Source organism: Brevibacterium sp. FME37, from assembly GCF_014897485.1.
Lineage (GTDB): Bacteria > Actinomycetota > Actinomycetes > Actinomycetales > Brevibacteriaceae > Brevibacterium.
On record NZ_JABUYE010000020.1, the window covers coordinates 1 to 51,374 of the forward strand.

Genomic DNA, 51,374 nt, shown 5'->3' on the forward strand with positions numbered 1-51,374 from the left:
TGGTCGGACTGATTTGCTCTGTCACCGTGGTCCCGCTCCAGCCTGACACGTAGGGGTTGGGCCACCGACCGGAACTGATGCAGAGGTTGGCAACCTCCATTCCTACGAGCGCCGCTGTTTATCTTTGGACTTCTATACAGGCGGGTTACCTTGACAGTGAAATCTCTTGCCTAGCGACTTTGCCGATAGTGCCCAGATGTCAACGGTCCACACAGGCATCACCTGTGGCTTAGTATTGGGCTATGGCCCGACTCTCAACGGACATGAACGACCTTGTCACGAAGCTCCTGCCGGGACTCTCTCGGAGCTTAGCCGAGCAGTTCAATATCTTTCGAGTGATGCACCACGGCACGCACGAAAAGCAACTGTCGAACATTTTTGCCTGGCTGTTGGCCACCGATACCACTCATGAACTTGGAGACGTATTCCAGCGCGCTTTCCTCGCGAGGGTCAATGACCAGTTACGGGACGACGCGCAGTTGCCGCCCAGCGGTTATCGCGTAATCCAGGAAGTCAACACCCTAGGGGATGAAGACATCGCTGACGGGGCTGGCATGGATATTGCCGACATCGTTCTTTCGAGGTCTGATGCGGCGATCGTCATCGAGAATTACGGTACCTCGGATGGACACGGCCATGACTACCGCCGGTATCTCGCCCACGGGGCCACGGACGGCAGGGCAACAGCCGTTGTTCTGCTCTGCCATCGCCATGAAGCCCACCGGCAACGAGACGGCTGGGAACAAGCCAGCATCGTCACTTATGCCGACGTTCTTTCCGACCTGCAAGCCCACGTGGAACGCGATGGGTCGTGGTGTCGGCAACATCCAGACCAGCTCTTCTTCATCCGACAGATGATTCAATACTTCGTGAAAGGCCCAGCGGCAGTGGACGTCGACGATCAAGTTTCCTTCATCAAAGCCATGTGCGAGACCGGCGAATCTGCACGGTATGGGTATCGGCCGCGGGACCGGGTAACGCAGGAGTTTGCAGAGCTAGTGGCCGAGCATGCTCGGCGACAATTCGAAGATAGCCGTACCACGCTGGCCGCAGTCAAGGATGGCTTGCGGCGCTTCGCGCGATCCGTCCTCGTGGAGCAGGTCAATGGGGCGGTCAACAAAGGGCGAATTGAAAAGGTCGTGACCAAGCTCGTTGGACAGTGGGAGTGGTCCGTCGAGCTGCAACGTGCTGATGCACAGCCGGCCTTCCGCCTTGAGTTCGGACCCACCGCCGCCGTAAAGAACGAGCGAGTGGCAGACCCAATTGACGACCCTGACTATTCTCGGGTGTTCGTCTCTCTTCGAGACGCTGAGCGGGGCGGCACTAGTCGAATGGTGCAGACCGAGGTGAGACTTGCCGAGGTCATTGGTGGCCTTTCGCGAGAGGATGGTCGACTGCGGGATGCCGTGCTGTCCTTAGAGATATAAAGGGGCTGGACTGTGACCTGCGTGCCCTTGTTGCTGCTCACGACTTTGTGTCTGTGAACGCTGCGAAGGTGCCAGTGGCATAGCATGCGCCGGATTCGGTGGTTAACTAACCTCCCCAGCCAGTACATCTAGAGTCGCGCTGCCGCAGCGTTGGAGCGCCAACTGACCGGCCTTGACGTAGGACTCGGGGCCAGTTCTCTGGCTCCCCGATGTACTGCGAACTCTCAAACTCCATGCCCTCCGGATCAACTAGGCTGGTGGAGGCGCGCAGCGGACACCGCAGTGTGAAATCCGCGCGCATCTGATCGAACGACAGAAAGGCTTGACGGGTGACGATCCTCTATTCCATCGGTTTGGGCCTCATCAACGCACTCATCGTCGGCTTCCTTGTCCGGCGGATGATGTTCACCGGTACTGGGGCAGCACGCAACACCATTGTCTCCCTCGCCATGGGGCTCTCGATCTGGCCGATCACACTCCAGGCCTATCGTCTGCTGGGCATCGCCGAGGGCGGCCAGTATCCGACCTTGGATATGAGCTTCCCAGCCATCATGGTCTTCCTGCTGCTGTTCGCCTGGTTCATCGTCATCCAGATGTTCGTGCTCCTGGCCATCGAGCTCGTCCTCCCTACTGGGTCCCTGACCTCGCTGCTGCGATCGGCGCCGAAGATCCCCACCTGGTATCGCAGGCTCAATCGTTTGGCTCAGATCCAGAAGATCCTCATCCAATTCGGGCTCTCCCGCTACCTCAAACCGCGGATCCCGACCCTGCGGGTATCCCTGCGCGAGATCGCCTCGACGACCCGTGATGCGTTGGCCGCGGCCGGTGTCACCTTCATCAAGCTCGGACAGTTCATCGCCACCCGCGGTGACATGATCCCGCACGAATTCGTCGAGGAGTTCTCTACCCTGCAGGCCGGAGTGCCGCCGGTGCCGTTCAGAGAGGTCAAGGACCAGCTCGAAGCCCAGTGGGGCAGGCCCGTCGCCGAGGTGTTCGAAGAGTTCGACGAGGTCCCCTTCGCCGCAGCTTCGGTTGCGCAGGTCCACCGTGCCGTCACCTGGGAAGGCCGCGTTGTTGCCGTGAAAGTGCAACGACCGAAAATCCGCAAACAGGTTCGAGCCGATTGCGATATCGTCCTCACCCTCGCCGAGCGCCTCGAACGGTCCACCGATTGGGCGAGTAGGGTCGGCATCGGGAAGCTGGCCCGCAGCTTCGTCGATTCCCTGCAGGGAGAACTCGACTACCGCGGGGAGCTGGCGCACATCGAAGCACTTCGCACTGCCGACGAGACTGGTCGATCCACCTCAGGGACAGACTCCATGGTGCGCATCCCGCGGGTGTACAAGGAGTACTCCGGTGAGTACGTCCTCGTCATGGATCTCATTGAAGGCGTTCCTCTCTCGCACGCCACCGAGGTCATCGACAGCCTCTCCGAACTGGCCCGCAATGAGATCGCCCAGGACCTCTTCCTCATGGTTGTTCGGCAGGTGCTGGGCAAAGGCATCTTTCACGCAGATTTGCACGCGGGCAACATCGTCATCTCACCAGCAGGCCGAGCAGGCCTCGTCGACTTCGGCGCCGTCGGCCGCATCGACAAACGAGACCGTCGCGCCATCGCTCTGCTGCTCATGGCCTTCGACTCCCAGAACTCCCAGGCCGCGACTGCCGCAATCCTCGACCTCCTCGGCACTCCCAGTGACGTCAATCTCCGGGAGCTGCAGCGTGAGATCGGACAGATTCTGCTCAAATACGGTGACGGTCAGCCCGGGTCAACCTCGGCGGCTCTGTTCGGGGAGCTCATCGACTTCGTCGTGGACTTCGGGTTCCCGATGCCGGTGTCGGTGGCGACCGCTTTCCGAGCCATCAGCACTTTGGAAGGGTCGATCACAAGGCTCAATCCCGAATTGAACCTGCTGGCCCTGGTCACGCAGAATGGGCGCAGCCTGCTGCGTGAGGTCGGGGGACTGGGCGTCGACCGGCACGAGGCAGCCCTCTACGCGGCCGCAGTGGGTCCACAGATCGCGGAGCTGCCTGGTCAGCTCTCACGGATTGCCGGCCATCTGCAGGACGGTACCCTCGACGTCGGCACAAGTGGTTTGAACATTTCGATGATCAAGAACCTGCTCAAATCCACGGTCGAACAGTTCATCCAGGTGATCGTGTCCACGGCACTCATCCTCGGCGGCGTGATCCTCATGGCCGCGAACTTCGGTCCGCAGCTGGCACCGGAGCTCAAGCTGTTCACGTATTTCGGGGCGTGGGTGCTGCTGGTCGGCAGTGTTATCGCTGCTTTGGTGCTGGCACCGGCGCTGAGGCAACGGATGGCCTGGGACAGGTTGGGGTAAGGGCGCGAATGCCGCGGCCACCCTAAATCGTTCAAATACAGCGGATGCGCGATAATATGAGCATATAAGCACTACAGGCGCCATTCTCCGTCAAGCGCGGAAGGACGCAGTGCTGACTCAAAGTGTGCTTTCTCGGCGCGCCGGTTTCTCTCAAAGTTTCATCAGTGCTTACGAGCGTGGCAATCGAGAACCGTCGGTGGCAGCGCTGAATCTTCTTCTCAATATGGCAGGGTACAGCCTTGCCGCTATACCGGAACCGGAGACACTTCGCCTTGTTCGCTCTCACTCTCGCGAGCTGATTAAAGCGCTTGCACGACTTAGCGCCACGAACATGTCCGTGTTCGGCAGTGTTGCTCGCGGAGACGACCGACCGGACAGCGACATCGATCTGCTTGTAGATCTGGATGATTCTGTCGGTCTCTTCAAGCTCATGCGGATGAGGAGCCGAGCCGAGGAGATCCTCGGCTGCGCAGTCGACATGATTCCTCGCGAGGGGCTGAAGAAGGAAGCTGCTGTGACTGCGTCTCGAGATGAGGTCTCATTATGAGCCGCGATCCTCAAGACGGCATGCTCTGCGACGCGATAGGAGTCCGTCCGATCGAAATTGGAAAGGCCGTCAAAGACCTGCCGTCCCAGCTTCTCGACACTGCGCGCCTCAGGTGAGCTCGTCAACGAGAGTCACGCCCAGTGAGTCCGCCAGCCGATCGACAAGCAACCACCCAGACCCTTCTAGGAGTGCCCCCATGGACGAGAAGTTGGGCACGAGCTGCCAGTCTCCGCGGTCAGTCGGCACTCGATCGGCGAAGAGCACAAGCACTTCCGCTGCTGGGAGCTGATTGATCTCCGTTTGCCGGGAGTGCCAGAGAATACCGGCAATGTTCTGCCCTGAGGTGTGGATGCGTTTGGCCACTCGCCGCGTACAGGGGTAGTGCTCCCGCGGGCTCGAGGCGAGGCCAGCCCGGCCGATTCCCATGGCTTTCAGGCTCCGGTCCCGCAAATCCACGACGGAGAGATCAGTTGGAAGTTTGACTTGAGCGTGTGCCATGCCGAGGAGGGTGGAGACGTTCACTTCTCTCGGGGGCAGGATCGGGACGTCATGGAAACTGGTTTCGAGCAGGGCCGCCTCGAGTGTGTCGGCGAGGTACATGCTGGGGACGCGTGCCTGGGTCCCCGCTTCGTTGAATGGTGAGAACCGAGAGTTCCCTTTGCCCGGGTTGGGTGTGGCGTATCCGTCCACAGTATTGAACACCCTGAACCACTCGCTATCGGCTTTCAACACCGTCAATGGCAATGCGCCGGCCGCGACAGCATCACAGAGTTCGTCAACAGCGACGGGGCACTTCGCGGGATCGGGGCACCTGAGACGCTCTGGCGGCAGAATGATCGGGCTCATGCGGTCCGATCTTTCGCATCCCTCAAATCCTCTGCATAGAGCTCGGCAGCATTCACTGCCCGCTTCGGGCTCGTCTCCGCAACCTTTGCTGGGATCTCATCACTGAGCAGACCAGTGGGTGCGGTGAGCCAAGACCATAGTCCCCAGCTGCCTATGCCGACTTTGAGCAGCGGTGCAATCAGGGCGGTGACGTTGTCATTGAGCGTCCCGCGATGGGTCAGCTGGACTTTTGGGATGAACGTCTTGCCCTCCACGTCGATGGTGAACATGTGGAGTTGCTCCCGTTGCCGTGCCACCCAGGTGCGAACGGTGCTCTGCGAAGATCCGCGCAAGGTTGCCAGGGATTCGTAAGTCTCCACGCCCTCCTCTTCAAGCAACCGAGCCCGGAATGCCACGCTGCGCTGCGCTTGCCTCTGGGTGGCTTCGGGAATGAGCTGAATGGTCCTTGTCAGGTACGAATGGGCCAAACGTTTGGACAGGGAGGAGCGCTCATCGAGTTGTTCCTGGACGATGGTCCGGTACAGCTCGAGGGCATTTTCAACTTCGGCTGGGCTCAGTCCCTCCACGTTGATCTGCGACCATTCGAGGTTCTGGGCCTGCAGTTGACGGTTCTGCGGAGCCCCATATGCGTGTGCGGTCATGGTGTGCCTCCAAACTGTATTCCAAGTGTAGCAGTCTGAATAGTGCAGAGTTAAGAGATTCGACTGCTACATTCAACCCCGGCAAGCGACACTTCTTGCATCAGTCCCCAGATTCGCGCGGTGCACTTGTTGGTCGAATGCCCAAATCCAGCTCTCCTCGAAGCATGATCACCGCAACGAAGCAGCACGCGAGGAAAAGCACTCCTCCCGCAGCAATCGGAATCCTCAGGTCGAAATCGGCCAGAATGCCACCGAGCGCGGATCCGACGGCCAGGCCAGAGAGTCCGAGCACTCGCGTGGCCCCACCGACTCGTCCGAGGAGGTCGTCTGGAACGAGTCGCTGCCGCAACGACAGCGAACAGATGTTCCAAACGACGGCGTGCAGGATATAGAGCGCCAACAGCAAGCCCGCGACGATTGGATTCTGAGTGAGCGCAAGGCCGCCGAGGGCAACTGCTCCCAGGATGAGGCTGGCAACAATCGTCCATCTGGACCCAAGACGCGCGCGGAGGCGCGATGCAAGCATTGAACCGAGGAGACCTCCGAGGGCGGAGAACGCGAGCAGCAGGCCGTAACCGGTGCCGTTCAGCCCGAGACGTTCCCGGGCGAAGAGAACGAGGATCGAGAACGGCAACATGTAGCCGATGCTTGCGAGTGCTCCGATGACGGCCAGGCCGCCGACGACATGGTGGCGTCGCAACCAGGCAATGCCATCGACAGCCTCAGCAAAGACTGACCGTCGGGAGGAATGTGCGTCAGCGGACAGTGTCGACGGACTCCGGGTCGGCAGAGCAAGAGCGATGACTCCCGCAAGCGCCCAGAGCCCGCCCATTGCAAAGGCGGGGACTGAGGCCGCAAGTGCGAACAGGAATCCACCCAGGGGAGGGCCAGCGAATTCATCGGCGATCAACTGCGTCGCTGCAATACGTCCGTTCGCAGATTCCAGTCGTTGGGTCCCGACAAGCGACGGCAGGATCGCTATTGCAGCGCTGTCTGCAACGCTTTCTAAAGCCGCGACTACGGCCATAGCCGAGTACAGCACGATGAGGGAGGAGACCCCGAACTGGATGGTCAGCGCGAATCCGGCCAGCGCACCTCCTCGCAGAATGTTGGCCGCGACGATCAATGTTCGTCGATCAAACCGGTCGACCCAGACGCCGATCGGCAAAGCAGCCACGAGTCGGATCACGGCATAGAGAGTGGCCAATCCGGCTACAAGGCGAGGATCATCCGTCATCGAGGCTGCAAGCAGCGGCATTGAGACGAACGCGAGGCCGTCGGCGAGGTTCGATAGCGCGCTCGTGCTCCAGAGAGCGTTGAAGCCACGACCGATTGCCATGTCCATCAGCCTAGCGGGATCGCTCTCGACGCCGACCATCTCGAACTGTTGAGGTGACGCGAGCCGACAAGTGGCAGCATCGATCGTAACCTGCCCCTCACCGGCACTGACAAAGTCCATGATGAGAGCTCGGCAGACTGTATCGTAGATGCGTCGACCGGTGAGCCAGGTGTGAAGGAGTCAGAGTGTACGTTCTGCATGCTTGTGCACTGCCCGATGCCCAGTACGGAATCGACATCGGCATGTGGGCCGAGGACTCCGCCCTCCCGGTCTCGAGCCCCAGCGCAGCAGTGCGCCAAGTCCGCGACCACCCCTTCGCCGTCCCCACCGACTCACTCGCCGACATTCTCGGGCGCTCAGAGGGGGCTCGCAGAACGCCCCAGACTCTCCTGCTTCCATCCCTGCAGCGCTCGCCCTTGGATCCACCCGAGATGGTGCGCATCCAGCCTCGGCGCCGGTCCTCTTCGGCTCCGTCTCTGCTGCCGTGGTCTGTGCCCGTGATGCGGATTCCCGCTTCCGAACTGTCCTCTGTTCTCGACTCGATCCTGGGGGATCAGTCGGAGGTCGACGTGCGACCGGCCGCCTCCGTTCATTATGTTGCTGAACTTCGCCGACATGGCGAGATGCTCGTGGATCGTTCCCGCGTGCTCCCCACCTGTGTCATCGTCGGCCGAGACGACGAAGACGACAATGACACCACCACCACCGAGGTGCAGGCCCGGTGGCGGGTGTTCGCCACCGGTGCCGACGCCGTGACGAACCACGGTCTGGTCCAGACCATGCCGCCGTCCTTTCGCGCCGCCGCACCGGAGACACCGCAGGCCGAGTTGACCCTGGGACTCTTGGACGGCGTCGTCGACGCCCTCGTGCGCCGGCGCCTGCCCGCAAACCTACTGGCACCTCGGCGGGGCCGTCGTCCCTCCACTCTGCCCGCCGCCGAGACGTGGTTCGAGTCACTGACCGGTGATGATGCACGTGTCGACATCGCCCCCGCCGCGGCGGAAGAACTCATCCGTGAACTCGACCCGTGGGTACGCGAAGGAGCGGAGTCACCTGGTCCGGCACAGTTGGTCCTGCGTCTGCGTGATCCTGAACCTGAAGGAGGCGCCCTCACCGAATCGGACGCTGCCGAAGTTCGCTGGCACCTCGACTTCCTCCTGCGCTCACGCAGCGACCAGAGCCTCGTCATCGACGCCTTTCGAGTCTGGGATGACGATGGGAGTCTGGCGAGGTGGCTCGACAAACCCCGCGAGGTGCTGCTGGCCGAACTCGCTCGCGCTCAACGGGTATACCCGGATCTCGAGGCGGGGCTGCGCAGGGCCGAACCGACGGAACTTGAGCTCTCCACCTCGGCGGCCTTCGACTTCCTCAATACTGCAGCGACCGGACTCGCCGAGGCGGGGGTCGAGGTGCAGCTGCCGTCCTGGTGGGGCACGACGCCCAAGGTCGGTCTCAAGCTCCATGCCACACCGACAGACGGCGACCCACAGGAAGCGAAGATCGGCAGGGACGGGCTGGCCAGCTTCGACTGGGCGCTCGCCGTCGGGGACCACGGCCTCAGCGATGACGAGATCGCGGCCCTCATCTTTGCCAAGGCACCCTTGGTGCAGATGCGGGGACAGTGGATTGTCGTCGACCAAGAGCGAATCAGACGTGGACTCGACTTCCTCAAGAACCATGAGGAGGGCCAGATGCCAATCTCCGAGGTGATGACGCTCGCCCTCGGCGATCCTGAGGAACTCGAGACGCCCTTGGAGATCACCTCCGTCGAGGCAGACGGGTGGTTGGGTGACCTGCTCGACGGCACTGCGGCCCAGACCATCGAGACAGTCGACCCACCTGAGGACTTCCGGGCCACACTGCGCCCGTATCAGGCTCGGGGATTGAGCTGGCTGGACTTCCTCGGACGTCTGGGAATCGGCGCCGTCCTCGCCGATGACATGGGTCTCGGCAAGACCGTGCAGCTGCTCGCCCTGGAGGCTACCGCCCGCGCACGCGCCAGCGCCGTTGCTGACCCTGATTCTGCGACCAGTGCCCCGACTCTGTTGCTGTGCCCGATGTCGCTGATCGGCAATTGGGAGGCCGAGGTTGCCAGGTTCGCCCCCAGCTTGCGCATCCTCGTCTACTACGGGTCGGCCCGTCCCCGCGGGGACGCATTTGATGCGGCTCTCGCCGAGTCGGACCTCGTCATCACCACCTACGCCACCGCATCCCGTGACATCGCCGAACTCGAACGCATCGGCTGGGTACGCGTCGTCCTCGACGAAGCACAAGTGATCAAGAACCGCCTCTCCCAGACCACCAAGGCCATCCGGCGTCTGAACGGGGGACAGAAGATCGCGCTGACCGGCACCCCGGTGGAGAACCGGTTGAGCGAACTGTGGTCGATCATGGACTTCGTCAACCCGGGAATGCTTGGCACCCCGGAGAAGTTCCGCGAACGATTCGTCCGTCCGATCGAGGTGAGGGCCGACGAGGAGCGAGCGCACCGCCTGCGTCGGATCACTCGGCCCTATATCTTGCGACGGACGAAGACTGATCCGCGGATCATCGACGATCTGCCGGAGAAGATCGAGATCAAACAGCACTACCGCCTCACGGTCGAACAAGCCTCGCTGTACCAATCCGTCGTCGCCGAGATGATGGGGCGCATCGAGGAATCGAGCGGTATCGAGAGACGTGGACTGGTGCTGGCGGCAATGACGAAACTCAAACAGGTCTGCAACCATCCTGCCCATCTCCTCCACGACGGTTCGGCGATCGGACAGAGGTCGGGCAAACTCGAGAGGTTCGAAGAGATCATGTCCGAGACCCTGGCGGAGGGGGATCGGGTGCTGTGCTTCACCCAGTTCACCGACTTCGGGGAGATGCTCGTGCCTCACCTTGCGGCCAAGTTCGACACCGATGTCGCCTATCTCGCCGGAAGCACCTCGAAGCAGCGTCGCACCCAAATCGTCAAAGACTTCCAGGAACCGGACGGTCCGAAGATCTTTGTGCTCTCCCTCAAAGCCGGAGGCACCGGGCTCAATCTCACCGCTGCCAACCAAGTCGTCCACCTCGACCGCTGGTGGAACCCGGCTGTGGAGAGCCAAGCCACGGACCGAGCGTTCCGAATCGGGCAGAAACGCCGGGTGCAAGTGCGCAAGTTCATCGGCATCGGTACCTTGGAGGAGAGGATCGACGCAATTCTCGAGGAGAAGAAGGAGTTGGCCGATATGGTTGTCGGTGAGGGAGAGTCATGGTTGACCGAGATGTCGACGGACAGTCTGCACGACCTTCTCACCTTGTCGAAGGATGCCGTCGGTGAGTAAGTCATTCGGGTCCCGGTTCTATCCGCCTTCGAAGCCGCGCACGGTCGACGGCGGCATCCGTGCGAAATCGAAACGCGGTTCGATGGCCCAGGCCTGGTGGTCGACACGGTTCATCACCGTCCTCGAAGGCATGGGAATGGGCACTCGGCTGACCCGTGGCCGTAACTATGCCCGTCGAGGTCAGGTTCTCGATATCGACCTCGATGCCGGTCTGGTGAATGCGACTGTGCAGGGCTCGCGGGCTCGTCCCTACCGCGTGCGCATCGGACTGCGCGCCTACGGCAAGGCCGAATGGGCGAGCATCGAGGAGAGGATGAACGAGGACGCCTGGTTCGTCGCTCAACTGCTGTCAGGGCAGATGCCCGCCGACATCGAGAAGCTCTTCGACGATGTGGGCCTGACCTTGTTCCCGATCAAGGGCGAGCTCACTCTCGACTGCTCCTGTCCGGACTCTGCGGTGCCGTGCAAGCATGTCGCGGCCGTGGTCTATCTGCTCGCCGAACAGTTCGATGAGGACCCGTTTCGGATCCTCGCCTGGCGAGGACGCGAACGCGAGGACCTTCTCGAGCACCTGCACACCGGGTCGACGGCGGAGAACTCCGCCCCGGTGCCCTTGACCGAGCTCCTCGACGCGTTCTACTTCCAACCTGCTCAGATCGTCCCGCCACGACCGCTCGGGACGGCGGTCTCCGTACTCGAACAGGTGCCGCCAATCGACGTCACGGTGCGCAAGCAGCCCCTCGCCGAGGTGCTCCGTCCCGCCTATGAGGCGCTGGCCGAGGACGGCTGATCAGTGAGGTTGTCCAGAATTCCGCTCACTCCAGCAGCTTGTCACGGTCCAGCACCGTGTCACGGTCTTCGATGATGTCGGCTCGAGCCCACGAAGTCAGCAGTTCCGGTCGCCGGCTCATGAGCGAGCCCGCGGCGGAAGGCTGCCGGGTTGGAACTCGCCGTTCTGTTGAGGGTTCGCAGCACCACTGTGGTCATCTCCTGATCCTGGAAGTGGGCATCGGCGAGGCCGAGGTCGATGTGGTCGACCGGGATCTCGGGGTCAGTGCTGACTGACATCGATGCTCTTGTCTTGGCGGTGACTCCGCCGTCTTTGGGTGCCGGTCAATTACCATCGGGTAGCCTTCTTTAGGATGACGATTATGAAAGGTGCAAGTCAGGTGACGACAGCGGCGGACACGACTCGGATCGGCGATACAGCTCTGATCTTCGAGGGCGGTGGCATGCGGGCGTCGCTGACGAGCGGGATGGTCGTCACGCTGCTCGAAGCTGGCTTGGATTTCGACTGGGTCGCGGGTATCAGCGCCGGGGCCTCAAATGCGGTGAACTACTTGTCCGGTGACGCGCGACGCGCTCGTCGGTCATTCGTCGAGTTCGCCGCCGATGAACAGTTCGGCGGCCTGCGCTATTTCGCTCGTGGGCAGGGCATGTTCAACGCGGAGTACATCTACCAGCAGGCGGGCGGCCCCGACGAGGCGCTGCCGTTCGACTGGGAGTCATTTCAATCGAGTCCTGCAGACATGAGGATTGTCGCGTTCGATGCGGTATCCGGTGATGATGTTGTCTGGTCGCGGAAAGACACTCCTGAGATCGAGGATCTGATGGTCCGTGTACGCGCCTCCTCGACGATGCCTGGGCTGATGCCGCCGGTCCACTTAGACGGGCATGTGTACGTCGACGGGGCGATGGGCGAGGACGGCGGAATCGCTCTGAGTCAGGCACAGATAGAGGGCTTCGAAAAGTTCGTCATCGTGCTCACGCAGGAGCGCTCGTATCGAAAGGCGCCGCAGCGCTTCTCCGCAGTCTACCGGAGCATCTTCCGTCGGTATCCCGCATTGGCGGAGGCGCTGTTGACCCGGTGGGCACGGTACAACGAGACGCGCGAACGGATCTTCGCTCTCGAAGCGGAGGGAAAGGCACACGTCTTCGCTCCTGAGCGGATGCCGGTCGACAATGGCACCCGTGACCTTTCACGCCTCGCCGCTGCTCATCGCATGGGACTGTCCCAGGCCCGCCGCGAGCTGCCCGCGATCCGTGAGTTCGTAGGTGCGTCAGGCAGCCCAGTGCCATCGAGTCGATGAGGACGTGTGCTCCTCCCAATCGTTGACCACAATTGCGATCTGACAACATTTCGGTGATCCACTACAGTTCGTGTAGTCGCGTCAGGGCTTCCTGCTAGATTCACTGAGTATGAGCGACCACCCGAATTCCTATGAATCACAGCCGCCCTCGTCCGAGCAGGGCGCGACGAAGAAATCGAAATCCAAACCCGTCCTGCTCGGCATTGCCGCAGTTGCGGTCGTGGCACTCATCGCTGGAGGCTCCTTCGCCTTCTTCTCCGGGTACAACCCCTTCGGCGATCCGGAACCCGACTACGCTCAGACTCCCAGCCAATCCGATGTCATGGACTTCAGCGGTCTGAGTGCGGACATGCGCCTCAACGGCGCCCCGCTGACTGCCTCTGCCGAAGCCGGTGAGACCTCCCCAGAGATCCTGCGGTTCATCGGGTCAACCACCTCGATTCTTACCCAAGTGGGTGACGATGAAAAGCCCGCCTGGACGGTGTCGATCCCGCACCAGGACATCGACACCGGCGAGACCGCGCCGCTGGACGAGGCGCTCGGCCCGGACGCTTCCGACGACACCTCCGACGACGAGGAGAAACTGGCCGGCACTCCCACCGCATGCCGCGTCTCCGGCGAGGCTGTCCAGTGCGGGGACCGAGCGGTCGCACTCAGCGACGGGTCGATGACGACAGCTGAGAGCAAGGCCGATGTCGACCCCCATCCCGCATCATCGAGGGTTCCTCTCGACATCGAAGATGAAGGAGCAGTGACCGGGCCGGACGATCAGACCTATGACGGTCTGAATCTCGGACCTGAGGCCCATGTCTCGATGATCGCCGGTCCCCAGGCGGGGGAGACCGGACCGTGGGTGGTCTCCGATGGTCATACTCTTGCCGCCGTCGATTCCGACAGCGTCCTGTGGACGCAGGACCTCGATCCCTCCGCCGCCGAGGTGACCGGACTCGGTGACAAACGCGTCACCCCGTCGTGGACAGCCGTCGATGGTGTTCTCATCATCGGAACCTCGGGCGGGGTCAAAGGCCTCGATGTCTCGACCGGTGACCAGCTGTGGGCAGTGTCCGCACCGACCGACGGATTCGCCGTCACCGGCAGTCAGCTGCGCATCCAGCATGAGGGCGCAGTGAGCTCGTTCGATTTCACGGATTCCTCGGACGACGAATCCGTTACGGCGGACAAGGGATTCGATGAGAGCATCTCGGCGCTGCCGGCACCGAAGCTTCCGTCGGAGGACGACATCCGGAACGCGAAGCTGGAGGTCCCTCCTGCCTGTGCAGACTTAACTATGGCCGAGGGAGCGAAGCAGGCATTCGCAGACGGCAAAACCGCAGAAGGAGACTACGGGTCATCGATCGCCATCAATGACGTGACAACGTCGGTGGCCACACCGAAGCCGATGGTGGCTATCGACTTCGTCTGCTATCCGGGTGGGAACTGGGTGACGGATTCGGTCGGTGTCTATGACCAGAAGTTGAACCTCGTCACCTCGATCGAACCGTGGAGCGAGGACTCGGACTTCCAACAGCTTGCCGACTTCAACCGCAGCATCGTCTCCGCGATCGACCTCACCGGCCCCTATATGACAGCGACGGTGAGCAATATAGCCGTCTACGGCGACGAGGAATACAACGCCGCAGAGCGCACAGGCGAAGCGGAACTCCGCTTCGCATGGTCGAAGGGCGGATACGACCCTCAAGATGCGTTGTTCACCGCCGATGGAGAAACTGTCCGGGTGCCGGAGGTCGAAGCAGTTCAGAAGTTCGTCGATGCGGCCGCGAAAGGCGACGATGGCACTGCCGGTGCGATGGCCACTGATGAGGTCATGCGAGACCTGGATATTGTCATCGGGGATGCGTCTGCGAACCCACCGCTGACCTACCGCAACGTGGCTCTCCAGGACGGGACCGAAGTCGATACCTGCGAACTCATCGGAGTCGTGGACGAGGAATACGGGGACTACACCATGAGCAATGGTGTTGGCCTGATGGAAGGAATCGGCGGTTTCGGCGCCGATTCCATCAAAGCCGGCGACGTCATCTGCGGACTGAAAGGGCCAGGCGAGACAATCGACCCGGACGAAGAAGGCAGTTGGTACGCAGCGCACCTGTTGCTGAAGGGCAACGAGGCAGGAGCGGTCAAGGTGTATTCGGTGTCTTCATACACCGGATGAAGTCTGCACATTCGACAATGATCGACCTGCCCTGGAAACGTCGTCCGCCCCTGGAAAACAAGTGTAGCGTCGTACTACAATGGATTCATGAACAGGAGCAGCCAACCGACGAGATTGCCGGCAGACGTCTACGAGTCCGCTGTCGCGGCGGCTAAGGCCGCCTCGAGGACGGTGCCTCAGCAGATTGCGCATTGGGCTCGCATCGGGCGTGAAATGGAATCGTCGCCCACGGTCAACCATCGTCAGATTACGCAGGTCTTGGCCGGAACGAGCTCCTATGACTCGCTCGCCGAAAGAGAACAGGCCATCGTGCGCGAGGCGTGGGAAGAACGCACTCGCACACTGCGAAAGGGGCTGGATTACGCAGCCGGCTTCGACTCAGCCGGTGAGGAGTATTCGGAGCTGGACGAGGACGGCAACCTGGTCGTGCATCGTCCAACGACCTGATGCCGGTTCTGCATCTGCTCGCGGGGCCGAACGGCGCTGGGAAATCAAGCTACGTCCATGACGTCCTGGCACCTGTGACGCATCTGCCGTTCATCAACGCCGACGTCATCGCAGCGCAGAGATGGCCGGACACTCAGCTGGAACATGCCTATGAAGCAGCACGGATCGCAGAGAGGCTAAGGCGGGAATTCATCGCCGAGAAGCGATCATTCATTTCAGAGACCGTGTTCTCGCACCCCAGTAAGGTCCAGCTGGTCACTGATGCTGCCGATGCCGGATTCCTCGTCACACTGCACATCGTCATGGTTCCCGTCGACCTCACGGTTCAGCGAGTGCGCGAGCGTGTGCGTCGCGGGGGGCACGCAGTGCCGGAGCACAAGATCCGGGAGAGATATGAGCGTTTGTGGCAACATGTCGCGGAGACGATCGGAACGGTTGATTCGGCGAACCTGTACGACAACAGCAGCGCTCGCCGACCGTTCCACCTGTGCGCCAGCTTTGAACTCGGAGCACTGGTGGGCTCGCCGGACTGGCCGACCTGGGTCCCTGACCCGCTGAAGAGACTGGGAGAATGATGCCCTCGCAACCGATCGCCGACCGACTCAAGACCCACTTGAGCCGCGTCGGTGCGGACATCGTCCATGCGGCATCGACACGTGTGCCGCCCGATGGCCTCAACATCCTCATTGATCGTGCGCCGTTGTCCTTCCCCATCGGCGAAGACGACATCGCAGCGCTGATCTCGATCGCCGAACCCGCGCACTTCGGCAGTGGCGAGGACACCGTCTTCGACCCCACAGTCCGCGACACCTGGGTGATCGATCCGGCGCACGTCCACCTCGGCGACCCAACCGGCGCCGCGGGGACAGACAACTGGACGGGAGCGCTTAACGAGTCTCTCGGCTGCCTCAGTGCCGCGCTGGGAATTCCTGCCGATGCGACGGTCCGCGCCGAACTCCACTCGATGCTCGTCTATGGGGAGGGGCAGTTCTTCCTGCCGCATCAGGACTCGGAGAAGGACGACTCGATGCTGGCCACACTCGTGGTAGGACTGCCGACCACCCACACCGGTGGCGAACTCGTCGTCGACGACCACGGTGCTGACCGGATCTTCACCGGCGACCCGAACGACATCACACTCGCAGCGTTCTACGCTGACCGACGGCACGAAGTGAAGCCGGTGACGTCAGGTCATCGGGTGACACTGACCTTCAACCTCCTCGTCGACCACCCAGCGGCCGAAGACACGACGGACGACGACCACACGATGACAACCACAGCTGCCGCCGACGCCGGCACCGGCGATCCCGTCGACAGCGAACTGAGGGCTCTGATCACCGAATACTTCACCACACCGGTCAAGCCGCGATGGGGTGGCGGGAATGCGACACCTCCCCAGCGGATGGTGTTCCTCCTCGACCACGAATACAGCCGACGCGGTCTGAGCCGAACCACGCTCAAGGGCGGCGACCGCCTGCGAGCCGCACGCCTGCTCAGTGCAGCCCGATCTGCCGGCTGCGAAGCGATGCTCGGTCTGAGCGAGATCCACGAAACGCGCGAGGCTGCGATCGACGACCGCGGCGGTTACTACGGCAGCCGGTGGGGTCGCTATTGGGACGACGAGGACGAACCCGACTTCGAGACTTTCGATACCGATGGCGAACTGCTCGACGGCGATATCACCTTGAACTGGTGGATGGTTCCCGAGTCCGGAGCCGGTGAGTCGATCGAATCGCCAGTGGGGGAGGATGAGACGCTGGCCGTCACCTCCACTCGGCAGCTCACTGCTCATGCGGCCGAATACGAAGGCTATATGGGCAACTACGGCAACACCGTCGACCATTGGTACCGGAGGGCCGCGATCATTCTGTGGCCGATGGAATCGTCGTTCGTCGTCCGTGCCGAGGCCGGTTCGGGATGGGCGCTGCGTACCTTGGCCGATCGGCTGGCTCAGGGGCAGATCGCCGAGGCGGCCGTCGATGCGCGGTCGCTCGAGCCGTTCTGGTCGGGAGCCGGTCCCGAGTCGCTCGACCTGGCATTGGAAGTGGCGTTGGGCGTCGAGGACAGAACAGCCGCGACCGTCGTGCTCACCCCGTACGGAATTGCGGGTCTGGGTGCAGAGCAAGCGGAGGCGCTGGTCGCGCTGACAGAGAGGTACGGAACGTCCTGGCTTCGTGACCTACTGGGTTCGTGGGCATCCGCCGGACCGCGCTTCACATCGCCCGGAGTCCGTGCCCTGCTCGAATGGGTGAACACCTCCATGGCGTCGACGATCGCTGTGTTGCGAACAGACGAGTCCCCATCGGGTGCGACCGTTGCTGAGGTGTTGACCTCTCATGCGGCAGCCTTCATTCCCCAGCAGGTCGCTTCGGCGGCAAGGCAGATACCGCCGGCTCAGGCGTGGAGATCATTGGTGGATCTCGGCGGTTTCGTCGCCGAGGTGGTGTCGGCGGCGACGAGGGACCACGCCGCAGCGATCGTCGATGGCCTCGACGGCCTGGGCGGCGATCTGATTCCCCTCTACGTGTCCGTTCTGCAATCGGCGGCGGACCCGGCTGACGAGAACTTCGCCCCCATCGTCGCCGAATGTCGGCGTCGTCTCGAGGCTGAACTCGCGAAGCCCGAACGCGCCGCCGATGACTGGTCGATTCCCTTCACCGGCTGCGGGTGCGCCGACTGCGATCACTTGGCCGGATTCCTGGCATCGTCGGAGCAGCGATCGCTGACCTGGCCGTTGGCGAAGCCGCGCCGACAACACATTCACAGTGCCATCGATACGCAGGGCCTGCCGGTGACACATGCGACGGAGCGGACAGGAAGCCCGCACAAGCTCAAATTGCATAAGACGGACATGCTCATGAAGGAAGATGCCGCACTGCGGAAATACTGCACAGAACGGTTGGCCTGGGTACGGGGACTGAACCGGTGACACCGGCAACGACGACGCAGCGCACTCTGCTGTTTCGCTCGCTGCGTGGCCCGCTATGACGGCTCTTCAGTTTGTGCGACAGCTATCGGTGGTCAGCCTTATGCGGACTGCTGGAATCGTCCAAGAGGCTTGGCGTGTATGTCTGGAGAACCTCATCTGCGCGGATCCCACGATGGTCCTTCACATTTTTGGGGGTGAGGTCCCTGGTGGGAATGCCACCACTCTATGGGACTCACCCCATAGCTCGGGAGTAGTAGTCCCGTTCCTGAATGATGGTCGTCGCCGTGGCATCGCCAGCGCGATTTGATGAGCTGGATTCGTGCATGTCAACAAGCTATACGGAGGTTCTGACATGGGACGCATCGCGCCTTCTCTCGGTTTGACGCTTTTGCCCGCTCGATTTTCATAAACGCAGGATCAGGTGAACTCTGACAACCGTCGATTAAGAGATCGCATTGTTGTCTACAGCGATGAACTTTACAACGCGGCAGAACGCATAGGGGCGGTAGAGCTCCGAAGTATGAGCAAGAGTCTGCGCCTGATGGAGAGAATCAGCGTCTTCGGTGCTGGACCGATCAACGCTGGTGACGTCATATACGGACCGAAGGGCCCTGGCAAGACAATCGATCCGGACAATGACAGCAGTTGGCGCACCTGCTGCTGAATAGAAATGAGGCGGAACAGGTGTAGGTATAATCGGTGCCGGTCTATGCCGGGTGATGGCAACTAGTGTCCTGCGCCGGTAGTTCGTTGCATTAGTCGTGAGAGAGATTCCAGTATCTCTTCCGCGGTTTTCGTCCACACGAATGGCTGCGGGTCCTCGTTCCACGCCTTAACCCACTCGCGAAGGTCTTTCTCCAGGGCTTGCACGCTTCGGTGGTCACTGCGCTGGAGGAGTTCGCGGGTGACTTCAGCGAAGAGCCTCTCGACCTGGTTGATCCACGACGAATACGTGGGCGTGAAATGAATATGGAACCGCTCATGCTTGCCCAGCCAGTTCCGCACCAACGGGTGTTTGTGCGTGCCGTAGTTGTCACACACGACGTGGATGTCGAGGTGGTCTGGAACGTGTTTGTCGATCTTGGTTAAGAACTTTTTGAACTCGATCGCGCGGTGCTTGCGGTGTGTCGAGGCGATCACGGTTCCATCGGCGACATTCAGCGCTGCGAAGAGACTCGTCGTGCCGTGGCGGGCGTAATCGTGGGTACGTTTCTCCGGCATGCCCGGCATCATCGGAAACGCCGGCTGGGACCGAGACAGCGCTTGGACCTGGGACTTCTCATCGACGCTGAGCACGACAGCGGACTCGGGTGGATTGAGGTAAAGGCCGACGATGTCGTAGACCTTTTCCACGAAGAGAGGGTCGTTGGAGAGTTTGAACCCATCGGCGCGGTGGGGTTTGAGCTCGAAGGCCTTCCAGATCCGTCCGATCGTCGATTTCGATAGTCCGCTGCGTTCGGCCATCTGCGCCCGTGACCAGTGGGTGGCGTTTTTCGGTGTTTGTTCCAGGGTTGAGGTGATGACGTCCTCGACCTGCTCGGCCGTGATCGTGGCGGGTCTACCTGGGCGTGGTTCGTCGACGAGACCATCGAGTCGGTCGGCAATGAATCGGTTCCGCCATTTGGCCACAGTCGCGGGCGTGCAGCCGAGGCTGGTGGCGACTTCCTTGTTTGATCGTTCCTGCCCGCAGCCGAGGATGATTCGTGAGCGCAGAGCAAGGGCTTGTGAGGACTTGCGCCGACGGGACCAGCGAGTCAACGTCTGGTGTTCTTCATCGGTGAGGATCAGTTCGGCTTTCGGACGACCGGTGCGAGGCATACTCCATTCTACAACTTCTTACACGAATTTACGGCGCAGGACACTAGGCCGACACTGCAAGGTAACTCCCCCTACCCTCACCGGAACCCCAGCTTCACCGAGATCTCCCGCGCCGCAGACTTCATCACCGGTACCAGTGCCTGCATCCGTTCCTTCGGCATGTAAGGTCGCGTGGCCGACAGTGAGATGCCGGCGACAATGTCCCCGCTGCCATCTCGAACAGGAGCCGCCACACACCGGATCCCTGGTTCGTTCTCCTCCAGGTCGAGAGATGCCCCATCGCGTGTGTACCCGTTCATACGTTTGACGAATGCCTCCACCGCCGAGGCGTCTGCCCCCGGATTCTCGGCTGTGAACATCCGTTCCCACCGGTCTTCCTGACCTAAGAGCAGCGCCTTCCCGACACCGGTGCGAGTCATCGGCATCCGGTGGCCGATGCGTGAGCGCATCTCAGCACCGCGCGTCCCGGGGATCTTGTGGAGGTAGAGCACCGACTCACCATCCTCGACGGAGAGATGAATCGTGTCCTGGGTCCGCTCCGCAAGAGCATCAAGGCTCTCCCTGGCGACCACCGGCAGCGGATCCTGATTGAGTGCAGTGAAACCGAACTCGATGAGAGTGGGCCCCAGACGAAACTCTCCCGGTGAACCGTGCCGCAGATAACCCATGTGCACCAGCAGCTGGATCATCCTATGTGCACTCGATCGACCGATTCCAGTGGCGTCGACGACGGACTTCAACGTGGTGGACCCATGGGCGACGGCACTGACGATCTGCAGACCTCTGGCCAGTGTCTGAGTGCCCTGGGGGATGTCATTGCTGGCAACGGTATCGGCGTCCTCGCTCATCACAACAGTATGACATTGATCCCACATATAGGGACAGCGGTGGCGCATGGTGGAACGCCTGCCCATAGTGGCTCTTATGGCAAAACTGGCAACCTCCGAGGCCCCGCAGATGATCGGCCTCGACTGGGGGACGAGCTCGCTGCGAGCCTTCCTCATCGGCAGCGACGGGACGGTCCTCGCCGAACGCAACGGATCAGACGGAATCATGGCCGTCGGTCCGGATACCGACGACCTCCGAGGCGATTTCTCCCGAATCGCGCAGACCGCGATTGGTGACTGGATAGCGACGTACGGCCCCCTCCCGATCCTGGCGTGCGGAATGATCGGTTCGACCCAGGGCGTCGCCGAGGCGGGATACCTCGACTTGCCCACCGACCTGAGTGCCGTGGGCAGGCACCTGACGTCGGTCGAACTGACCATCGGTGAACTCCACATTGTCCCCGGACTGCAGAAGACACCGACAGAAGCAGCCGCTCCCGATGTCATCCGCGGAGAGGAGACCCAACTGCTCGGTCTGCTCGATGCAGAGCAGGACGAATCGACCACGGTGATCCTTCCCGGAACGCACACCAAATGGGTCAGCTGCCAGGGAAAGCACGTGACGGACTTCTCCACCTCGATGAGCGGAGAGATGTTCGGTCTGCTGTCCACGTCGTCGATCCTCAGTCGTCTGGCCGAGCCCACCGATGACTTCCACCCCGAGGTCTTCGATTGGGGACTGAGCGTCGGAGGTGACGACCCCGCCGCGCTCACCTCGTCGATCTTCTCCGCGCGTACCTGGGCCCTCAACGGACGACTGCGCGCCGAGGAAGTCAACGACTACCTCTCGGGAATGCTCATCGGCGCCGAGGTAGCCGGCCAGCTCAGGACAACAGCCGACCCGACTGGCCCCGTCATCGTCTGTGGAACCGCGGACCTGTCGATGCGATATTCACGTGCCCTCCGGCAGCAGGGGAGACAGGCGGCCGATGCGGACCCTCGGGCCGCGGCCACCGGACTCTTCCGCATCGCCGAACAATCCGGCCTCGTGCCGACCAAGGAGAACATCAATGACTGACACCGTCCCCACAGGCCTTATCGCCATCCTCCGCGGGGTTCGCTCTGACGAGGTCCTCGACATCGCCGAGGGCATCGTCGCCGCCGGGTTCTCTGCCATTGAGGTTCCACTCAACTCGCCCGACCCTCTCGACTCGATCACCGCATTGGTCGAACGGTTCGGCAACGACCTGGAGATCGGTGCCGGCACCGTGCTCACCGCCAATCAGGTCCGCGATTGCGAGCGAGCCGGTGCCCGCATCATCGTCGCCCCCGACACCGACACCGAAGTCATCCAAACCGCGCTCGGGATGGGCCTCACCCCGTACCCGGGAGCAGCGACACCGACCGAAGCGTTCGCTGCCATCAAGGCAGGCGCCACCAAGGTCAAACTCTTCCCCTCCTCGGCGGTGGGGATCAGCGGAATGAAGGCCTGGAGCGAAGTGCTGCCTGCCGGCACCGAACTCTTCCCCGTCGGGGGAGTAGGAGCCGACAACGCAGCTGAATGGCGTAACGCCGGAGCAGCTGGCTTGGGCCTTGGGTCCTCGCTCTATCGCCGAGGCGACCGCCCCGACGACGTACGCGTGCGGGCTGAGGCGATCGCCTCGGCGTGGGTGCACACCAACTGAACACCGCTCCATCACCGTCAACACCTGAACGAAAGGCCTGACCAATGAAGATCACGTCGATGACGACGTACACAGTGCCGCCTCGGTGGCTGTTCCTCAAGATCGAAACCGATGAAGGGATCGTGGGATGGGGCGAACCCATCATCGAAGGCAAGGCAGCCACCGTTGCTGCCGCCGTTGATGAGCTCTCCGACCTGCTCATCGGCAAGGATCCTGCGAACATCGAAGACCTGTGGACGATCATGTACCGCGGTGGCTTCTACCGCGGTGGTCCCATCCTCATGAGTGCGATCTCCGGAATCGATCAGGCACTGTGGGACATCAAGGGCAAGGCGCTTGGCCAACCTGTGCATCAGCTCCTCGGCGGGAAGGTCCGGGATCGGATCCGCACCTACTCGTGGATCGGCGGCGACCGTCCCGGTGATACGGCGTCGGCTGCGCTAGAGACGAAGAACCGCGGCTTCACAGCAGTGAAGATGAACGCGACCGAGGAACTGCAGTTCATCGACTCCTACACCAAGGTCGACCAGGTAATCGAGAACGTCCAGGCGATCCGGGAGGCCACCGGTGAGGACTTCGGCATTGGTGTCGACTTCCATGGTCGGGTGCACAAGCCGATGGCCAAGGTCCTCATCAAGGAACTCGAACCCTACCGGCTGCTCTTCATTGAAGAGCCTGTGCTGTCCGAGCACTTCGGATCACTGCTTGACGTCATGGCGAACACGCCGACGCCGATCGCGTTGGGGGAGCGGCTGTTCTCTCGGTGGGACTTCCGCGAAGTGGTCGCCTCCGGCGCCGTCGACATCATCCAGCCGGACGTCTCCCACGCCGGCGGCATCACCGAGACGCGGAAGATCGCGATGATGGCCGAAGCCTACGATGTGGCGTTGGCGCTGCATTGCCCCTTGGGACCGATCGCGCTCGCCTCCTGCCTGCAGATCGATGCCGGCAGCAACAACGCGTTCATCCAGGAGCAGAGTCTGGGCATCCACTACAACACGAGCAACGACCTGCTCGACTACGTCATCGACCCCTCCGTGTTCAACTACGACGACGGCATGATCGATATTCCTGCGGGACCCGGGCTGGGCATCGAAGTCAATGAGGACTACGTCATCGAACGCTCGGCCGAAGGCCACCGGTGGCGCAACCCCATCTGGCGTCACGCCGACGGTTCCTTCGCTGAATGGTGACCAGGCGGATTCGGTAAGAGAGAAGAACGTTCAAGGATGAACTCACAGACTGCAGTGACAGAGCACCGTCGTGCTGCCTCGCCGGGCCGAGCCCGGTGGTGGATCCTCGGCTGGCTGCTGGCAGCGATGATGATCGACTACATGGATCGATCATCACTGTCTATCGCAGCCCCGCACATGATCGACGAACTGGGGCTGACCGCTGCCGACATCGGGTTGCTGGGTACCGCGTTTTCCCTGACCTACGCGTTCTTCCAGCTGCCCGGGGGATGGCTGACGGATCGCCTCGGTGCAAAGCCGGTCTACGTCATTGCCCTGGGCTTCTGGTCGATCGCGACCTCACTCATGGCATTCGGCCACCACATGTGGCACTTCATGATCTCGCGCATCCTGCTCGGTGTCTTTGAAGCCCCGGTCTCACCCACCTCGGCGAAGATCGTCTCCGAATGGTTCCCGCCAAGGGAACGTGGAGCGGCAGTCGGAGTCTACGACTCGGGAAGCAAATGGGGCCCGGCAGTGGCACCACCGATTCTCACCTTCCTCATCCTCGGGTTCGGGTGGCGCGCCATGTTCGTCATCCTCGGCGTGCTCGGCATCATCGTGGTGATCGGCTTTTGGGTCTTCTATCGCTCCCCGGAACACGACCGCAGGGTCTCAGCAGCTGAACTCGAACACATCCGAGCGAGAGAAGAAGACAACAACGCTCCGACAGGCCACATCCCTTGGTTGCGACTCTTCACCAAGCCACAGACCTGGGCGATGGTGCTGGGATTCGTCGCCGTGGTGTGGACCCTCAACATCTTCGTGACTTTCCTCCCGCTGATGCTCAACGACATCTATTCCGTCGCTGACGAGGCGCTTGGGTGGTACACGGCGATCCCGTTCGCTGTCGGCGGCATCGGCGGAATCCTCGGCGGATGGTTCACCACGAAGTACTCGAGGATGCGGTCTCATCTGGCGCCTCTTGCCTGCAAGCGGCGGATTGCTGCAGTCTACGGTGGGGCGCTCGCCATCTGTTCGATTCTCGTCGGAGTCACCACCGGCCACTTCGCTTTGCAACTGACAGCGATGAGCTTGGCTCTGTTCTTCTGCGGAGCACTGAGTGCCGTGGGGTGGTCGATTCCCGCCGATGTCGTGACCGGAAGTCGCGTCGCATCGTTGGGGTCCATCCAGAACTTAGGCGGCTACTTCGCCGGCTCGCTCTCACCCTGGCTCACAGGCGTGCTGGTGACGACAACGGGGTCCTACCTCATTCCATTCGTCCTCGGCGCCGTTGTCGCGGTGATCGCGGGGATCGCCTATCTGCTCCTGCTGCGTGCCCCGATTCGGGTAGACAGCGCCGCCACAGAGATCGGAGACACCAGCTCATGACGAAAATCGCTGAGCACACGGCCACTCGGCCGACACGGATGCGCTACATCATTGCACTCCTGCTCTTCATCACCGTCGTCATCAACTACATGGTCCGAGCTAACCTGTCCATCGCGATGCCGGCGTTGTCTCAGGAGTTCGATCTCACCACCGGCCAGCAGGGACTTCTGCTCTCTGCGTTCGGGTGGACCTACGCCGCGATGCAGCTGCCCGGCGGGTGGCTCGTGGACCGGGTGAGGCCGCGGGTGCTCTATGCCTCCTGCCTCGTGCTGTGGTCCCTGGCCACGCTGTTCATGGGTATCTCCGGCGGGTTCGTTGCTCTCATCATCCTCCGGCTCTTGGTCGGCGGGTTCGAAGCTCCGGCGTACCCGATCAACAACAAGGTGGCCACGGCGTGGTTCCCGGAGCGTGAGCGCGGACGGGTCATCGCCTTCTACACCTCGGGCCAGTTCATCGGTCTCGCGTTGCTCACCCCCGTACTGTCCTGGCTGCAGACGGTGCTCACCTGGCACTGGGTGTTCATCCTCACCGGTGTCGTCGGCGTCATCTGGGCCTCGATCTGGTGGTTCGTCTATCGCGAGCCGCGTGACAAGTCGGGAGTCAACCAGGCCGAGATCGACCTCATCGCCTCCGGCGGGGGACTGGTCGATGTCGAATCCGGTGCGACGAAGGAGACCAAGCCCAAGCTGGCTTGGTCCGACGTCAAGGTGGTGTTGACCCGGCGGAAGCTGTGGGGCATCTACCTCGGCCAGTTCTGCCTGACCTCGACCCTGTGGTTCTTCCTCACCTGGTTCCCGACCTACCTCGTTGATTACCGCGGGATGGATTACACCGAGTCGGGCTTCATGGCGTCACTTCCGTTCATCGCCGCACTCGTCGGGGTACTGCTTTCCGGGTGGGTCTCGGACCTCATGGTCAAGAAGGGACTGACACTTGGCACTGCCCGCAAGCTGCCGATCATCATAGGCCTGGCGCTGACAGTGTTCATGCTCGGCGCGAACTATACGGATTCGACTGCGTTGGTGATCGTGTTCATGTCGATCGCATTCTTCGGCAACGGCTTCGCCTCGATCACCTGGTTGCTGGTGTCCGCGTTGGCGCCGGAACGGCTGCTCGGTCTGACTGGAGGCATGTTCAACTTCATCGGCAACCTGTCCTCGATCACCACACCGATAGTCATCGGTTTCCTCGTCACTGACATCGACTTCGCGCCGGCCTTCGTCTACATGGCTGCAGTCACTATGGCAGGTGTGCTGTCGTACGTGTTCCTGGTGGGACAGGTTGAACGCGTGGAGGAGTGAGTGACCGTAATGAGAGAAAGCGAACGCTCGATCGTTTGTTCTGGGAAGGATGCTCCATGGGGAGTTTCCCCTGGAGCAGCTCTGTTGAGAATCAGACTCATAGGGGCTATTCGTCGATTGAGAAGTCTGTCATCCTGATGACTAGGTTCGAATCGGAAATTTGAAACCCGCATCAGTAAGTCTACTCAATCGACGAGTCGAAGCTCCTGTGACGACTTCGGGCGCACCCGGGTGCGTTCCCGTTGCAACGTGAGCATGGCTAAGCGAGATTGAGCGTACGTGTTCATATACAGTTGGCCTAGGTGTTAGACGTGAGTTCGAGGAGCGGTATTAAAGATGTTTAATGGGCACGTGGTGGAGTTCCGGCACAATACAACCTCTGGGAGCAAGAAATGAGCGACGCGATCGAGCCAGTTGAGGAACTACTGAACCCGACAAATGCAAGGCCTCCGGTGACTGCCTCAGAAGCAGGCGCTCACAGTGATACGGCGCTCCCATCGTTGACGCTAGACCTATTCAGGACGGCCGCAAGAGAGTTCGCGGCTGAACTCGCGGTCACGCCTCTTCCCAGCCTTTATGGTGCGACTGACGGCAAGGCCGTCGGTACCAAGGTCGAGGCGATGTTCAAGGAGCATCTCCAGTCTCGATATGACCTGGCTGTAGGCAATGCTGCCAACGGGCTCGACTTCCCTTCGCTGAACCTTGATTTGAAGGTGACTTCAAAGAGGCAGCCCCAATCGTCCTCTCCGTTCCGTGCAGCCACCCAGAAGATCTATGGCTTGGGCTACAGCCTCCTGGTGATTGTCTACGTCAAGCGTGATGAGGCCAGCGAAGAAGCGGCCTACCTTGACATCGAGAACGTCATCTACATTGACAAGTCTCGAACCAGCGATTTCACGCTGACAAAGACGATTCGCGAGATCATCGCCAATGGCGAGGCTGGTGCGCGGGATGCGGTCATCGAAGATCTTGACGCCTTGTTGCAGGACAAGAACGTCCCCCTGGACGAGGTGAGCCGACGTCAGCTTGCTGAACGCTTGCTTGATGACATTCCCGAGCAGGGCGTCCTTACTATCTCCAACGCACTTCAGTGGCGACTGCAGTACAGTCGCGCCATTAGTACTGCGACCGCCAAGACCATCGCGCCGGAAGTCGAGGACCTTCGTGCCTAACAACGAGTTTGGCGACTTCCAGACACCGCTCGATCTGGCGACGCAGTGCCTCAAGGTTCTTGGCCTACCCGAAAACGCTCGCGTTTTCGAGCCTACGTGTGGAGTTGGAGCCTTCCTTGAAGCCGCAGCCAAGGTTGCGCCGGCGTCGGAGCGTTTCGGCGTCGAGATCAATGCTGAGTATGCAGAAGTAGCCTCCCAGTGGGGCAAGGTCACCACGGCGAACGTCTTCCAGTTCGCGCTACCTGATGCAGCGACTTGGGAGACGGACGGGTCGTTGTTCGTAGTTGGTAACCCTCCGTGGGTAACTGCAGCTGAGCTGAAGCGGATGGACTCGGAGAATGTTCCCCCAAAGGAGAACATCAAGAAAGTGAAGGGGCTTGACGCCCTGCTCGGCTCATCGAACTTCGACGTGTGCGAGTACATAATCTTAAAGGCTCTTCGCGAGTTCTCGAGCAAGCCATTCGTTCTCGGGATGCTGTGCAAGACGCAGGTCGCACGCAACGTCATCGACTACGCGGCCAGCATTGCCCTGCCGATTGCCAATGCCGCGGTCTATCGGATCGACGCGATGCGTTGGTTCGACGCTGCTGTTGATGCCTGCTGGTTCACCATCGAGGTGAACCCTGCTGCCGAACCGGACTACACGGTCGCGATGCACGAGGACGTGTTCAAGCCTGAAGCAGAGTCGGTCGGTCGCTTTGGAGTCGTTGATTCGCTTCTTGTTGCCAATGTCGACAAGTACATCGCTGTACGAGACGCTGATGGTAAGTCCCCCTACGTGTGGCGATCGGGCTTGAAGCACGATGCTTCTAGCGTATTTGAGCTGGTCGCAACCCCGCAGCCCGTGACAAAGGCCGGCCAGACGCTAGATCTCGAGCCTGAGTACGTCTTCCCGCTCCTCAAGTGCACAGACATTTTCCGCGGCAGGCACCGTGAGCACACGAAATGGGTAATCGTCCCCCAGATGGAGTTCGGTGCAGCCACGAACCATCTCGAAGTAACCGCACCGAAACTCTGGGCTTATCTGGAGTCGAACGCAGGTGCAATAGACGGCCGTAAGTCGTCCATTTATCGGAACCGCCCCCGCTTCTCGGTTTTCGGCCATGGCGATTACACCTTTGCCCCATACAAGATTGCAATTTCGGGGCTTCATAAGCAGCCCATCTTCAGGCTTGTTGCTCCGCTAAACGATCAGCCAGTGGTCCTTGACGACACTTGCTACCTCTTGCCATTCGAGGACCCCACGGAGGCGGTCGTTGTGGCGTCCATTTTGAACAGTCCTCAATGTATTGCTCTGATTGAGTCGTTGGTCTTCTGGGATTCCAAGCGACCCATCACCAAGAAACTGCTCTCCAGGCTCGACATCAATAAACTCCCCATCGACACCGAGTCGGTTCTTGCCCATGCTGCGACCTTGGCTGATGAGTATGAGCTTCCCTTTGATACGACAAAGGCGGCGTCCTTGATCGGACACCTTGGCGAGTCGGCTGAGAGCGAGTTTGCGCTCTTCTGACACAGGGTCGTCGGGTCCCCGTCACCCTGAACTTCACTGGTAGGGAAGGGTTACGTGGCACAGCAAGTTGAATCTGAGTGGGCGAAGCAAGTTCTCGAGTGGTGGATAGAGCATGCCGACGCGGCCCTCCTTGACGGGAGGACTAGTCGCGAGCATGCGTTCTGCAGCTCCGGGCCTGCCACCGACAAGCTGTTGGCGCGAGAGCTTCAAACTCGTCGTGTAATCAAAGTGGTTCTGAAACTGGCGAAGGTTGATGCCTTGGTGCGGCCGCTTAGCCAGCACAACTTCGTCGAGCTCCAAACCGGTCTTGACTTGGCGCGACGAGCGTTAGGCCACCTTGCCACCGCTGCCGAGACGGCACAGTACATCACCGGAAGCTCAGCTCCGACGATGGCAGCTGACTCGCTGCATCCATTGATTTGGGATTCTGCGGCACGGCTGTGGAGCGACGAGCACCACGGTGCAGCGGTTCAGCGCGCTGCAACATTTCTGAACGCTCACGTCCAAGACCTCACTGGTCGTCGGGATCTGTCGGATAGTGCTCTCATGGCACAAGTTTTCTCCCTGAACCCTGCAGAAGTAGGCAAGCCTCGTCTCCGGTGGCCGGGTGACGACGTTGATCTCACTGTCAAGGCCATGCGGTCGGGGATGCTGCAGTTCAGCCAGGGGTGTTTCATGGCTATACGAAACCCCGCGACGCACGGCACGAACGAGGCCACTGCGCAAGAGGCACTTGAACAGCTCGCTGTCCTCAGCACCTTGGCTCGCTGGGTGGACCACTGTGAGTTGATCGAAGTGTCGCCTGTGGCGTGAACTGTCCGCCGACGGTCCATTGGCGGCTGGAAGAAGCCGGCTCCTGAAACTTCTCTAGCAGAGCAACCAAAACAGGCCCGCATTCCGTCACGTACAACCCTCTTGGCTTATGCTCGTATACGTGAGCAAAGCATCGACTCGTACCGCCGTTTACCTCCGCATCTCCCTCGACCGCAACATGGATGGCCTGGCCATTGACCGCCAGCGCGAGGACTGCCTCAAGATCGCAAGCGATCGAGGGTGGGAGATCACTGAGGAGTACGTCGACCAATCCAAGTCGGTCACCGACAAGACCAAGCGGCGTCCGGCCTACGACAAGATGGTCGCCGATTTCGAAGCCGGCAAGTTCGACGCCATCATCTGCTGGGATCTGGATCGGCTGACACGGCAGCCCCGCCAGCTGGAGGACTGGATCGACGCCGCCCAGGAGCGCGGCCTGCTCATGGTGACCGCCAATGGAGAGGCTGATCTGACGACCGACAGCGGACGCCTCTTCGCCCGCGTCAAGGCCGCAGTTGCCCGTTCAGAGGTCGAGCGCAAGTCCGTGCGCCAGTCCCGCAGCCACGTCCAGCGTGCGCAGCAGGGCAGGGCTCCCAAGGGCGTGCGCCCCCTGGGCTATGCCACCAACGGCGACATCGTCGAAGAAGAGGCCGTGGCGATCCACGCGATCTTCAAGAACTTCGCCATTGAAGACGGCCCTTCGATCGCATCAATTGCCAAGGGGCTCTCCGGAGAGTCCGGCCCGACGATCCCCAAGGATCTGCCGCACTTGCCCAAGCACAGCCGCACGCTGGTGATCGAGCGCAATGAGCGACGGGCGTCCGAGGGCCTGCAGCCGCGGCCGGTGCCTGAGGATGGCCGGTGGAGCTCGTCGACGGTGCTAGGCATCCTGCGCAACCCGCGCTACGCCGGCTATTCGGTTTACACCGATCGCAACGACCGTGCCGAGAACAAGCGCCGCACCTGGCACGCCCAGATTCTCCGTGATGACCAGGGGGAGCCGGTCATGGGGCAGTGGACGCCGATCGTCGATCCGAATGTGTGGTGGAACGCCCAGAGTCGACTGGACTCGCCTGAGCGGATCACCAACCGCACGGGCTCCACTGCTCGCAAGCACATTGGCTCCGGCCTCTTCTTGTGCGGCATCTGCGAGCAGCCAGTCAAGGCCCACAGTCAGCGCTACCGCTGCGAAGGGCACATGATGCGATCCCGCGAGCAGATCGATCAGTTCGTGCTGGCAGTCATCCGTGAACGGCTCGCCCGCCCGGACCTGATCGACTCGATCCCCAGCCTCGATGAGCCGCGTTTGAGTGCCCTGGCTGCGCAGGTTGCAATCCACGAAGGCAAGATCAAACGTGCCCAGCGCGACTACGACAACGACACGATCGAGGGCTTCGACCTCAAGCGGATCCGCGACAGAGAGACTGCTGAGATCGCCAAGCTGGAGCAGGAACGTCGGAGTTTGACAGTCTCAATTGACCTCGGGGGAGTGCTGGATGCCAAGGACCCAGCTAAGGCTTTTGACGATGCCGACCTGATGATCAAGCGCCGGGTCATCGACTTCTTCATGACCGTCACGCTGCACCCTCATCCTCGGGGGAAGAAGGCTTTCGATCCTGCGACGGTTCAGGTCGTGCCGAAGAGCCAGCCGGGGCTCACCAGCAACTAGCTCGCGCTACTGGCTACGACCCAATCAGCGGTCAGAGGCCTCGTACGCCTGGGCATCGAGAACAGCCTGGCGGGCATGTTCTGCCCTGTCGTCGATGAAGCGCTGGCACGCAGCCCGCATGGCCACGGTGTCCTCGATCTGCAGGATCCCCCAGACCTTGGCCTTGCCAATGCGGATGTGGCGGAGGAAGCCGCCGGGGGTGCTGACCTCGATGTAGACGTCTTCGCGGTCCGAGTCCTCCGTGCGCAGCACCAGCTTCATCTCTGCCGGGGCATCCTGCGGCATCGGCCTGCAGGCGGCACGCATGGCCGCATGGCCGATGTTCGTCTCGTTGATCGTGAAGAACTCGCCGATCACTGCTTCCTCTCCTCCTCGAACGGATCCACGACGCTGTGTACCCCGTGCTCGGGGCAGACGAAAGCGATGCGCACTCCCATGCCATCCGCGCCGGCACTGGTGTCCGGGTAGCAGTCGCCGCCGCACTTGGAGCACGTCCTGTAGCTCTGGTCTTTGAGCGTGTGGATCGGCACGCCGTCCAGGTCGCCTACTTCGTCGTAGTCCTTGGCCAAGACCGCCTCACGACGTCGCAGGAGCGTCAGGCTGCACCCTCGGGTACTTCGCTGCATACTCCTGCTGGATCTCCAGCGGCAGCGACAGCCACATGGTCGCAACAGAGTCCCAGAACGCAGCCCAGCATTCATCCTCATTCGGTCGCGGACTCGATGCCGCCTTTGCTTCCCCCAGGTTCTTCTCCATTCGCTGATTGTACTTGGGGCAATGACGTGCAGTCCGGGAAAAGACCCCACCCGGGCTGCCGAAGAGACCACCGCACTCAGGGGCGCGGACGAGACTAGATCCGACGCCGGCCTACTTCGGTGGAAAATCGATCCAGGACCATGCTGCATCTCTGTAGACGAGATAGCGGTGCCAATAGTCGGACCAGACCCACAGCGCGTCCAAGGCTTCGAAACCCTGCGGGGGAGTCTCTGGCGCATCGAAGTCGTCAGTGAAGAAGCGAACGGGCAGCGCTTCGCTCACGACGACGACAAACAGGTGGCGCTGCGCTGACTGCGACGCGCGCTTCACCTTCGCCAAATGAGGTGCCAGGTGTGGATGCTCGTGCCAGGACTCCACCACTCGCGAGAAGTCGGCCGGTGCAGCTTCCACGAACTCTGCCGTCGTGCTCTGGTACATCTGGATCCCTGGTTTGAAGGGCATGCGCCTGAGGGTCCCGGTGCCGTCAGCAAGGAACCTTGCGACCTCCAGCTCTGCCGACACGACTTCTGCCGGAAGATCGGCAGGGCTGTCTACAGCCCATAGATCGCAGAGCTCGACGGCACGGATCGCCGCTTGCTTGGTCTTCTTGTACGGGAAGCTCACGTCGCTTGGCCGAAACTCCCACGACGTCTCAGCCGGCCAGCTCCAGCCGTCCTTCATGGCCATGCCCTGCCATGCGATGGAGGCTCGCTCTGTCACCAGCGTGACCTCCAGAGCGCCTACCTGGCCGTCTGGCCACTGGAGCAGGAAATCAACGGCTGCCTGGCGGCCGTCAACGTCGTGGGGGGTGACTTCTGCGCCAGTTTCATGGCCGACGAGGTGCGCAGCGATCTGCTCGGCGCGGGCTGAGAGTGCGGTCACCGCCTGATTGTCTCATCGGCCAGGTGTGCGCATCCAATAACGGCCGTCTCCACAAACGAGTGGTATACGACGGAGCTGTACTAACGGCCAAAACTCCGCAACTCCTGCTCGGCTTAAGGTCGGACTTTGCCGGCAGGGTCTTCTCTATTACGTCTACTACTAACCCTCGATAGAACGGGAATTGGTCCGGCGGCATGTAATCCGTGTCTCTCGCGACTCAATCCCTTTCAGGTAAGATGACCCCGGTCCATTCGATCATCTTGAAATCTCGAACGGGCCTACGGCTGCGGTCAACGGCAGGCTCGAACCCCTGCGCGGCATCGCATTGGGATTTCGCAATCGGGGTAAATATCTCATCCGGTCACTGCTCCACGCTGGCGGACTGGATCCTCTCCTACAGTCCCACTTATGAAAAGCCCCGCCTTCTTTCGTGTAAGTCATCGGAGTGGGTGGACACTCTTTGCCGCATTTCGGGCACGTTGGGTAGCTCTCAGTATTCTCAATGCCCACACATAATTCAAAGATACGGCCAGAGACCAATTAACTATTTCGGGCGTGACATGGCTTTCCACAAGATTCCCATCGCCTCCGCCTTCTCGATGACCGACGCCGGCAACTTGCCCTGGCGATAGGTCTGGCGTAGGCGTGCAATCCATCCTCCGGCACGCGGCCAGCCGTCCACTCCTTCAACCTGCTTCACGTTGATATGCCCGTGTTTCTTGAAGAACGGCTTCAGCCTCTCTAGCCGTGCCAGTTGCTCGGCCTCGCGGCGCTGCGCTCCGGTCAGTTGCACCGGCTTGTCCCGGTACGGCGGTTCGAAGCGCACGCCGATCCTTTTGGCTTCGGCGACCTGGCTTTCCGATAGCTTCCCTGCACGGTGCTTGTCGCGTAGCTCGCGCACCCAGAGACCGATCCTCCAGTCGAGCCAGACCTCAGCGTTCTTGGGGTTCGCATGGCCGTGGATCCGGGCGTAGGAGGCCAGACGTGCCATGCCACGCTCAAAGTCGACGCCCTGCCGCACCATTCTCGCCGCCGGCCTACCTGGTTATCGAGGCACGCAACTGCGATGCCATTTGGTCGAAATAGTCCTGGCAGGCTTGCCAGAAGGCGGCTGTGTCTTCGACTTGTAGGATCTCGCCCACGACCTGCCTTTTGACCAAGATGACGTTGGTCGAGTCCGCTTTGAAAGTCGCGCCGTGCTCAGCTGGCGTCAACTGGATCGACGCAGGTTTGTCTTCCGGTAACGTCGCAGTCACCGCGGTGATTGCGGCACGTACGATGTTCGACACCTTGATCCTGAAGAGTTCGCCGATCATAAGTTCTCCTGATCCGTTGCTTTAGGCGGAGCTGTCTGGAGCTCCTGGATCCGCTTCACCAGGGTATCGAACATCACTGTGGCTGCCTCGCAAGTCCCCACTACATCGCGAGGTGCTTACTCGACCCCGGTGGTTTAAGGCCGGTTCTACACTCTCGTTTACGATGAGCCGCTTTACCTGGTAACGCGAGGCCAATCTATTCCGCATCAATTTCTGCAGTTCCTAACATCTAAGATGAAAGTTCCTAACATCTAAGATGAATGAGAGCGTCTAGCTAGCCTCGACCGCGTTGGGCGAGCGTGGCGATGGACGAATCTTTTCGGAGTTTATCGGGTGTGCCGTGAAATTCCTTCACCGCGTCCAGTAGTTGCCTGTCAGTGTTTGATGTCAACTTTGGTTGTATAAGATCGAGAAATACTTTCCACCGGTCCTGGGCTTTTGTCATCTGCAGGAGCGAGGAAATTTCTGAATTCTCAAAGGATCTTAATGCATTTCCTGCCAAACTGCTATCAAGCCGTTCCATGAGACGAGTGTAGGTGGGTTCCGCAGCCCAGCATACGCCGTAACCATTGCCGAGATAAACTTCAACAAGGGTTTTCACATATTTGGATTGGACTTTAGGAGGAATGGTGCCTTTAGTTCCTACAAGATTGAATAGCCGCCGGGCAGGCTCGGCTTCATTGTAAAAATTATCGGTTCCGGAGTGGGCGGCAATGAGTGCGTCCAGTGCTGCGTCGATCTCGAAGGTGCGATCGTCGACGGTAAGGTAGGCGGTTCCGTCGACGAGGTCGATTAGCTCTCGAGCTGTAGCTGCAAAATCTGTAGTTTCTGCATTGGCTCGAGCGTGTGCGAGACGTATTCCGTAGCTGGTTCTGGTGTCTTCGCTGACGAAAGGCCACAGTTGAGGCCACAGGCGACGTATGTTGTCCCCGGTTTCTGGAAGCCGGCTTGAATCAACATACAAACCGAAAAGCCCATTTGCGAGTGTATCGGCGCGGCTGGGTGGTAAGCGATCAAAGAAGTTTGCCGCTGCGCGGATTGAGTCATCGTTGAGGCGCTCAGACCTTATGTTGATCAGAAGTCGCCCGGTTTCTGCTGTGACTATGTCGGGTGGAGTAATAATCAGTTCGCGTATGCAATGTTGTAGCCAGTTGGCCAAATCTAAGCCAGTGAGCGAAACTTGATTTGGGTGAGCCGCGCTTGCATGATTTCTCATGTACCGTATATGATCTAATCTTTGATATGCCACGTCGTTGAGAAGTCCAATTGTTTTTGATGCGCGCAGCAAGTTGGAATCATCTATCTTGTCGAGATCGTCTTCTGAGCGAAGTTTATTTCGTAGATCGGTATTCTTGACTGCGATATCAAAAAAGTACTTTAGGTCGAATCCTGCGACGCGTTTCCGTAGCTCACTCACAAGCTCATCCCAAAGGTAGTTCAACGCTGCATCAAAGAGTCCGACGGTGGCGGCTGCAATCATTTTTGAAATATAATGGGAACGCCCACGGATGTCATCAGACATGGGCTCAAGCACGGAAGAGATGTTTCTTAGCACGTCATGACGTTCACTCACTCCCACGAACACCTGTCCTGCGGGTAAGCCTACGTTGGTCAGTTGTTCGCGAATTACATGTTCGAATCTCGACAAGTCCCCAGGGAGGTTATTCGCGGCAGAGTGATTCTGGTTTGACTGCGGGGCAGGTGATATTTCGCTCATGACATCTAGATTAGGCGATTGTAGTTCGAAAGTGTGTGACTCGATGCTGTTTTCGTGGTGGAGTCTTGGACGCAAGGTTTACGTAGTTGCCATGTCATGCGTTCATCTGGCGGATTGCGAGATGCTCTCGCCATTTGGTTGCCGCGTCTGTCTTGTGGACATCCTCCTTTGCCACTGGAGGCCATTTGAAGCCTGGGCTAGGCAGTTTCGCGGTTCGCGACGCTACGAATCACACAGTCAGCACAACCTTGCCAGTCGTCTCACGCCCCTCAAGCGCACGATGCGCATCCGCGGCATCGGACAGGGCGAACGTCGCACCGACTCGGAAGTTGAGCCAGCCGTGTTCGATGCCGTTGAAGAGCATTGCCGAACGCTTCGCGAGCTCCTCCGAGCTTCGCACGAACCATGCCAGCGACGGGCGGGACAGGAAGATTCCTCCCGAGGAGTTCAGGCGCTGAATGTCGAATGGCGGCACCTGACCCGAGGCCCCGCCGAAGAGCACCATCGACCCCAGCGGCTTGATCGAGGCCAACGACGCATCGAAGGTGTCTTTCCCGACACCGTCATAGGCGACATCGACGCCCTCACCGTCGGTGAGTTCCTTGACCTTCGCCGTGATGTCGACGCCCTCACCGTAGAGGAACACGTCATCGGCGCCGGCCTTGCGGGCAAGTTCCGCCTTCTCCTCGGTGCTCACGGTCGAGATGACATTGCCGCCCAGGTGCTTGATGATCTGGGTGAGCAGCAGCCCGACACCGCCAGCACCGGCGTGGACGAGTGCGGTGTGGCCGGGCTTGATCTCGTGAGAGCTCGTGGCCAGGTACTGAGCGGTCAGGCCCTGCAGCGGCATTGCGGCAGCGACCTCGGTGCTCACGCCCTCCGGTACGCGCAACAGGTTGTCGGTCTTAACGACGACCTGAGTCGCATACGATCCCGGGCCCTCGTGCCAGGCGACACGGTCGCCGACTGACCAGCTCGCCACACCTCCGCCCACCTCGGCGATGTGACCGGTGCCCTCGGAGCCGACGATGTGCGGGTAGCTCATGGGATACGTGCCCGAACGACGGTAGGTGTCGATGAAGTTCACACCCGCGGCCTCGACGTTGACGAGGACCTCACCAGAACCGGGCCGAGGGGTGTCGACCTCATTGAACTCGAGAACCTCGGGTCCACCTGCTCGCATCGCCTGAATAGCCTGGGTCATCACGCCTCCTGCATATAATTTAATGTGCTGGTATAGTTATACATATGAATGATCTTACGGTTGCCGTCTCCGGTGCTACCGGATACGCCGGGGGAGAGGTCCTCCGGCTGTTGAGCACTCACCCTCATCTCAACGTCACCACGGTGTGCGGACATTCCTCCGTGGGCGAGACGCTCGGCCGACATCAACCCCATCTTGCCCGATATTCCGATTTCGTGGTCAAGGAGTCCACCGCCGAGGTGCTCGCTGGCCACGATGTTGTCATCCTCGCGCTCCCGCACGGTCAATCCGGTGCCATCGCCGCCGAACTCGAGAAGTCGAGCCCCGAGACGCTCATCGTCGACCTCGCCGCCGACCACCGCCTCATCAGCGCAGCGGCCTGGGAGAATTTCTACGGATCAGAGCACCAGGGCACCTGGACCTACGGCCTGCCCGAACTCCTCACCGCCGACGACACGAAGCAGCGCGAGGCTCTCAAGAACACCAAACGTATCGCCGTCCCCGGCTGCAACGTCACCGCCGTGACCCTCGGGCTCGCGCCACTCATCCAGGCCGGCCTCGCCGCACCTGCTGGACTGAACGCGGTCCTGGCCAATGGCGTCTCCGGAGCCGGCAAGGCGCTCAAGCCGCACCTCACTGCCGCCGAGGTCCTCGGAGATGCCTCCCCGTATGGCACGGGCGGCACCCACCGGCATGTGCCCGAGATCGAACAGAACCTCAACGGCGTCCTCAGCGCCGACGCCGCAGAAGGCCCGACCCGGATCTCCTTCACCCCGACACTCGTGCCCATAGCCCGGGGGATACTGGCCACCATCACCGCCGAGCCGGGGGAGTCCGCACCGAAAACCGCCGAGGGCCACCTCGACGCCGCGGCACTCAAGGACCAGCTGGCCCAAGCATTCGCACAGGCCTACGCCGACGAGCCCTTCGTCCGAGTCCTGCCCGAGGGCCAATGGCCGCGCACCTCCTCGACGACTGGATCGAACCTCGCACACGTCCAGTTCACCGTCGACGAACGGGCAGGCAAGATCCTCGTCGTCGTGGCCCTGGACAACCTGGTCCGCGGCACCGCCGGCCAGGCCCTGCAGTCGATCCACCTTGCCCTCGGCCTTGACGAGACCACCGCACTTTCCCTTGAAGGAGTCGCACCATGAGCGTGACCGCACCACTCGGCTTCAGCGCCGCCGGCCTCACCGCCGGACTCAAACCCAGCGGGACCAAAGACCTCTCGCTCGTCATCAACACCGGCCCCGACAATGCCGTCGCCGCCGTCTACACCTCGAACCGCTGCAAGGCCAACCCCGTCCTGTGGTCCCAGAAGGTCTCCGCGAACGGGCAAGCTCGCGCCGTTGTCCTCAACTCAGGGGGAGCGAACTGCTACACCGGTGACTTCGGGTATGAGACGACGACGCTGACGGCCCAGACCACCGCCGAACTCCTCACCGAGGCCGGCACCGCAACAGCGGCCGAAGACATTCTCGTCTGCTCGACCGGACTCATCGGCGTCGGCGGCCAGGATTTCCGCGACACCATCATCGACCACCTCCCACCATTGGTGGCCGCCGCCGAGGACACCGTGACCGGAGGCGAGCACGCCGCCGAGGCGATCATGACCACCGACACCGTGGCCAAGACCGCCACCCGCGAAGGCAGCAGCGGGTACACGATCGGCGGCATGGCCAAGGGCGCGGGCATGCTCGCCCCTGGCCTGGCGACAATGCTCGTCGTCATCACCACTGACGCGAAGGTCGACCAGACGGTGCTCGACCAGGCGCTGCGGGCCTCGACGAGTCAGAGCTTCGACCGCCTCGACACCGACGGGTGCATGTCGACGAACGACACTGTCATCCTCATGTCCTCCGGCGCCCACGACGCCGAAGTCGACACGGAGGAGTTCACGCGCCTCCTCGGCGAGGTCTGCCTCGACCTCATGCACCAGCTCCACGTCGATGCCGAGGGCGCCCATCACGACATCGCCATCACTACCCAGGGTGCGGCAAGTGAGGCCGAGGCTGTCGAGGTCTCCCGCTCAGTGTCACGCTCGGCCCTGTTCAAGGCAGCGATCTTCGGCCAGGACCCGAACTGGGGACGCGTCGTCGCCCAGGTCGGAACCACCTCGGCGACCTTCGACCCCACCGCCATCGACGTGATCATCAACGGCACCGAGGTGTGCCGGGCCTCTGGTCCCTATGAGGACCCGGAGAAGGTCGAATTCGACCGCAACGTCGACGTCGTCATCGACCTCCACGCAGGAGTTCACACTGCCACGGTCTGGACCTCGGACCTCACCCACGATTACGTCGAAGAGAACAGCGCCTACTCCACATGAGCAACCCACACGACATGTCCACGAAGTCCACGGCCGCCCGGCTCGCCGCCGCCCAGGTCAAGGCCGAAGCCCTGACCGAGGCGCTGCCGTGGATCAAGACCTTCGCCGGTGCCACGATCGTCATCAAATACGGCGGCAATGCGATGATCTCCCCGGAGCTCCAGCAGTCCTTCGCCGATGACATCGCGTTCCTGCGCTTTGCCGGCATCCGACCCGTCGTCGTCCACGGCGGCGGACCCCAGATCTCAGCCATGCTGACTCGCTTGGGTATTGAAAGCGAGTTCAAGGCCGGCCAGCGCGTGACCAGCGAAGAGGCCGCCGAAGTCATCCGCATGGTGCTCTCCGGCCAGGTCAACCGCGACATCGTCTCCCGCATCAACCAGAACGGCAACGCCGCCATCGGGCTCTCCGGTGAAGACGCTGACCTTCTGCTGGCGCACAAAACCCACGCCGAGGTAGACGGCGAAGTCATCGACCTCGGCCGAGTGGGCGAGATCGCCGAGGTCAACACCACCGTGCTCACCGAGCTCCTCGACGCCGGGCGGGTGCCCGTCATCTGCTCGATCGCCTCGGAGATCGACGGTGAGGCCGGTAAGCCCCTGAACATCAACGCCGACCTCGCCGCCTCCGCCGTGGCGAAAGCCTTGCGTGCCGACAAACTGATCATGCTCACCGATGTGCCCGGCCTCTACGCCAACTGGCCCGACACCTCGAGCCTGATCTCACGCATCGGCCCGAAGAAGCTGCGCGAACTGCTGCCCAGCCTCGACGCGGGAATGATCCCAAAGATGACCGCAGCCCTCGAGGCCATCGAGCACGGGGTCCAACAGGCCCACATCATCGACGGCCGGATGGCGCACTCCCTGCTGCTCGAGGTCTTCACCTCGGAGGGCATCGGCACCATGGTCGAAGACACCGTCGTCGAACCCGCACCACTGGGTGACGGACACAAAGGCGAGGGACACGAGACAAGCACTGAGGAGACGAACGATGAATGAGACAAACGCTGTGACAGACCAGGCCCAGACCTGGCGCGATGACTTCTCCCGCGTCCTCTCACCGGTCTTCGGCTCACCCCAGCTCGACCTCGTCCGCGGAGCGGGCGTGCGCGCGTGGGACGCCTCGGGCAAGGAATACCTCGACCTTCTCGCCGGCATCGCCGTCAATGCACTCGGCCACTGCCACCCCGCGTGGGTCAAGGCCATCACCGAGCAGGCGTCGACCCTGGGCCACATTTCGAACTTCTTCACCTCACCGCCGCAGATCGCACTGGCTGAGAAACTTCACGAGGTCCTCGACCTGCCCAGCGGTTCGGCCGTGTTCTTCTCGAACTCCGGCACCGAAGCCAATGAGGCAGCCTTCAAGATGGCCCGCCGTGCTGGGGGTGGATCACGCCCGATCATCATCGCCATCGAGGGCGCCTTCCATGGCAGGACCATGGGCGCGCTCGCACTGACAGCCAAGGCCGCCTACCGCGAACCCTTCGCACCCGGAGTCCCCGGCGTCGTCCACATTCCCTACGGAGACGTCGACGCGCTCGCCGCAGCCATCAACGACACCACTGCCGCCGTCTTCATCGAACCCATCCAGGGCGAGGTCGGAGTCCGGCAGCACCCGGCCGGCTACCTCACCAAGGTCCGTGAACTCACCCGCGAGGCCGGGGCCCTCCTCGTCCTCGACGAGGTCCAGTCCGGTGTGGCGCGGACCGGTTCGTGGTTCGCCCACCAGGACCCGGAGATCGGCGAAGGCGTCGTCCCCGACATCATCACCTCGGCGAAGGGGCTGGGCGGAGGCATGCCGATCGGGGCCACCATCACCGTGGGCGATGCCAACACCAAACTCCTTGAAGCCGGACAGCACGGGACCACCTTCGGCGGGAACCCGATCGCCTGCGCGGCGGGACTGGCCGTGCTCGAGACCATCGAGACCGACAATCTGCTCGCCCACACCCGGGAGACTGGGGCCTGGCTGCGCGAACAGCTGCTGACCATCGACGGCATCGAGAAGGTCACCGGCACCGGTCTTCTCCTGGGCCTCGAACTGGCCGAGGGCCTCGATGCCAAGGCGATCGCCGCCCGCGCTCTCGAGGCAGGTTTCATCATCAACCCCGTCGCACCCGGACGCCTGCGCCTGGCACCACCGCTGATCATCACGAAAGACGATCTCGCACCGTTCCTGACCGCACTGCCCGGACTGCTGCACGGCTGAACACGTTCGCCGCCCACCTAGCGGCCACCTCGGCGACCGGGCTATCGACCTTCACCGCCCGTTTGCCCCACACAGACTGACAAAGGACACACAATGACACGGCATTTCCTCAAGGACACCGACCTCACCCCGGCCGAACAAGCACAAGTCCTCGACCTCGCAGTTGAGCTCAAAGCAGCCCCGTACTCGCGCACCCCGCTGGCCGGACCGCAGACCGCGGCAGTCATCTTTGACAAGACCTCGACCCGGACCCGGGTGTCCTTCGCCGCCGGCATCGCCGCTCTCGGCGGGCAGCCGCTCATCATCAACCCCGGTGAGGCGCAGCTGGGACACAAGGAATCCATCGCCGACACCGCCCAGGTCATGTCGCGCATGGTCTCGGCCATCGTCTGGCGCACCTACGCCCAAGCAGGCCTGGAAGAGATGGCCCAGAACTCATCCGTCCCGGTCATCAACTCACTCTCCGATGACTACCATCCCTGCCAGATCCTGGCCGACCTGCTCACGATCCGCGAACACCGCGGTGACGTCGCCGGTCAGACCATGACCTACTACGGCGATGGGGCCAACAACATGGCCAACTCCTACGTCCTCGGCGGAGTCAACGCGGGCATGCACGTGCGCATCGCCGCCCCCGCCGACTACCAGCCGGCCGAGGCCATCATCGCCGAGGCCAACGAACTCGCCCAGGCCACCGGCGGCTCCGTCATGGTCACCGACGACGCGAAAGCTGCCGCCCAGGGAGCCGATGTCCTTGTCACCGACACCTGGGTGTCCATGGGCCAGGATTCGACCGGGCGCGATGACGAAGCCTCACCCTTCGTGAAGTACCAAGTCTCACAAGAGCTGATGAACCTCGGCAACGACCCGATCTTCCTCCACTGCCTGCCGGCCTACCGGGGCAAAGAGGTCACGGCCGAGGTCATCGACGGTCCCGCCTCGGTGGTCTTCGATGAAGCCGAGAACCGCCTCCACGCGCAGAAGGCGCTTATGACATTCCTGCTGGAGAAGCGATGAGCGAGAACGCCACATCACCGACGAACTCGGCGCCGCTGACGAAGACCGCGCGGCAGCAGAAGATCATCGATCTCATCACCCGCAAATCCGTGCATTCCCAGATCGACCTGGCCGAGAACCTGGCAACGATGGGCATCACCGTCACCCAGGCGACACTCTCACGCGACCTCGCCGAGGTGGGTGCCGTGAAGATCCGATCCACCGCCGGATCCGTCTACGCCGTCCCCGGTGAGGGAGGGGATCGGAGCCTGCAGCAGTCCACCGGCGACAGTCTCGACGCGAAACTGCCGAGGCTGCTCGAAGAACTCCTCGTCTCCGCGGCGGCACAGGACAACACTGTCGTCCTGCGCACCCCGCCTGGAGCTGCGCAGTACCTGGCTTCTGCGATCGACCGCTCCTCGATGGTCGGAATCTTTGGCACAATCGCAGGAGACGATACTGTTCTCGTCATCGCCATGTCCTCCGTCGGGGGACAGGCACTGGCCGAGACATTCCTCGAATATGCGGACGGAAACGCCGCCGAGAACTGACACACCCGATACACGCAGACCCGGCCGACCGGGAACTGGAACACCGAACCGATGGATTCAAGCCGGCAGCGTGGAAGCGCGGACGGTGGGGAAGGACCTTTTGTGAGCGAACGACTGAGCCTATGGGGCGGACGATTCTCGGACGGCCCGGCCGATGCACTGGCCGCGCTGAGCAAATCCACGGACTTCGACTGGCGCCTGGCCCACTACGACATCGCCGGTTCGAAGGCCCACGCAAAGGTGCTGCACCGCTCGGGTCTGCTGGACGATGATGAGCTGCAGGGCATGACCGAGGCGCTTGACGAACTCGGCCGCCGCGTCGAAACCGGCGAATACGTTGCCGCAGAATCGGATGAAGACGTCCACTCCTCACTCGAGCGCGGACTCATCGAGATCGCCGGAGCTGACCTTGGCGGAAAACTGCGTGCCGGCCGGTCCCGCAACGACCAGATCGCGACCCTGGGACGCATGTACCTGCGCGATCACGCTCGTGACCTGGCCAGCCTGGTCCTCGACGCCGTCGACGTCCTCATCGCCCAGGCTGAAGAGCACCCCGAAGCGCCGATGCCCGGTCGCACCCACCTGCAGCACGCACAGCCTGTGCTCCTGGCCCACCACCTCCTGGCCCACGCATGGCCCTTGCTGCGTGACGTCGCCCGGTTCGTCGACTTCGATGAGCGCGCCGGCATCTCCGCCTACGGTTCGGGCGCCCTGGCCGGATCATCCTTGGGCCTCGACCCGCAGGCCGTGGCCGCAGATCTGGGCTTCAACGACTCCGCAGAGAACTCGATCGACGGCACCGCAGGTCGCGACGTCTTCGCCGAATACCTGTTCATCACCACGATGATCGGCATCAACCTCTCCCGTCTCAGCGAGGAAGTCATCGCCTGGGCGACCAAGGAATTCTCCTTCGTCACCCTCCACGATGCGTACTCGACCGGGTCCTCGATCATGCCGCAGAAGAAGAACCCCGACGTCGCCGAGCTGACTCGCGGCAAGTCCGGTCGCCTGATCGGTGACCTCACCGGTCTGCTCTCAACGCTCAAGGCCCTGCCCCTGGCCTACAACCGTGACCTGCAAGAAGACAAGGAACCGGTCTTCGACGCCACAGACACCCTCGAACTCCTGCTCCCGGCGTTCACCGGGATGGTCGCCACGCTGAAGTTCAACACCGAACGCATGGCCTACCTGGCACCCCGCGGATTCGCGCTGGCCACGGACATCGCCGAATGGCTCGTCCGCAAGGGCGTTCCCTTCCGCATCGCCCACGAACTCTCCGGAGAATGCGTGCAGCTTGCCGAGTCGAAGGACGCCGAGCTGTGGGATCTCACGGACGAAGAGTTCGCCGGCATCTCCGAGCACCTGACACCTGACGTCCGTGAGGTGCTCACCACGCTCGGGTCGATTGACTCCCGTAGCTCCAAGGGCGGCACCGCCCGCAGCGCCGTGGATCAGCAGCTGGCCAATGCGAAGGCCGAAGTTGCGAAACTGCGCGAGTTCGCCGATTCGGCTCGGAGCGTTTGAAGCACCGGCCGGGTACGGTGCAACGTTGGCATCTCTGAAACTGTGAACCTAGCGTGCGACTTGTACAAGTTGTACGATAATGGCCATGGTTTCAGTGACACTGTCGCAATTCCGCAATCAGCAGAGTAACTACATTGCCGCTGCACAGCGAGAGCCCGTCGAGATCACGTCGCGTGGGGCGGGCCGTTGTGCTGTCGTTGTGTCTCCGGAGTTCTATGACCGTGCTCTGCAGGCGTTGGAAGAACAGAGCGACACACTTGATGCGCAGAAAGCGCGACAAGAGGAGAAGTGGATTGCCCACGAAGAACTTGTGCGAGAGATCGGCATCTGAGGCGATCCGAACTGCAGTTATCCGACCACTCGCCGACTGAATTGAAAGAACGGCTTACAGGCTTTCATTCAGCTGACTGATCTGGACGCTTTCCACCTGTCAAGGTGGTCGTCAAGGTTGTGGGAAAGCTGTCTGAAGTAGTCGTGCTTCGACCACGCCTCTTTGTCGCCAATGACGTAGATTCGACGCTGGGCACGACTGACGGCGACATTGACAAGGTTGACCGATGACGCTGCCCAGGATTTCGCTCCCGGCTTGCTCGGGTCGCCGCCGAGAACAAAGAAGACGACCGGAGCCTCCTTGCCCTGGGCTGTGTGGATTGTTCCTGCAGTGAGACCCGGATACTGAGACTTTAGGGACCTCAGATGGTCGGCGACTGGACGGAAAGGGGAAATGGCAATGATGTCCGATGGATCAACGCCATTCTCACCCAAATGATCTATGGCACGCCTCAGCCGTTCGATCTGGTTGGTCTGTAAATGTGTGCCGGACTGAGTTGCTGGTGTGTCCGCCCAGAAGCTCGGATAGATCTGATGATCGGTGAAACTGCCAAACAAATCGGCATCGTCCGGCGATCGATTGATGCCATTGACCATGATTCCGTTGTATGCGAGATCGTTGCAGATCGTGAACATCGGATTGTCGCAACGACGATGGACACGAAGGGGAGCACTGACCCACACATCGTGACCGTCCTGGGTAAGCACTGTCCCAAATGAAGAGACCCTGTCTGCGAGAGTCTGAACAGAAGCTTCTGGTGGGTGCCAATCAGTCGAGACCCCCAACGTCGACGCAATGTCCCTCTTAGCCTTGCTCGGGATGGTGACGACAGGCTGGAGCTGAAGCGGGTCGCCAACGGCGAGGACCCTCTGAGCTCTCCAGATCGAGCCGACGGCGTATTGGGGTGGTGCTTGTCCCGCTTCGTCGATGAACAACCAACCGATCGAGGAGGTTCCAAGGTTACCGAGCATGCGTCCCGCCGATGCGAACGATGTTGAGACCAATGGGACTGCCAGGAAGAATAGCTGCCACGCAGCCAGCAGCTTTTCTGCCTCGAGTTTGGGTGGATGCTCGGCCCCGACTACATCGACGGCAGACCGGAGGCCATCAAGGAATTGTCCACCAGCGGCGACGAAAAAGTCCTGATGTAGCTTCAGTGCGGCGAAGAACAGCTCCGATCGAGCCCGGTCGATCTCTTCGTCCAGCCAGGGAGCACACAGTTCTCGGTTATCGCCTGTCCACTTGTCACCAGGATAGGCACTGCCGAACTTATCCGCATCGTACTTGCATTTAGTCGAGAGCGCATTGAGAGCATCTTGTGCCCCTCTGCAGTCACTTTCTGCATGGGATCGCTCTTCAGCCTTCTCGTGGAACGCGAGCTGACAGCTTTCTTTCGCCTCAGTCTTCTGCCGAAGTTCGGCTTCGGCAACTCCGAGACGTTGCATCTGTTCATTCATTTGAGTGCGCCACGGTTTTAGCACACGGCCGAAGGTGGACATCGTTTCCCAAAGGCCTGGTTTAGCTTGGACGTGACGGTCGTATTCGACGCACACGTTGTCTCGTCGTTTGCCGGCAGCTCGTTCTTCAGCGAGGCAGTGTTCGAAGTCTTCTTGGACCAGACCTATTTGCCCGTCCAGTACCTCGAGCCGCGACTGAGTCTCCTTGGCACGGTCACGGACATCGTCGAGCCGATCCTTTCGTTCCTTGGCAGCCGACCGTTCGTCGATCAATTGGTCGACTTTATTCTCAGCTTGGATGAAGCTGTTTCGTGCCTCGTCCCACGTCGGACGTTCGGCCTTCTGAGCGAGCCAGCTGCGGAGGGTTGCTTGCATGCCGGGGGACCCGCCTTCTATCGGCTTCTTTGTGACGGGATCCGTTTCTCTGAACCAGTAGGTGCTCCGGAACTCTTTGCGATTACTTTTCTTGCCCAGTCGAGCAGCGATTGTTCCCCACGCTTCGGCAGCATTGCCGTCCTCGGTCGGCTTCCTTTTCGAGTTCCCGCGCCGAACGAATGTCGCGACGTCGCGAAAGTAGTCGGCTTCTTCTCGCCACTGGTCGCAGATGGCTTCTGCTCCGGGGATCTCCATTGAAATGTTCTCGACGGCGGCATTGTTAGCCGAGGCCACGATCATCTCGAAACCGGTCAGCTCTGGCCTGAGCTGGGGAACTTTAGCATCATACGTCCCGCTGGAGTTCCACTTGTGGACTTTACCGGTGAAGGCGTCTGCGGCCCTGGTCAGTGCCGCAAGGCGGCGGGCGCGCTCGACGACGTTGCCGGCGAGAACATCTCGTAGCATTGTGGTTTTGCCGGTACCCGGGGGACCGTTGACGCCCATGATCCCTCTGGAAGAGGCAAAGGAGCCAAGTGCGCGGTTGACAGCGAATTGTTGGCTCAATGCCAGATGGTGTTGAGGATCAGACGGCCAACGTGCTTTGGGCAGGTGGCCAATCGAAGCTTCCGCGTTCACAAGAGATTTCGACTCTCCGACGTCGATGCGATTGCGCATCGGCAATAGTGCACTGTCCGGAGTGAGGTACTCGGCAAGCGAATCACCCATTTCGCCTTGAGCGACTTGGTCGCGAACTCTGGCCAAGTCGTCGAGGAAGAAGCTGTTGAGAAAGTCTGATTCGGGGGATTCATTTGCTCGTTTGGATGAGATCTTCGAACTCTTGATAACGATTGAGTCTGTTGCCAGTTGTTGGTGTCCCTTGACGCCCGAACGGTGATGGGCCGTTTCCAATAGCTTTTTGAGAAATATTCCGTCTATAGGAGGCGGTGGAGTCTCTTGATTCGTTCCGGTGTTGTTCGCCGAGGCCTCATCATTCGGCTCCTCTGCGGTTGAGCGCCGCGAAGAGCGTAGTTCCCTAGCCTTCCGGATAGTTTCTATGCGTTGTGCTTCGAGCTTTTCGACAGTTTCGGTAAAGGAGTCGCGCACATGATCGAATCCCTCGGCCCATCGAGGGTTTCGTGTTCCAAACTTCTCCGCTCGTCCAGTCGCCCATAGCGCGGACGATAGCAGCTGAGATTCGGCAACGAGTTGACCGCGGTGGTCGACGACTAGTCCGGCACAGGCGCTGAGGCCCGAACTGCGCTCTTCGTAGGAATCGGCATCGTCGTGAAAGACATTGTGGAGTGAATCGTAGATGTCGGAAACGGAATAGACACCTAGATAGACAGTGTGTGACCAGACTTTCTCGCCTTGGTCATGTGGAGTTGCGGGCTCGAGCGTCTCCCATGGCAAAGGATCGTTGGGTTTCCAGCTGATTACTCGTTCATCCGGGGATCTCGAGGTGTTTGCAGCGGGATTCGGCACCTTTTGTGGGCTGAAAAGTTCGAGCAGCCACCAAAACCTGAGAATGCGCAGCCGCTCTTCTGTCGTTCGTCGATCTGACATGGTCCTATTCTGCCGAATTCTGTGGCCACTGACAGCGCACTCTCGCCATGTGACGGTCGTCTACCGGTCTTGCCCAGGTGTGCCCAGTGGAATTCTCCACGAGTTGGAACACCTCTTTGGCGAAGTAGAATGTGAGGTGCTGGTATAGAACTGGCAACCCAAACAGTTTCGAAAGGACCGAAGTGACCGACATCTTCAGTGAACTCAAGGCCCGTGGCCTCGTCTCGGTTTCGACCGACGAAGCCGCCCTGCAGAAGGCTCTCAATGAGGAATCGCTGACCTATTATGTCGGTTTCGATCCCACCGCACCCAGCCTGCACATGGGCAACCTGGTCCAGCTCATCACTGCCGCGCGTCTGCAGAAGGCAGGACACAACCCCCTGGCCCTCGTCGGCGGAGCAACCGGGCTCATCGGTGACCCCCGTATGTCGGGAGAGCGCACGCTCAACCCGCGCGAGGTCGTCGAGGAATGGTTGGAAAAGATCCGGGCACAGGTCGAGAAGTTCCTCGACTTCAGCGGTCCGAATGCCGCGCAGGTCGTCAACAACTACGAGTGGACATCCGAGATGTCGGCCATCGATTTTCTCCGCGACATCGGCAAGCACTTCCCGATGAACCGAATGCTGGCCAAGGAATCGGTCTCGGCTCGCCTCAACAGCGAAGCAGGAATCTCCTTCACGGAGTTCTCGTACCAGGTGCTGCAGGGCAACGACTACCTCGAACTCCACCGCCGCTACGGCTGCTCCCTGCAGACCGGTGGTTCCGACCAGTGGGGCAACCTGACCTCGGGTGTCGACCTCATCCGCCGCGTCGAACAGCACAGTGTCCATGCCCTGGCCACACCGCTGATCACCAAGGCCGACGGCACCAAGTTCGGCAAGACCGAGTCCGGCACCGTGTGGTTGGACGAGAGCCTGACCAGCCCATACGCGTTCAGCCAGTTCTGGCTCAACGCCGATGACCGCGATGTCGTGAAGTACCTCAAGGTGTTCTCCTTCCGTTCGCTCGAGGAAATTGAGCAGATCGAGGCCGAGTTCACCGCGGCTCCACACACTCGCCTGGCCCAAAAGGTGCTGGCCGAGGATGTGACGACTCTGGTCCACGGCAAGGAGAAATACGAGCAGGCGATCGCTGCGGCTTCTGCCCTGTTCGGTGGGGGAGAGCTGGCCAGTCTCGATGCCTCCACCCTGGGGGCTGCGACATCCGAACTTCCTCGCGGCGATGTCAGCTCGGCCCAGTTGGCCGAGGGTGTACCCGTGGCCGACGCGTTCGTGACCGCCGGCATCGTCAAGTCCAAGGGCGAGGCACGTCGAGCCATCAAGGACGGCGGTGCCTACGTCAACAACGTCAAGGTCACCGGTGACGACCAGACCCTGACCCCCACCGAGGTGCTCCCTACCGAAGGCGGAGGAGTGATCCTCCTGCGTCGTGGAAAGAAGACCCTGGGGGCAGTTGACATCATCAGCTGAGCTCCATGACTGCCGACGACACCGTGCCCTTGATCAATTCGAGGGCACGGTGTCGTCGTATCCGGGCACAGAGACCCGAACCGGTGCCGACCACGAGTCTCATTGGACAAGCGAAAGACTTGTTTTGAGAGATGACAAGGCTTTCGCTTGTATTCGGTGGTCACCGACGTCAGATCTCTGGACAGCCTCATAGCGTTGACCGGAGCTGTGACCGAGACTGGTATCAGTACTACGTCGAAACGAGGAGAACATGAGAACACTGCTCAACATCATCTGGTTTATCTTCAGCGGACTGTGGCTGGCGCTCGGCTACTACCTGGCCGGCATCATCTGCTGCATCCTCATCGTCACCATCCCCTGGGGCATCGCCTCCTTCCGGATCGGCAACTACGCCCTCTGGCCCTTCGGCCGCGAAGTGATCGAGACCAGGCCGGCAGGCATTGCGACAACTCTCGGCAACATCATCTGGGTCATCGTCGCCGGCATCTGGCTGGCCATCGGACACGTGGTCACCTCGATCCCGCTGTTCGTCTCCATCATCGGGATCCCACTGGGATGGGCCAACATCAAACTCATCCCCGTCTCGCTGATGCCCCTGGGCAAAGAGATCGTCGACAGCGACTCCCTCATGCCCGGGTACCGCGGAGCCTGAGCCCGGCGCCACGCAACAAAGACCCGCATGTAGGGACTGAACCCTAGAATTCGGGGAACAAGAGGCCCGATGAGGCTCCAGTGACGGGTGTCACAGCCAAAGGTCCGGTTTCGAGTTGCACGCAGCCACTGGCCTGGTCTAGAGTTGTATCTCGTTGCCCCGCAGAAAACGAACTCTTCGAGAACAGTTTTCACCGGGTGTGACCAGCACAAACACAGTTTGTCTGGTCCACACGGAAAATGTTGGTGGCAGCCAACAATTGAAACTGACACCCCCAGTGAACACGCCCCAATAATTGGGTCTGTGGTGATGGGTGAGTGTTTGTGGTTTGAGAATCCAATAGCGTGTTTGTTTGAACAAATAGTGATGCCAGAAACATTATTTTTCTGGTAAGACAATCACATGTTCACACATTTGTGGTCACCCTTCGCCGGGTGGTCACGCCAGCATGTGTGGACATGATTAATTGGTCAGCCTCGGTCACCCCGTGATCGTTGGTTGGCTGTCTTGCTGGGATTCATTCGTAACATAATTTTTTTATGGAGAGTTTGATCCTGGCTCAGGACGAACGCTGGCTGCGTGCTTAA

45 protein-coding genes and 1 pseudogene are annotated in these 51,374 nt (G+C 61.1%); 31 read left to right on the forward strand and 15 right to left on the reverse strand.

Annotation, left to right across the window (positions count from 1 at the left end; genetic code table 11):
* The first annotated feature begins 242 nt into the window (after positions 1-242).
* From INT29_RS17895 to INT29_RS17905, 3 genes are all read left to right on the forward strand, one after another.
* Positions 243-1,427, forward strand: a complete 1,185-nt coding sequence (locus INT29_RS17895; RefSeq protein WP_101584565.1) for a PD-(D/E)XK nuclease family protein — start codon at positions 243-245, stop codon at positions 1,425-1,427.
* Between the two features lie 329 nt (positions 1,428-1,756).
* Positions 1,757-3,772, forward strand: a complete 2,016-nt coding sequence (locus INT29_RS17900; protein WP_193072711.1) for an ABC1 kinase family protein — start codon at positions 1,757-1,759, stop codon at positions 3,770-3,772.
* An 82-nt stretch (positions 3,773-3,854) separates the two neighbouring features.
* The gene (locus INT29_RS17905) at positions 3,855-4,319 is read left to right on the forward strand and encodes an XRE family transcriptional regulator (protein WP_257944362.1); all 465 of its coding nucleotides are present in this window, start codon (positions 3,855-3,857) and stop codon (positions 4,317-4,319) included.
* 108 nt (positions 4,320-4,427) lie between these two features.
* Here the strand turns inward: INT29_RS17905 and INT29_RS17910 are convergent, their stop codons facing one another.
* The 3 genes from INT29_RS17910 to INT29_RS17920 form a co-directional block, all read right to left on the reverse strand.
* The gene (locus INT29_RS17910) at positions 4,428-5,165 is read right to left on the reverse strand and encodes an RES family NAD+ phosphorylase (RefSeq protein WP_009884120.1); all 738 of its coding nucleotides are present in this window, start codon (positions 5,163-5,165) and stop codon (positions 4,428-4,430) included.
* Positions 5,162-5,806, reverse strand: a complete 645-nt coding sequence (locus INT29_RS17915) for a hypothetical protein (RefSeq protein WP_009884119.1) — start codon at positions 5,804-5,806, stop codon at positions 5,162-5,164. The genes INT29_RS17910 and INT29_RS17915 overlap by 4 nt, the downstream gene beginning before the upstream one ends.
* A 100-nt stretch (positions 5,807-5,906) precedes the next feature.
* Positions 5,907-7,145, reverse strand: a complete 1,239-nt coding sequence (locus tag INT29_RS17920; protein WP_035279151.1) for an MFS transporter — start codon at positions 7,143-7,145, stop codon at positions 5,907-5,909.
* 185 nt (positions 7,146-7,330) lie between these two features.
* Between INT29_RS17920 and INT29_RS17925 the strand changes: the two genes are divergently transcribed.
* Complete coding sequence (locus INT29_RS17925; protein ID WP_193072713.1) at positions 7,331-10,456, forward strand: DEAD/DEAH box helicase; 3,126 nt, start codon at positions 7,331-7,333, stop codon at positions 10,454-10,456.
* Positions 10,440-11,246 carry an SWIM zinc finger family protein gene (locus INT29_RS17930; protein WP_035279148.1) on the forward strand — a complete coding sequence of 269 codons (807 nt, stop codon included), beginning with the start codon at positions 10,440-10,442 and terminating at the stop codon, positions 11,244-11,246. The genes INT29_RS17925 and INT29_RS17930 overlap by 17 nt, the downstream gene beginning before the upstream one ends.
* Before the next feature lie 59 nt (positions 11,247-11,305).
* Here the strand turns inward: INT29_RS17930 and INT29_RS17935 are convergent, their stop codons facing one another.
* The gene (locus INT29_RS17935; RefSeq protein WP_009884115.1) at positions 11,306-11,524 is read right to left on the reverse strand and encodes a hypothetical protein; all 219 of its coding nucleotides are present in this window, start codon (positions 11,522-11,524) and stop codon (positions 11,306-11,308) included.
* 83 nt (positions 11,525-11,607) lie between these two features.
* Between INT29_RS17935 and INT29_RS17940 the strand changes: the two genes are divergently transcribed.
* From INT29_RS17940 to INT29_RS17965, 6 genes are all read left to right on the forward strand, one after another.
* On the forward strand, positions 11,608-12,546 hold the full coding sequence (locus tag INT29_RS17940) for a patatin family protein (protein WP_009884114.1): 939 nt from the start codon (positions 11,608-11,610) through the stop codon (positions 12,544-12,546).
* 109 nt (positions 12,547-12,655) lie between these two features.
* Complete coding sequence (locus INT29_RS17945; protein ID WP_009884113.1) at positions 12,656-14,719, forward strand: hypothetical protein; 2,064 nt, start codon at positions 12,656-12,658, stop codon at positions 14,717-14,719.
* 87 nt (positions 14,720-14,806) lie between these two features.
* Complete coding sequence (locus INT29_RS17950; protein ID WP_029417373.1) at positions 14,807-15,166, forward strand: TA system antitoxin ParD family protein; 360 nt, start codon at positions 14,807-14,809, stop codon at positions 15,164-15,166.
* Positions 15,166-15,741 (forward strand): AAA family ATPase, encoded by a 576-nt coding sequence (locus INT29_RS17955; RefSeq protein ID WP_009884111.1) that lies wholly within the window; start codon positions 15,166-15,168, stop codon positions 15,739-15,741. Before INT29_RS17950 ends, INT29_RS17955 begins: the two co-directional genes overlap by 1 nt.
* Complete coding sequence (locus tag INT29_RS17960; protein WP_135448477.1) at positions 15,738-18,095, forward strand: 2OG-Fe(II) oxygenase; 2,358 nt, start codon at positions 15,738-15,740, stop codon at positions 18,093-18,095. Before INT29_RS17955 ends, INT29_RS17960 begins: the two co-directional genes overlap by 4 nt.
* A 520-nt stretch (positions 18,096-18,615) precedes the next feature.
* Complete coding sequence (locus INT29_RS17965; protein ID WP_193072715.1) at positions 18,616-18,759, forward strand: hypothetical protein; 144 nt, start codon at positions 18,616-18,618, stop codon at positions 18,757-18,759.
* Between the two features lie 62 nt (positions 18,760-18,821).
* Here the strand turns inward: INT29_RS17965 and INT29_RS17970 are convergent, their stop codons facing one another.
* Both INT29_RS17970 and INT29_RS17975 read right to left on the reverse strand, forming a co-directional pair.
* Complete coding sequence (locus INT29_RS17970; RefSeq protein ID WP_009881631.1) at positions 18,822-19,913, reverse strand: IS630 family transposase; 1,092 nt, start codon at positions 19,911-19,913, stop codon at positions 18,822-18,824.
* A gap of 77 nt (positions 19,914-19,990) precedes the next feature.
* Entirely contained in the window at positions 19,991-20,761 is a 771-nt protein-coding gene (locus tag INT29_RS17975; RefSeq protein WP_193072716.1) for an IclR family transcriptional regulator, read from the reverse strand.
* Positions 20,762-20,837: 76 nt separating this feature from the next.
* On the opposite strand from INT29_RS17975, the gene INT29_RS17980 reads away from it, so the two are divergent.
* From INT29_RS17980 to INT29_RS18020, 9 genes are all read left to right on the forward strand, one after another.
* Positions 20,838-21,818 carry a 2-dehydro-3-deoxygalactonokinase gene (locus INT29_RS17980; RefSeq protein WP_193072718.1) on the forward strand — a complete coding sequence of 327 codons (981 nt, stop codon included), beginning with the start codon at positions 20,838-20,840 and terminating at the stop codon, positions 21,816-21,818.
* Positions 21,811-22,425 (forward strand): 2-dehydro-3-deoxy-6-phosphogalactonate aldolase, encoded by a 615-nt coding sequence (locus INT29_RS17985; RefSeq protein WP_193072720.1) that lies wholly within the window; start codon positions 21,811-21,813, stop codon positions 22,423-22,425. Before INT29_RS17980 ends, INT29_RS17985 begins: the two co-directional genes overlap by 8 nt.
* 44 nt (positions 22,426-22,469) lie before the next feature.
* Positions 22,470-23,618, forward strand: coding sequence for a galactonate dehydratase (gene dgoD / locus INT29_RS17990; protein WP_193072722.1), 1,149 nt, complete (start codon positions 22,470-22,472; stop codon positions 23,616-23,618).
* A 36-nt stretch (positions 23,619-23,654) separates the two neighbouring features.
* Positions 23,655-24,989, forward strand: a complete 1,335-nt coding sequence (locus INT29_RS17995; protein WP_193072724.1) for an MFS transporter — start codon at positions 23,655-23,657, stop codon at positions 24,987-24,989.
* Positions 24,986-26,290, forward strand: coding sequence for an MFS transporter (locus tag INT29_RS18000; RefSeq protein ID WP_193072726.1), 1,305 nt, complete (start codon positions 24,986-24,988; stop codon positions 26,288-26,290). The genes INT29_RS17995 and INT29_RS18000 overlap by 4 nt, the downstream gene beginning before the upstream one ends.
* Positions 26,291-26,682: 392 nt before the next feature.
* Positions 26,683-27,462, forward strand: a complete 780-nt coding sequence (locus INT29_RS18005) for a hypothetical protein (RefSeq protein WP_226842184.1) — start codon at positions 26,683-26,685, stop codon at positions 27,460-27,462.
* Positions 27,455-28,975 carry an SAM-dependent DNA methyltransferase gene (locus INT29_RS18010; RefSeq protein ID WP_193072729.1) on the forward strand — a complete coding sequence of 507 codons (1,521 nt, stop codon included), beginning with the start codon at positions 27,455-27,457 and terminating at the stop codon, positions 28,973-28,975. Before INT29_RS18005 ends, INT29_RS18010 begins: the two co-directional genes overlap by 8 nt.
* A gap of 54 nt (positions 28,976-29,029) precedes the next feature.
* The gene (locus tag INT29_RS20690; RefSeq protein ID WP_319020937.1) at positions 29,030-29,788 is read left to right on the forward strand and encodes a TIGR02391 family protein; all 759 of its coding nucleotides are present in this window, start codon (positions 29,030-29,032) and stop codon (positions 29,786-29,788) included.
* A 121-nt stretch (positions 29,789-29,909) separates the two neighbouring features.
* The gene (locus INT29_RS18020) at positions 29,910-31,457 is read left to right on the forward strand and encodes a recombinase family protein (RefSeq protein ID WP_319020938.1); all 1,548 of its coding nucleotides are present in this window, start codon (positions 29,910-29,912) and stop codon (positions 31,455-31,457) included.
* A gap of 24 nt (positions 31,458-31,481) precedes the next feature.
* On the opposite strand, the gene INT29_RS18025 is transcribed toward INT29_RS18020, so the two are convergent.
* The 4 genes from INT29_RS18025 to INT29_RS18040 all read right to left on the reverse strand — a co-directional run bounded on the left by INT29_RS18025 (position 31,482) and on the right by INT29_RS18040 (position 33,095).
* Complete coding sequence (locus INT29_RS18025; RefSeq protein ID WP_193072733.1) at positions 31,482-31,814, reverse strand: hypothetical protein; 333 nt, start codon at positions 31,812-31,814, stop codon at positions 31,482-31,484.
* Positions 31,811-32,026 (reverse strand): hypothetical protein, encoded by a 216-nt coding sequence (locus INT29_RS18030; RefSeq protein ID WP_193072735.1) that lies wholly within the window; start codon positions 32,024-32,026, stop codon positions 31,811-31,813. Before INT29_RS18030 ends, INT29_RS18025 begins: the two co-directional genes overlap by 4 nt.
* Before the next feature lie 7 nt (positions 32,027-32,033).
* Positions 32,034-32,213 (reverse strand): hypothetical protein, encoded by a 180-nt coding sequence (locus INT29_RS18035; RefSeq protein WP_193072737.1) that lies wholly within the window; start codon positions 32,211-32,213, stop codon positions 32,034-32,036.
* Positions 32,214-32,324: 111 nt separating this feature from the next.
* Positions 32,325-33,095 (reverse strand): hypothetical protein, encoded by a 771-nt coding sequence (locus tag INT29_RS18040; RefSeq protein ID WP_193072739.1) that lies wholly within the window; start codon positions 33,093-33,095, stop codon positions 32,325-32,327.
* A gap of 250 nt (positions 33,096-33,345) precedes the next feature.
* Here INT29_RS18040 and INT29_RS18045 point away from each other — a divergent pair.
* Positions 33,346-33,507, forward strand: a pseudogene (locus INT29_RS18045) (ISL3 family transposase); the annotation flags it as partial.
* Between the two features lie 132 nt (positions 33,508-33,639).
* Here the strand turns inward: INT29_RS18045 and INT29_RS18050 are convergent.
* From INT29_RS18050 to INT29_RS18065, 4 genes are all read right to left on the reverse strand, one after another.
* Positions 33,640-34,119, reverse strand: coding sequence for a helicase associated domain-containing protein (locus INT29_RS18050; RefSeq protein WP_226842186.1), 480 nt, complete (start codon positions 34,117-34,119; stop codon positions 33,640-33,642).
* A gap of 13 nt (positions 34,120-34,132) precedes the next feature.
* Positions 34,133-34,411: a hypothetical protein gene (locus INT29_RS18055; RefSeq protein ID WP_193072744.1), complete on the reverse strand. Its 279-nt coding sequence runs from the start codon at positions 34,409-34,411 to the stop codon at positions 34,133-34,135.
* A 274-nt stretch (positions 34,412-34,685) separates the two neighbouring features.
* Complete coding sequence (locus INT29_RS18060) at positions 34,686-36,128, reverse strand: hypothetical protein (RefSeq protein WP_226842188.1); 1,443 nt, start codon at positions 36,126-36,128, stop codon at positions 34,686-34,688.
* A 229-nt stretch (positions 36,129-36,357) separates the two neighbouring features.
* Complete coding sequence (locus INT29_RS18065; protein WP_193072746.1) at positions 36,358-37,332, reverse strand: quinone oxidoreductase family protein; 975 nt, start codon at positions 37,330-37,332, stop codon at positions 36,358-36,360.
* Positions 37,333-37,376: 44 nt separating this feature from the next.
* Here INT29_RS18065 and argC point away from each other — a divergent pair, with 44 nt between their 5' ends.
* The 8 genes from argC (at position 37,377) to INT29_RS18105 (ending at position 45,271) form a co-directional block, all read left to right on the forward strand.
* Positions 37,377-38,486, forward strand: coding sequence for an N-acetyl-gamma-glutamyl-phosphate reductase (gene argC, locus INT29_RS18070; protein WP_193072748.1), 1,110 nt, complete (start codon positions 37,377-37,379; stop codon positions 38,484-38,486).
* Complete coding sequence (gene argJ, locus INT29_RS18075) at positions 38,483-39,661, forward strand: bifunctional glutamate N-acetyltransferase/amino-acid acetyltransferase ArgJ (RefSeq protein ID WP_193072750.1); 1,179 nt, start codon at positions 38,483-38,485, stop codon at positions 39,659-39,661. The genes argC and argJ overlap by 4 nt, the downstream gene beginning before the upstream one ends.
* A complete protein-coding gene (gene argB / locus INT29_RS18080; RefSeq protein WP_226842190.1) occupies positions 39,658-40,659 on the forward strand; it encodes an acetylglutamate kinase in 1,002 nt (333 codons plus the stop codon). The genes argJ and argB overlap by 4 nt, the downstream gene beginning before the upstream one ends.
* Complete coding sequence (locus INT29_RS18085; protein WP_193072752.1) at positions 40,652-41,869, forward strand: acetylornithine transaminase; 1,218 nt, start codon at positions 40,652-40,654, stop codon at positions 41,867-41,869. Before argB ends, INT29_RS18085 begins: the two co-directional genes overlap by 8 nt.
* A 93-nt stretch (positions 41,870-41,962) precedes the next feature.
* On the forward strand, positions 41,963-42,886 hold the full coding sequence (gene argF, locus INT29_RS18090) for an ornithine carbamoyltransferase (RefSeq protein WP_101557001.1): 924 nt from the start codon (positions 41,963-41,965) through the stop codon (positions 42,884-42,886).
* Positions 42,883-43,416 (forward strand): arginine repressor, encoded by a 534-nt coding sequence (locus INT29_RS18095; RefSeq protein ID WP_193072754.1) that lies wholly within the window; start codon positions 42,883-42,885, stop codon positions 43,414-43,416. The genes argF and INT29_RS18095 overlap by 4 nt, the downstream gene beginning before the upstream one ends.
* A gap of 102 nt (positions 43,417-43,518) precedes the next feature.
* On the forward strand, positions 43,519-44,940 hold the full coding sequence (gene argH, locus INT29_RS18100; protein WP_193072756.1) for an argininosuccinate lyase: 1,422 nt from the start codon (positions 43,519-43,521) through the stop codon (positions 44,938-44,940).
* An 85-nt stretch (positions 44,941-45,025) separates the two neighbouring features.
* Complete coding sequence (locus INT29_RS18105) at positions 45,026-45,271, forward strand: type II toxin-antitoxin system prevent-host-death family antitoxin (RefSeq protein WP_125178181.1); 246 nt, start codon at positions 45,026-45,028, stop codon at positions 45,269-45,271.
* A gap of 68 nt (positions 45,272-45,339) precedes the next feature.
* Here INT29_RS18105 and INT29_RS18110 read toward each other — a convergent pair whose 3' ends face one another.
* Entirely contained in the window at positions 45,340-48,666 is a 3,327-nt protein-coding gene (locus tag INT29_RS18110) for a DEAD/DEAH box helicase (protein WP_226842194.1), read from the reverse strand.
* Positions 48,667-48,848: 182 nt separating this feature from the next.
* Here INT29_RS18110 and tyrS point away from each other — a divergent pair, with 182 nt between their 5' ends.
* Positions 48,849-50,135: a tyrosine--tRNA ligase gene (tyrS, locus tag INT29_RS18115; protein ID WP_069600350.1), complete on the forward strand. Its 1,287-nt coding sequence runs from the start codon at positions 48,849-48,851 to the stop codon at positions 50,133-50,135.
* A gap of 250 nt (positions 50,136-50,385) precedes the next feature.
* Positions 50,386-50,787 carry a YccF domain-containing protein gene (locus tag INT29_RS18120; RefSeq protein WP_009885325.1) on the forward strand — a complete coding sequence of 134 codons (402 nt, stop codon included), beginning with the start codon at positions 50,386-50,388 and terminating at the stop codon, positions 50,785-50,787.
* Positions 50,788-51,374 lie beyond the last annotated feature (587 nt).

Bases quoted from the DNA above. Each gene is read 5' to 3' on its own strand.
- INT29_RS17895 (WP_101584565.1), top strand. From the start codon at position 243: ATGGCCCGACTCTCAACGGACATGAACGACCTTGTCACGAAGCTCCTG.
- INT29_RS17910 (WP_009884120.1), bottom strand. From the start codon at position 5,165: ATGAGCCCGATCATTCTGCCGCCAGAGCGTCTCAGGTGCCCCGATCCC.
- INT29_RS17915 (WP_009884119.1), bottom strand. From the start codon at position 5,806: ATGACCGCACACGCATATGGGGCTCCGCAGAACCGTCAACTGCAGGCC.
- INT29_RS17920 (WP_035279151.1), bottom strand. From the start codon at position 7,145: ATGGCAATCGGTCGTGGCTTCAACGCTCTCTGGAGCACGAGCGCGCTA.
- INT29_RS17930 (WP_035279148.1), top strand. From the start codon at position 10,440: ATGCCGTCGGTGAGTAAGTCATTCGGGTCCCGGTTCTATCCGCCTTCG.
- INT29_RS17935 (WP_009884115.1), bottom strand. From the start codon at position 11,524: ATGTCAGTCAGCACTGACCCCGAGATCCCGGTCGACCACATCGACCTC.
- INT29_RS17940 (WP_009884114.1), top strand. From the start codon at position 11,608: ATGAAAGGTGCAAGTCAGGTGACGACAGCGGCGGACACGACTCGGATC.
- INT29_RS17945 (WP_009884113.1), top strand. From the start codon at position 12,656: ATGAGCGACCACCCGAATTCCTATGAATCACAGCCGCCCTCGTCCGAG.
- INT29_RS17950 (WP_029417373.1), top strand. From the start codon at position 14,807: ATGAACAGGAGCAGCCAACCGACGAGATTGCCGGCAGACGTCTACGAG.
- INT29_RS17955 (WP_009884111.1), top strand. From the start codon at position 15,166: ATGCCGGTTCTGCATCTGCTCGCGGGGCCGAACGGCGCTGGGAAATCA.
- INT29_RS17960 (WP_135448477.1), top strand. From the start codon at position 15,738: ATGATGCCCTCGCAACCGATCGCCGACCGACTCAAGACCCACTTGAGC.
- INT29_RS17965 (WP_193072715.1), top strand. From the start codon at position 18,616: ATGAGCAAGAGTCTGCGCCTGATGGAGAGAATCAGCGTCTTCGGTGCT.
- INT29_RS17970 (WP_009881631.1), bottom strand. From the start codon at position 19,913: ATGCCTCGCACCGGTCGTCCGAAAGCCGAACTGATCCTCACCGATGAA.
- INT29_RS17975 (WP_193072716.1), bottom strand. From the start codon at position 20,761: ATGAGCGAGGACGCCGATACCGTTGCCAGCAATGACATCCCCCAGGGC.
- INT29_RS17980 (WP_193072718.1), top strand. From the start codon at position 20,838: ATGGCAAAACTGGCAACCTCCGAGGCCCCGCAGATGATCGGCCTCGAC.
- INT29_RS17985 (WP_193072720.1), top strand. From the start codon at position 21,811: ATGACTGACACCGTCCCCACAGGCCTTATCGCCATCCTCCGCGGGGTT.
- dgoD (WP_193072722.1), top strand. From the start codon at position 22,470: ATGAAGATCACGTCGATGACGACGTACACAGTGCCGCCTCGGTGGCTG.
- INT29_RS17995 (WP_193072724.1), top strand. From the start codon at position 23,655: ATGAACTCACAGACTGCAGTGACAGAGCACCGTCGTGCTGCCTCGCCG.
- INT29_RS18000 (WP_193072726.1), top strand. From the start codon at position 24,986: ATGACGAAAATCGCTGAGCACACGGCCACTCGGCCGACACGGATGCGC.
- INT29_RS18005 (WP_226842184.1), top strand. From the start codon at position 26,683: ATGAGCGACGCGATCGAGCCAGTTGAGGAACTACTGAACCCGACAAAT.
- INT29_RS18035 (WP_193072737.1), bottom strand. From the start codon at position 32,213: ATGGAGAAGAACCTGGGGGAAGCAAAGGCGGCATCGAGTCCGCGACCG.
- INT29_RS18050 (WP_226842186.1), bottom strand. From the start codon at position 34,119: ATGGTGCGGCAGGGCGTCGACTTTGAGCGTGGCATGGCACGTCTGGCC.
- INT29_RS18055 (WP_193072744.1), bottom strand. From the start codon at position 34,411: ATGATCGGCGAACTCTTCAGGATCAAGGTGTCGAACATCGTACGTGCC.
- INT29_RS18060 (WP_226842188.1), bottom strand. From the start codon at position 36,128: ATGAGCGAAATATCACCTGCCCCGCAGTCAAACCAGAATCACTCTGCC.
- INT29_RS18065 (WP_193072746.1), bottom strand. From the start codon at position 37,332: ATGACCCAGGCTATTCAGGCGATGCGAGCAGGTGGACCCGAGGTTCTC.
- argC (WP_193072748.1), top strand. From the start codon at position 37,377: ATGAATGATCTTACGGTTGCCGTCTCCGGTGCTACCGGATACGCCGGG.
- argJ (WP_193072750.1), top strand. From the start codon at position 38,483: ATGAGCGTGACCGCACCACTCGGCTTCAGCGCCGCCGGCCTCACCGCC.
- argB (WP_226842190.1), top strand. From the start codon at position 39,658: ATGAGCAACCCACACGACATGTCCACGAAGTCCACGGCCGCCCGGCTC.
- INT29_RS18085 (WP_193072752.1), top strand. From the start codon at position 40,652: ATGAATGAGACAAACGCTGTGACAGACCAGGCCCAGACCTGGCGCGAT.
- argF (WP_101557001.1), top strand. From the start codon at position 41,963: ATGACACGGCATTTCCTCAAGGACACCGACCTCACCCCGGCCGAACAA.
- INT29_RS18095 (WP_193072754.1), top strand. From the start codon at position 42,883: ATGAGCGAGAACGCCACATCACCGACGAACTCGGCGCCGCTGACGAAG.
- INT29_RS18105 (WP_125178181.1), top strand. From the start codon at position 45,026: ATGGTTTCAGTGACACTGTCGCAATTCCGCAATCAGCAGAGTAACTAC.
- INT29_RS18110 (WP_226842194.1), bottom strand. From the start codon at position 48,666: ATGTCAGATCGACGAACGACAGAAGAGCGGCTGCGCATTCTCAGGTTT.
- INT29_RS18120 (WP_009885325.1), top strand. From the start codon at position 50,386: ATGAGAACACTGCTCAACATCATCTGGTTTATCTTCAGCGGACTGTGG.